This window comes from Afipia sp. MLSD5-FHT05B12, assembly GCF_058793355.1.
The window spans coordinates 1-57671 of sequence record NZ_JBXAFS010000021.1 but is presented as its reverse complement, the minus strand read 5'-3'; the positions used below and the strand labels follow the sequence as shown (position 1 = coordinate 57671).

47 protein-coding genes (1 of these 47 running past the window's edge) are annotated in these 57671 nt (G+C 60.8%); 28 read left to right on the top strand and 19 right to left on the bottom strand.

Annotated features, from left to right (window positions below; all coding sequences use genetic code 11):
* Nucleotides 1-305: the 3' portion of a DUF2155 domain-containing protein gene (locus AC1Q6J_RS20170; RefSeq protein WP_492280974.1), read on the top strand. It extends 595 nt beyond the left edge of the window; only the last 305 of its 900 coding nucleotides appear in the window; the start codon falls outside the window, past its left edge; its stop codon occupies nt 303-305.
* A 24-nt stretch (nt 306-329) separates the two neighbouring features.
* On the opposite strand, the gene aat is transcribed toward AC1Q6J_RS20170, so the two are convergent.
* From aat to AC1Q6J_RS20140, 6 genes are all read right to left on the bottom strand, one after another.
* The gene (gene aat, locus AC1Q6J_RS20165; protein WP_492280966.1) at nt 330-1004 is read right to left on the bottom strand and encodes a leucyl/phenylalanyl-tRNA--protein transferase; all 675 of its coding nucleotides are present in this window, start codon (nt 1002-1004) and stop codon (nt 330-332) included.
* Nucleotides 1005-1164: 160 nt separating this feature from the next.
* Nucleotides 1165-2520, bottom strand: a complete 1356-nt coding sequence (accC, locus tag AC1Q6J_RS20160) for an acetyl-CoA carboxylase biotin carboxylase subunit (RefSeq protein ID WP_492280965.1) — start codon at nt 2518-2520, stop codon at nt 1165-1167.
* Between the two features lie 20 nt (nt 2521-2540).
* A complete protein-coding gene (gene accB / locus AC1Q6J_RS20155) occupies nt 2541-3035 on the bottom strand; it encodes an acetyl-CoA carboxylase biotin carboxyl carrier protein (RefSeq protein ID WP_492280964.1) in 495 nt (164 codons plus the stop codon).
* 41 nt (nt 3036-3076) lie between these two features.
* Nucleotides 3077-3532, bottom strand: coding sequence for a type II 3-dehydroquinate dehydratase (aroQ, locus tag AC1Q6J_RS20150; protein WP_492280963.1), 456 nt, complete (start codon nt 3530-3532; stop codon nt 3077-3079).
* A gap of 222 nt (nt 3533-3754) precedes the next feature.
* Complete coding sequence (locus AC1Q6J_RS20145) at nt 3755-4519, bottom strand: DsbA family protein (protein ID WP_492280962.1); 765 nt, start codon at nt 4517-4519, stop codon at nt 3755-3757.
* Nucleotides 4520-4548: 29 nt separating this feature from the next.
* Nucleotides 4549-5949 (bottom strand): M48 family metalloprotease, encoded by a 1401-nt coding sequence (locus AC1Q6J_RS20140; RefSeq protein WP_492280961.1) that lies wholly within the window; start codon nt 5947-5949, stop codon nt 4549-4551.
* A 144-nt stretch (nt 5950-6093) separates the two neighbouring features.
* On the opposite strand from AC1Q6J_RS20140, the gene AC1Q6J_RS20135 reads away from it, so the two are divergent.
* Nucleotides 6094-7287 carry a pyridoxal phosphate-dependent aminotransferase gene (locus AC1Q6J_RS20135; protein WP_492280960.1) on the top strand — a complete coding sequence of 398 codons (1194 nt, stop codon included), beginning with the start codon at nt 6094-6096 and terminating at the stop codon, nt 7285-7287.
* 72 nt (nt 7288-7359) lie between these two features.
* Here AC1Q6J_RS20135 and AC1Q6J_RS20130 read toward each other — a convergent pair whose 3' ends face one another.
* Nucleotides 7360-10353, bottom strand: a complete 2994-nt coding sequence (locus tag AC1Q6J_RS20130; protein ID WP_492280959.1) for an Rne/Rng family ribonuclease — start codon at nt 10351-10353, stop codon at nt 7360-7362.
* A 709-nt stretch (nt 10354-11062) separates the two neighbouring features.
* On the opposite strand from AC1Q6J_RS20130, the gene AC1Q6J_RS20125 reads away from it, so the two are divergent.
* The 4 genes from AC1Q6J_RS20125 (at nt 11063) to AC1Q6J_RS20110 (ending at nt 17328) form a co-directional block, all read left to right on the top strand.
* Entirely contained in the window at nt 11063-12349 is a 1287-nt protein-coding gene (locus AC1Q6J_RS20125) for an N-acetylmuramoyl-L-alanine amidase (protein ID WP_492280973.1), read from the top strand.
* A gap of 196 nt (nt 12350-12545) precedes the next feature.
* Nucleotides 12546-15038 (top strand): penicillin-binding protein 1A, encoded by a 2493-nt coding sequence (locus AC1Q6J_RS20120; protein WP_492280958.1) that lies wholly within the window; start codon nt 12546-12548, stop codon nt 15036-15038.
* Nucleotides 15039-15123: 85 nt separating this feature from the next.
* A protein-coding gene (gene prfB, locus AC1Q6J_RS20115; protein ID WP_492280957.1) for a peptide chain release factor 2 occupies nt 15124-16255 on the top strand; the annotation gives its coding sequence in 2 pieces (ribosomal slippage) (nt 15124-15192 and nt 15194-16255; 1131 coding nt in all).
* 131 nt (nt 16256-16386) lie between these two features.
* The gene (locus AC1Q6J_RS20110) at nt 16387-17328 is read left to right on the top strand and encodes a DMT family transporter (RefSeq protein WP_492280956.1); all 942 of its coding nucleotides are present in this window, start codon (nt 16387-16389) and stop codon (nt 17326-17328) included.
* On the opposite strand, the gene AC1Q6J_RS20105 is transcribed toward AC1Q6J_RS20110, so the two are convergent.
* Together AC1Q6J_RS20105 and AC1Q6J_RS20100 are read right to left on the bottom strand one after the other, a co-directional pair.
* Nucleotides 17325-18683: a peptidoglycan DD-metalloendopeptidase family protein gene (locus tag AC1Q6J_RS20105; protein WP_492280955.1), complete on the bottom strand. Its 1359-nt coding sequence runs from the start codon at nt 18681-18683 to the stop codon at nt 17325-17327. The genes AC1Q6J_RS20110 and AC1Q6J_RS20105 overlap by 4 nt on opposite strands.
* A gap of 98 nt (nt 18684-18781) precedes the next feature.
* Complete coding sequence (locus tag AC1Q6J_RS20100; RefSeq protein WP_492280954.1) at nt 18782-19504, bottom strand: peroxiredoxin; 723 nt, start codon at nt 19502-19504, stop codon at nt 18782-18784.
* A 286-nt stretch (nt 19505-19790) separates the two neighbouring features.
* Here AC1Q6J_RS20100 and AC1Q6J_RS20095 point away from each other — a divergent pair, with 286 nt between their 5' ends.
* Both AC1Q6J_RS20095 and AC1Q6J_RS20090 read left to right on the top strand, forming a co-directional pair.
* Entirely contained in the window at nt 19791-23414 is a 3624-nt protein-coding gene (locus AC1Q6J_RS20095) for a YhdP family protein (RefSeq protein WP_492280953.1), read from the top strand.
* Nucleotides 23411-23854 carry a PaaI family thioesterase gene (locus AC1Q6J_RS20090; protein WP_492280952.1) on the top strand — a complete coding sequence of 148 codons (444 nt, stop codon included), beginning with the start codon at nt 23411-23413 and terminating at the stop codon, nt 23852-23854. Before AC1Q6J_RS20095 ends, AC1Q6J_RS20090 begins: the two co-directional genes overlap by 4 nt.
* Nucleotides 23855-23869: 15 nt before the next feature.
* Here AC1Q6J_RS20090 and tyrS read toward each other — a convergent pair whose 3' ends face one another.
* Nucleotides 23870-25123 (bottom strand): tyrosine--tRNA ligase, encoded by a 1254-nt coding sequence (gene tyrS, locus AC1Q6J_RS20085; protein ID WP_492280951.1) that lies wholly within the window; start codon nt 25121-25123, stop codon nt 23870-23872.
* A gap of 148 nt (nt 25124-25271) precedes the next feature.
* Between tyrS and AC1Q6J_RS20080 the strand changes: the two genes are divergently transcribed.
* Nucleotides 25272-26369, top strand: coding sequence for an anhydro-N-acetylmuramic acid kinase (locus AC1Q6J_RS20080; RefSeq protein WP_492280950.1), 1098 nt, complete (start codon nt 25272-25274; stop codon nt 26367-26369).
* A 211-nt stretch (nt 26370-26580) separates the two neighbouring features.
* Nucleotides 26581-27255 (top strand): glutathione S-transferase family protein, encoded by a 675-nt coding sequence (locus AC1Q6J_RS20075; protein ID WP_492280949.1) that lies wholly within the window; start codon nt 26581-26583, stop codon nt 27253-27255.
* A gap of 70 nt (nt 27256-27325) precedes the next feature.
* Here the strand turns inward: AC1Q6J_RS20075 and AC1Q6J_RS20070 are convergent, their stop codons facing one another.
* Nucleotides 27326-27973: an alpha/beta hydrolase gene (locus AC1Q6J_RS20070; protein ID WP_006020406.1), complete on the bottom strand. Its 648-nt coding sequence runs from the start codon at nt 27971-27973 to the stop codon at nt 27326-27328.
* A gap of 239 nt (nt 27974-28212) precedes the next feature.
* Here AC1Q6J_RS20070 and AC1Q6J_RS20065 point away from each other — a divergent pair, with 239 nt between their 5' ends.
* The 8 genes from AC1Q6J_RS20065 (at nt 28213) to AC1Q6J_RS20030 (ending at nt 35706) form a co-directional block, all read left to right on the top strand.
* Nucleotides 28213-29376 carry a cysteine desulfurase family protein gene (locus tag AC1Q6J_RS20065; protein ID WP_492280948.1) on the top strand — a complete coding sequence of 388 codons (1164 nt, stop codon included), beginning with the start codon at nt 28213-28215 and terminating at the stop codon, nt 29374-29376.
* 82 nt (nt 29377-29458) lie between these two features.
* The gene (gene sufB / locus AC1Q6J_RS20060) at nt 29459-30937 is read left to right on the top strand and encodes a Fe-S cluster assembly protein SufB (protein WP_492280947.1); all 1479 of its coding nucleotides are present in this window, start codon (nt 29459-29461) and stop codon (nt 30935-30937) included.
* Entirely contained in the window at nt 30934-31692 is a 759-nt protein-coding gene (sufC, locus tag AC1Q6J_RS20055; protein WP_492280946.1) for a Fe-S cluster assembly ATPase SufC, read from the top strand. The genes sufB and sufC overlap by 4 nt, the downstream gene beginning before the upstream one ends.
* An 11-nt stretch (nt 31693-31703) precedes the next feature.
* Nucleotides 31704-33029 carry a Fe-S cluster assembly protein SufD gene (gene sufD / locus AC1Q6J_RS20050; RefSeq protein ID WP_492280945.1) on the top strand — a complete coding sequence of 442 codons (1326 nt, stop codon included), beginning with the start codon at nt 31704-31706 and terminating at the stop codon, nt 33027-33029.
* 2 nt (nt 33030-33031) lie between these two features.
* A complete protein-coding gene (locus AC1Q6J_RS20045; RefSeq protein ID WP_492280944.1) occupies nt 33032-34273 on the top strand; it encodes a cysteine desulfurase in 1242 nt (413 codons plus the stop codon).
* Complete coding sequence (locus AC1Q6J_RS20040) at nt 34270-34650, top strand: SUF system Fe-S cluster assembly protein (RefSeq protein ID WP_492280943.1); 381 nt, start codon at nt 34270-34272, stop codon at nt 34648-34650. Before AC1Q6J_RS20045 ends, AC1Q6J_RS20040 begins: the two co-directional genes overlap by 4 nt.
* 86 nt (nt 34651-34736) lie before the next feature.
* Entirely contained in the window at nt 34737-35141 is a 405-nt protein-coding gene (locus AC1Q6J_RS20035; protein WP_492280942.1) for a HesB/IscA family protein, read from the top strand.
* 73 nt (nt 35142-35214) lie between these two features.
* Complete coding sequence (locus AC1Q6J_RS20030) at nt 35215-35706, top strand: TfoX/Sxy family protein (protein ID WP_492280941.1); 492 nt, start codon at nt 35215-35217, stop codon at nt 35704-35706.
* Here the strand turns inward: AC1Q6J_RS20030 and AC1Q6J_RS20025 are convergent.
* On the bottom strand, nt 35703-36770 hold the full coding sequence (locus AC1Q6J_RS20025; protein ID WP_492280940.1) for a diguanylate cyclase: 1068 nt from the start codon (nt 36768-36770) through the stop codon (nt 35703-35705). The genes AC1Q6J_RS20030 and AC1Q6J_RS20025 overlap by 4 nt on opposite strands.
* Before the next feature lie 134 nt (nt 36771-36904).
* On the bottom strand, nt 36905-38320 hold the full coding sequence (locus AC1Q6J_RS20020) for a DEAD/DEAH box helicase (RefSeq protein ID WP_492280939.1): 1416 nt from the start codon (nt 38318-38320) through the stop codon (nt 36905-36907).
* A 343-nt stretch (nt 38321-38663) separates the two neighbouring features.
* On the opposite strand from AC1Q6J_RS20020, the gene AC1Q6J_RS20015 reads away from it, so the two are divergent.
* Nucleotides 38664-40142, top strand: a complete 1479-nt coding sequence (locus AC1Q6J_RS20015) for a caspase family protein (RefSeq protein WP_492280938.1) — start codon at nt 38664-38666, stop codon at nt 40140-40142.
* 108 nt (nt 40143-40250) lie between these two features.
* On the opposite strand, the gene AC1Q6J_RS20010 is transcribed toward AC1Q6J_RS20015, so the two are convergent.
* From AC1Q6J_RS20010 to parE, 3 genes are all read right to left on the bottom strand, one after another.
* Entirely contained in the window at nt 40251-40460 is a 210-nt protein-coding gene (locus AC1Q6J_RS20010) for a hypothetical protein (RefSeq protein WP_492280937.1), read from the bottom strand.
* A gap of 76 nt (nt 40461-40536) precedes the next feature.
* On the bottom strand, nt 40537-42357 hold the full coding sequence (locus AC1Q6J_RS20005) for a DUF4153 domain-containing protein (protein ID WP_492280936.1): 1821 nt from the start codon (nt 42355-42357) through the stop codon (nt 40537-40539).
* A gap of 23 nt (nt 42358-42380) precedes the next feature.
* Nucleotides 42381-44432: a DNA topoisomerase IV subunit B gene (gene parE / locus AC1Q6J_RS20000; RefSeq protein ID WP_492280935.1), complete on the bottom strand. Its 2052-nt coding sequence runs from the start codon at nt 44430-44432 to the stop codon at nt 42381-42383.
* A gap of 170 nt (nt 44433-44602) precedes the next feature.
* On the opposite strand from parE, the gene AC1Q6J_RS19995 reads away from it, so the two are divergent.
* From AC1Q6J_RS19995 to argC, 3 genes are all read left to right on the top strand, one after another.
* Nucleotides 44603-45124 carry a DedA family protein gene (locus AC1Q6J_RS19995; RefSeq protein WP_492280934.1) on the top strand — a complete coding sequence of 174 codons (522 nt, stop codon included), beginning with the start codon at nt 44603-44605 and terminating at the stop codon, nt 45122-45124.
* A gap of 254 nt (nt 45125-45378) precedes the next feature.
* Entirely contained in the window at nt 45379-46065 is a 687-nt protein-coding gene (locus tag AC1Q6J_RS19990) for an FMN-binding negative transcriptional regulator (RefSeq protein WP_492280933.1), read from the top strand.
* The gene (gene argC, locus AC1Q6J_RS19985; protein WP_492280932.1) at nt 46062-47120 is read left to right on the top strand and encodes an N-acetyl-gamma-glutamyl-phosphate reductase; all 1059 of its coding nucleotides are present in this window, start codon (nt 46062-46064) and stop codon (nt 47118-47120) included. Before AC1Q6J_RS19990 ends, argC begins: the two co-directional genes overlap by 4 nt.
* Before the next feature lie 73 nt (nt 47121-47193).
* On the opposite strand, the gene AC1Q6J_RS19980 is transcribed toward argC, so the two are convergent.
* Both AC1Q6J_RS19980 and AC1Q6J_RS19975 read right to left on the bottom strand, forming a co-directional pair.
* The gene (locus AC1Q6J_RS19980) at nt 47194-47592 is read right to left on the bottom strand and encodes an MAPEG family protein (protein ID WP_492280931.1); all 399 of its coding nucleotides are present in this window, start codon (nt 47590-47592) and stop codon (nt 47194-47196) included.
* A gap of 318 nt (nt 47593-47910) precedes the next feature.
* Complete coding sequence (locus AC1Q6J_RS19975) at nt 47911-49728, bottom strand: PHA/PHB synthase family protein (RefSeq protein WP_492280930.1); 1818 nt, start codon at nt 49726-49728, stop codon at nt 47911-47913.
* A 788-nt stretch (nt 49729-50516) separates the two neighbouring features.
* On the opposite strand from AC1Q6J_RS19975, the gene AC1Q6J_RS19970 reads away from it, so the two are divergent.
* From AC1Q6J_RS19970 to recJ, 6 genes are all read left to right on the top strand, one after another.
* Nucleotides 50517-51734, top strand: a complete 1218-nt coding sequence (locus tag AC1Q6J_RS19970) for an LL-diaminopimelate aminotransferase (protein ID WP_492280929.1) — start codon at nt 50517-50519, stop codon at nt 51732-51734.
* Between the two features lie 82 nt (nt 51735-51816).
* On the top strand, nt 51817-53139 hold the full coding sequence (locus AC1Q6J_RS19965; protein WP_492280928.1) for a homoserine dehydrogenase: 1323 nt from the start codon (nt 51817-51819) through the stop codon (nt 53137-53139).
* Nucleotides 53140-53193: 54 nt separating this feature from the next.
* The gene (glpX, locus tag AC1Q6J_RS19960) at nt 53194-54195 is read left to right on the top strand and encodes a class II fructose-bisphosphatase (RefSeq protein WP_492280927.1); all 1002 of its coding nucleotides are present in this window, start codon (nt 53194-53196) and stop codon (nt 54193-54195) included.
* Nucleotides 54196-54208: 13 nt separating this feature from the next.
* Nucleotides 54209-54658: a GNAT family N-acetyltransferase gene (locus tag AC1Q6J_RS19955; protein ID WP_492280926.1), complete on the top strand. Its 450-nt coding sequence runs from the start codon at nt 54209-54211 to the stop codon at nt 54656-54658.
* A gap of 9 nt (nt 54659-54667) precedes the next feature.
* Complete coding sequence (locus AC1Q6J_RS19950; RefSeq protein ID WP_492280925.1) at nt 54668-55378, top strand: haloacid dehalogenase type II; 711 nt, start codon at nt 54668-54670, stop codon at nt 55376-55378.
* A gap of 57 nt (nt 55379-55435) precedes the next feature.
* Entirely contained in the window at nt 55436-57277 is a 1842-nt protein-coding gene (gene recJ, locus AC1Q6J_RS19945; protein ID WP_492280924.1) for a single-stranded-DNA-specific exonuclease RecJ, read from the top strand.
* On the opposite strand, the gene AC1Q6J_RS19940 is transcribed toward recJ, so the two are convergent.
* Nucleotides 57274-57671, bottom strand: a 398-nt coding sequence (locus AC1Q6J_RS19940; protein WP_492280923.1) for a hypothetical protein, incomplete at its 5' end; no start/stop codon positions are given. The two genes, recJ and AC1Q6J_RS19940, sit on opposite strands and share 4 nt — an antisense overlap.

Sequence of the window (57671 nt, the reverse complement as noted above, 5' to 3'; positions counted from 1 at the left end):
CGACTGAAGCTGCCAACACCGACGCCTTTGTCGAGGTCGACGAAATCACGCTGCAGGGCGAGGTAAAGCGGATTTTCTCCGGCTGGATGTTCGCAGCCAGCCCGGGTCTGCACGGCGTCGAGCATCCGATCTACGATATCTGGCTGACCGACTGCAAAGGTCCATCCGCAACGGTGGCTCAGCAGGAAGCGCCAAAAGCAGCGCCAGTTCCGCCGCCCCAGCAGCAGCCCAAGCGGCCGGCGAAGCAACCGGCCGTGCAGCGGCCACTGCCGCCGCCAAATCCATTCCCGCCGTTCCGGCAGTAGCGGGCTCAGCACAACTGAAGCCGGCTAACTCTGCGTCAAGCACGCCAGCGCTTCAGCACCGGTGACAGGCCGGCTTGCAGGGAGCGCGAAGAAGTCGGCTTGTCCGGTGACTGCTTCATCGAGCATGGCGCGGTACCTGCGCCGCGGGACTTCGACCGCGCCGAAGGTGCGCAGATGATCCGTCACGAATTGCGTATCGAGCAGCACGAAGCCGCCGGCGACAAGGCGAGCCACGAGATGGACAAGCGCGACCTTCGAGGCATCGCGTTCGGTGTGAAACATGCTCTCCCCGAAGAACGCGCGGCCGAGACTGACGCCATAAAGCCCGCCCACGAGTTGATCGCTGTGCCAGGCTTCGATGCTGTGGCAATGACCGATCTGGTGCAGCGACGTGTAAAGGTCGCGGATGCGGCCATTGATCCACGTATCGTCACGGCCCGGCTGCGGTGCGGCGCACCCGGCGATGGTCTGCTTGAAAGCTGTGTTGACGGTGACGCGGAAGACATCGGATCTAACCGTGCGCGCAAGGCGCGATGCGATGCGGAAGCCGTCCAGCGGAATGATGCCGCGTTTCTCGGGCTCGACCCAGAAAATCGTGGGGTCATCGGCGCTTTCGGACATCGGGAAAATGCCGCAGGCGTAAGCGCGTAGCAAAACACTCGGCGTAATTTCGGACGATGCGGCGTCGCGCGAGCTCATGCGCAATCATAGCAGGTTGCGCGGCCTTCCGCGACCGTCAAGCAGTGCCGACAGCTCGTTTGACCTGCGGTTGTGCGGCGTTCTTCAGCCGCGACACGGTGCGCTGGCCATGCCGGTGGACCGGGGTCCTGATTGACCTGCAAGGACAGGGAGCGGCAGTTCAGGATGACTTGGTGTCGCCGGCTGCCAGGTAATGTTCGAGCCAGTGGATGTGGTAGTCGCCGTCGATAATGCTGGGCTCGCGCACCAGCCCACGGAACAACGGCAGCGTGGTTTCGACGCCGTCCACCACCATCTCGTCCAGAGCGCGACGCAAGCGCATCAGGCACTCGCCGCGGGTCTTGCCGTGGACGATAAGCTTGCCGACCAGCGAGTCGTAATAGGGCGGGATGACGTAGCCTTGATACACGGCTGAATCGATCCGGACCCCGAGTCCGCCTGGCGGGTGATACTGCATGATCTTGCCCGGCGAGGGCCGGAAGGACACCGGGTTCTCGGCGTTGACCCGGCACTCGATGGCATGACCGTTGATGACGATGTCTTCCTGCGCGCATGGCAGATCGCCGCCGGCGGCTACGCGGATTTGCTCGATGACCAGATCGATCCCGGTGATCATCTCGGTCACGGGATGCTCGACCTGAATACGCGTGTTCATTTCGATGAAGTAGAACTCGCCATCCTCGTAGAGGAATTCGATGGTGCCGACGCCGAGATACTGCATCTCGCGCATCGCCTTTGCACAGGTCTCGCCAATCTTCGCGCGCGCGGCGGCGTTCAGGATCGGCGAGGGGCCTTCCTCCCAAACCTTCTGGTGGCGGCGTTGCAGCGAACAGTCGCGCTCGCCGAGATGGATCGCGCCGCCGCGGCCGTCGCCGAGGATCTGGATTTCGATGTGACGAGGCTTGCCGAGATATTTTTCAAGATAGACCGAGCCGTCGCCGAACGCCGCCTTGGCTTCATTGCTCGCGGTGGACAGCGCCAGCATCAGATCGGCCTCGGTCTGCGCGACTTTCATGCCGCGGCCGCCGCCGCCGGCCGCCGCCTTCACCAGAACCGGAAAACCGATCTTCCTGGCGATGGCCATGGCATCGTCGCCGGGACCGACCCCACCGTCCGAGCCGGGCACAACAGGAATGCCGAGCCGCTTGGCAGTTTTCTTGGCCTCGATCTTGTCGCCCATCAGGCGGATGTGTTCCGCCTTCGGACCGATGAAATGCAGATTGTGATCGGCGAGAATTTCGGCGAAGCGAGCATTCTCAGAGAGGAAGCCGTAGCCGGGATGGACAGCGTCGGCGCCGGTGATCTCACATGCCGCGAGCAGGGCCGGTACGTTCAGATAGCTGTCCTTCGCGGGCGGCGGTCCGATGCAGACACTTTCATCCGCAAGACGGACATGCATGGCGTTCGCATCGGCGGTTGAGTGAACTGCGACGGTCGCGATGCCGAGTTCCTTGCAAGCGCGCAACACGCGCAATGCAATCTCGCCGCGATTGGCAATCAGGATCTTGTCGAACATCGCAGCGCCTGACAGTGGGATTATTCAATAATGACGAGCGGTTCGCCGAATTCGACCGGCTGGCCGTCTTCGACGAGGATTTGCGTGACAGTGCCCGCGCGCGTCGATGGGATCTGGTTCATCGTCTTCATCGCTTCGATGATGATGAGCGTGTCGCCAACCTTCACCTTGCTGCCGACATCGATGAACGGCTTCGCGCCGGGTTCGGAGGCGCGATAAGCCGTGCCGACCATCGGCGACGGCACGGCGCCGGGGTGCTTTGAAATGTCGGCGGGTGCGGCCGCGGCCACGACAGGTGCAGGCGCGGAAGCCGAGGCAGCAGCAGGCGCGGGCTGGTAGGAAACAGGTGCAGCGATGCTGATATTGCGCGCGACCCGCAGGCGCAATCCAGCGCGCTCGATCTCGATTTCCGTGAGATTGGTTTCATCGAGCAGCATCGCCAGTTCGCGAATGAGTTCGCGCTCATCGGCCGGCTTTTCCTTGGGAGCAGATGGGTCTTTCGGCGAGGAGGCCATGTGTAATCCGGAGCTTTCTCAGTAAATGACAGGCAGACGTATCAGGCTTGCGCCTTGACGCCGATCTTCGCGGCAAGGCCGCTGATTGCGAGGCGATAGCCGTCGATTCCGAAGCCGCACAGTGTTGCCACGGCAGCAGACGCAACGAAGGAGTGGTGACGGAAGCGCTCACGCGCATAGATGTTGGAGACGTGAACTTCAACAGTCGGGAGTTTGACTGCGACCAATGCATCATGGAGTGCGATCGACGTGTGCGAGTATCCGCCAGCGTTGATGATGATGCCGGCGGCTTTCTTCGCACCGGCCTCATGCACGAAATCGATCAGTTCGCCTTCGCGGTTTGATTGGCGGCAATCAGCGACCAGGCCATAGCGGGCGGCGCTGTCGTGGCAGAGCTTCTCCACATCGGCGAGTGTGTGATGGCCATAGGTCTCCGGCTCGCGGGTACCGAGCAGATTGAGGTTCGGCCCGTTGAGCACGTAAATCGTCTTTGCCATCCGAAAACCAAATCCAGCAATGTCGGCGAAATAATGCGGGTGCGCGCAGCGTGGGGCGGTTTATAGGCAACATGGAGCCGGGAGGGAAGCCTGATCGGCTTCGCCATCCCCCGCCAAATCATTTAGATATCACCTGAAAATCCCGATAGAAGGCCCTGAAATTACTGGTTAACCAATCTTAACGATGTCTTGGGCGAACGCTCCGACCCGGGGCAACCGGGCCTAGCAGGTCGCCTTGCCGCAGCGGGCTTCGGAAATCCTCTTGGCAAGTCCCTCAGCCCCAACTGCGCCGACCACGACATCCTTGCCGATCACGTAGCTCGGGGTTCCGTTGAGACCCATATCCTCGGCGAGCTTGAAGTTCTCATTGAGCGTCGCGCTGATCTCGGGGCTGGTCATGTCCTTTTCGAGTTTGGCCATATCGGCGCCTGCTTCCTTCGCCGCAGCCATGGCGCGTGCCTTGTCAGCCTGCCCGCGTCCGTTCAGCAGCTTCTGATGGAAGTCGAGATACTTCTTGCCGGTCGGGTCCTGCATTCGCAGGGCGATCGCAACCTGGGCGGCCTCGACCGAGCTTGGTCCGAGTACCGGGAATTCCTTCAGTACGACGCGCAGCTTCGGATCCGACTTCATCAGGGTGAGCATGTCGGCCATCGCGTGTTTGCAGTAACCGCAATTGTAGTCGAAAAACTCGACGAAATTGACGTCGCCTTCGCGGTTGCCGACAACGACTCCGCGCGGAGAATTGAAAATCAGGTCGGTATTACGCTTGACGGCGGCGCGATGCTTTTCCGCTTCCGCCACGGCTTGCCGCTTCTGCAACTCGGCTGACATTTCTTCGAGCAGTTCGGGATTGGCTACCAAGTAGTCCTTGATGATTTTTTGAATCTCGCTCTTCTGCGCGTCGCTGAACGACTGCGCATGCGACACGGCGGGCAGACCCAGCACCAGTGCGAAGGCGTATGGAGCAAGAGAGCGGAGCGAGACCATGAGTGTTCCTTCGTGACTGTGTGGACCGTTCAATTCTTTATCGGCTTCGTATTAACGATATCATCGGCCTTGACCCAGCCGGGGGTGCCGATGGCAAACCGCGTCTTTGCGCGCGAGGCGAGGTCTCGCGCCGTTTTCTGGTCTCCGCGCAGATAGGCTGCCTGGGCCGAGGCGAGATCGGCTTCCGCATAGTCGCCCTTGCGGCCGTAAGCCATCGCGAGCTGCGTGTATCCGAGCGCCGCTTCGGGCTCCCGTATCAGCGCTGCGCGCAGAATCTTGATGGCCTCCTCAGCGTAGGCCTTATTCTCGGATGCCACCAAGGATTGGCCAAGTAACATCTCGATGAGCGGTGCGTTGTTGGAGAGCTGCACCGCCCTGCGAAGCGGGGCGATGGCCTCATTGGGCTTGGCTCCCTCAAGCAGCGCCTGGCCCTTCAACTCGTAAAAGTAAGGGTTGTTGGGCTGGACTTTGATCAAGCCATCGATCTGCGAGAGGGCGTTGCGCAGGTCGCCGTGACGATAGGTGGCGATGGCACGGGCGTAGCGTGCGGGCAGGCTGTCGTTTGATGAGGGATAGCGGCGGTACACTGTATCCGCACGTTCCATGAAGCCGGACACCTTGGCGCGCATCATGTCGTGACGGAGCTGCAACGCCGGATCGTCTTTCTTGTCCCAGTACGGGCTCGATCTCGCCAGTTCTTCCAAAGCCCTGACGCGTTCTGCCGGCATCGGATGCGACTGATTGTAGGGATCGGCGCCGCGGGACGCGTACAGCCCCTGTTCGGAGAACCGCTTGAACGTCTCGTACATTCCCCTGGACGACTGGCCGGTGGCGTTGAGAAATTTCACGCCGGCCCTGTCCGCGTTTTCTTCCTGCTGCCTCTGGTAGGAGAGCATGGTGCGCATGATCGCGGCCTGAGGTGCTGCGACTGCCGCAGCACCGGCGTTTCCAGCACCTGAGCGCGCGCCCGCGACGGCGGCGCCCAAGCCAAGCAACATGGCGATGATCAACTGGGTCTGAGCACGGGAAATCTGCTCGCGCAGTTTTGCAAGATGTCCGCCGGCAAGGTGTCCCGTTTCGTGGGCCAGCACGCCGATGATCTGGTTCGGCGTATCGGATTCGCGCAATGCCCCGTAGTTCACGAAAATGCGGCGTCCGTCGGCGACGAAGGCATTGAATGCCGGATCGTTGATAATGACGACCTGAATGTTCTGTTTTTCGAGACCCGCCGCGCGCAGAATCGGACGCGTGTAGTCGCGCAGGAGTTGCTCGGTTTCGGCATCGCGCAGGAGAGGTGGCCCCCCTTGCTGCGCATGCACGGGCCATGACCCGACGAGCAGCGCCGCCGTGGTGACCACCGCGGTCGCGCGCCGCAGGACGGCGCGGATCGGCGAGCGGACGGCTGGCGCGGTCAAGAGGGCATTTGTCATGGCTTGGTCAGCGAGCTTGGCAATGGAGCGGCGGCCTGTAGGGTGCTAAAATCACAATCTAACAAGACGCCGAATGCGGCGGTACAACGGCACGGTGCCGCATGCTTTCCTTGCATGCCGCAGTTTCCGGGAATAGCAGATTTCATGCTCGATATGACGCTCAGAGACAAGGCAAAAAGCCTTTTGACGCCCTCCAGCCGCGGCAATGTTCCGCCGTTCATGGTGATGGATGTGATGGCGGCCGCCGCCAGAATCGAGGCCGAGGGCGGCCACGTGATTCACATGGAGGTGGGACAGCCCGCGGCTCCCGCGCCGCAGACGGCGATCGCGGCTGCGCGCGCGGCGCTCGATGTCGGGAAAATCGATTACACTGCCGCGGTCGGTATTCTCCCGCTGCGTCAGCGTATCTCGCGCCATTACCGTGAAACTTACGGGCAGGATGTCGATCCCGGGCGCATCGTGATCACCACGGGTTCCTCGGGGGCCTTTGTTCTTGCGTTCCTGTCCGCGTTTGAGCCTGGCGACCGTGTTGCAATCACGTCCCCGGGCTATCCGCCATATCGTCACATTTTGCGTGCGCTTGGATGCGAGCCCGTCCTGATCGAAACAACCAGCGCCACACGGCACGCTCTCACCGGTGAGATGCTACTCGAGGCGCATCGCAAGACGCCGCTGAAGGGTGTGCTGGTCGCCAGTCCAGCGAATCCGACCGGCACCATGATGACGCGCGAGGCGATGGCGGACCTGATCGCCGCAGCGGATAGCGCCGGCATCCGCTTCATCTCGGACGAGATCTATCACGGCCTTGACTATGCGTTTCCGGCAGTGACGGCTGCTGAGCTTTCGTCCGAGGCGATCATCATCAATTCGTTTTCGAAGTATTTCTGCATGACCGGCTGGCGCGTGGGCTGGATCGTCGTGCCGGAAGGGTTGGTGCGCTCGGTCGAGACGTTGCAGCAGAACCTGTCGATTTCCGTGCCGACGCTATCGCAGATCGCGGCTGAAGCCGCGTTCGACGGCTGCGCGGAAATGGATGTTATCAAGCATGGGTATGAAGAGAACCGGCGAATCCTGATCGAGGGGTTGCCGAAAGTCGGGCTGACGGAATTCTTGCCCGTGGATGGTGCGTTCTATCTCTATGCTGACGTTTCGAAGTTCAACGCCGACAGCTTCGAGTTTGCCAAGACGATGCTGCAGCAGGCGCATGTTGCGGCGACACCCGGCGTGGACTTCGATCCGTTTCACGGAAAGTCCTTCGTGCGATTTTCCTACTCGCGCTCGACGCAGGAAATCACCGAGGCCGTGGCGCGCATTACGCGTTGGCTCACCAAGGGTTGATTGCGGATTTCCAGGTCCAAATGCAAAACCGCCCGCTGCGAAGCGGGCGGTTCATTCGTGTATGTTCGGATGTTACTCGCCGCGCCGCGACCACCAGCCCGCGCGTCGCGGTTGAGGGGTCTCGGTCTGCGGCTGCGTCGGCTCCGTTGACGGCGCCGGTGTTTGTGTTTGAACAGGAGCGGGTTCCTGTTCCTGTTTAGGCGTCTCGCCGAAAAAGAAGCTGACCTTCTCGCGAACAGTCGACCGCTTGCGCGGAGCTGCTTCGGTATCTTCCGGCGTCGAAATAACGGGAGGCGTCACCGGCTCAGGCTGTGGGACGTAAGCGGGACGCTCCTCGCGCGCCGGCTCTGCCGGTGCAGACAAATCGGCGGCAGCCTCGGTGGCTTCAGATTCCGGCAGCGGCCCGAGATCGTCGGCGATAGTAGAGACAATTCCCTCGCCAGGTTCGGCACCCTCAGCTGTGTTGGCTTCGTTGCCACCACGGCGGCGGCGGCCGCCACGGCGGCCGCGGCGGCGCGGACGGCGTTCGCCATTCGCGTTCTGCTCGGTGCGTGGCTCGCCGTTCTGCTCGTCCTGCTCGTCGTCGCCTTCATCGCCGTCACTGGCTTCGCCGATGGCGTCATCCTGTGGCGCGATGCCGGGCGTATCGCCTCTATCGGCAGCCTGTACTCCGTCACGCGCTTCTCCGCCACGGCCACGCCTGCGGCGGCGGCGCTTGCGGCGCGGACCTTCTTCGCCCTCCGCGACAGGAGCCGCGTCGGCTGATTGAGTCTCGGCATTGTCCTCATCGTCGCCTTCGAACTCGACCTCGGCTTCGAAAGTCTCGTCATCTTCGTAGTCGTAGGTGTCCTCGACCGGAGCCGGGGATGCGGCGAGCTGTGCCGCAAGGATGGCCTTGGCGGCTTCGAGCGTATGAACGGCTTCGCCGCGGTCGATCACGTAGGACTGCTGACCGCTGATCGTCGCATCGGCGATAACCGCCAGCGTGACCTTGAATCCGTTTTCGAGATCACGCAGGTGGCCGCGCTTGTGGTTGAGCACATAGAGCGCGACGTCGGTCCGCGTGCGCACCGTCAGATTGTGGGTCGGTCCCTTCATCAGGGTCTCTTCGAGGCCGCGCAGCAGTTGCAGCGCGACGGACGAGACCGAGCGGACGTGACCGGTGCCGCCGCAATGCGGACAAGGCTCGGTGGAGCTTTCCAGCACGCTGGCGCGGATGCGCTGGCGCGACATCTCGAGCAGGCCGAAGTGCGAGATGCGTCCCACCTGGATGCGGGCACGGTCCTGCCGCAGGCAGTCGCTGAGTTTGCGCTCGACCGCACGGTTGTTGCGCTTCTCGTCCATGTCGATGAAATCGATCACGATGAGACCCGCGAGATCGCGCAGGCGTAACTGGCGTGCGACTTCCTCGGCGGCTTCGAGATTGGTCTTGAGCGCGGTATCCTCGATGTGATGTTCGCGGGTGGAGCGCCCGGAATTGACGTCGATCGAGACCAGCGCTTCGGTCTGGTTGATCACGATGTAGCCGCCAGATCTGAGCGTCACCGTGGGAGAGAACATCGCGTCGAGCTGACTCTCTACGCCCATGCGCGAAAACAGAGGCTGGCCGTCGCGATACTGCTTCACCGCGCGAACATTGCTTGGCATCAGCATCTTCATGAAATCACGGGCTTCGTTGAAACCGGATTCACCGGCAACGAGGACTTCGTCGATTTCCTTGTTGTAGAGGTCGCGCAGCGAGCGCTTGATCAGCGAGCCTTCCTCGTAAACGAGGGTCGGAGCCTGCGATCTCAGCGTGGTGTCGCGGACGGTTTCCCACATCCGGATCAGGTATTCGAAGTCGCGCTTGATCTCGGGCTTGGTGCGGGACGCGCCGGCGGTGCGCAGGATGATCCCCATGCCTTCCGGCACATCGAGATCCTGCACCACGTCTTTCAGGCGCGAACGATCCTGTGCTGAGGTGATCTTGCGGCTGATGCCGCCGCCGCGTGCCGTGTTGGGCATCAGCACGGCATAACGGCCGGCGAGCGACAGGTAAGTCGTCAGCGCCGCGCCCTTGTTGCCGCGCTCTTCCTTGACGACCTGAACCAGCATCACCTGGCGGCGCTTGATGACTTCCTGAATCTTGTACTGGCGGCGAGGGCGGAAGGCGCGTTCCGGCACTTCTTCCAGCACGTCGTCGCCACCGACCGACTCGACGACTTCTTCCTCGGCGTCTTCACCGTCTTCATCGTCGTCACCATCGGCATCGTCGGCGTGGTGCTCGTCTTGATGGTCGTCACCGAGAGGAACGACGGGCGCTTCGTGAGCCTCATCATGGGCGTGCGGTTCGGGCTGATGATCGTCATGCTCATGATCATCGAGCGCTTGGTCATGGGAATGATCGTCATGGGCGTACTCGCCCCGTGCGGCGACCGGTGCAGACAGTTCCTGAGATGCTACGGCCGACGTGGCATCGTCGGCATGGTGCTCTTCTTGGTAATCGCTTCCAGCCGGGAGGGCCGCAACGTCATGAGCCTCACCATGCTGGTGGCCATGTTCGTCTTGATGCGCATTATCATGCTGGTGGTCATGGTCGTGCGCATCATCATGGCCGTGATCCGGTGCGTGATCGCCGACCTGCGCGGCATCGGTTGGTTGCGCGGCTTCCGCCTCCGGGCTCGCGCCTTCGACAATCGCGCTCTGCACACGCTCGCCACGGTCGCGGCGCCGGGAACTGCGATGGCGGGAGCGCCTGCGATTGGAGCGGTTTTCCGATTCTTCTTCGGCTTCACGGTGCGCGCGTTCGTCGGCCTCGATCAGCGCCTGACGATCGGCAACCGGGATCTGATAGTAATCGGGGTGGATTTCGCTGAAGGCCAGAAAGCCATGGCGATTGCCGCCGTATTCGATGAAGGCGGCTTGCAGCGATGGCTCGACGCGGGTGACCTTGGCGAGATAGATGTTGCCGCGCAGTTGCTTGCGCTGGGCAGACTCGAAATCAAATTCCTCGACGCGATTGCCGCGGACCACGACCACCCGGGTCTCTTCCGGATGGGTGGCATCGATCAACATTTTGTTCGGCATTTTTGAGCTCTTGACGGCGAACGGTGCGTTCGGCGGCCAGCGCATGGCGCATAGCCGGGTCACGTAACGGTCCACCTGATTCGGGGGTGAGGGGAAGGCCAAAACGCCGCCCGAGGCACCGTGCCGATCGCAACGTCAGCGAAACGCGACGCGGAAAAGATTCGCGTCGTATCGATGCTGGCGTCGATGGGATTTTATTACAGATCCCGTTCGGCAATAGAGTCTGGCGCATCAAGCGTCGGCCCGTCTAATTCAATGGGCGGCAAAGGCGCCGCCGTATCCTGCCGCCGACGTCGCCAGCGGGTTCGCTGCCGGCAGTGCAAACGCGGCGCAAGGTGCGCGCGCTGGCTCTCGATGGTCCGCTGCCTTGCGGCAACGGTCGCCGGTCATGAAGGTGGCCGCTCGGGCTGGTAACCGCCGCTCCGTATCAGCCGCGTGCTGCGCTGGCTGTGGAGGGCAGGAAGGTACGCTGGAACCTCTGATTGGAAGCGAGGAACTGGCGCTGCACCGGGAAGCTGAACGCGACACAACCGCAAGTTTAAACCGTCAGCCTCTCCTACATACGTCGAATGGCCGTTTCTGGCAAGGGAAGCGTCACAGCGCTGCAACACAGTCGGGTAATCGTCGCGGAGTTGGTAAGAGGCCGTTAACTGCACGGTTCTATTGCGATATGAGGTGTCCGGAGGCGGCGGATTCGTTGACGAGCCACATGAATTATCGCGCATTTTGTATTGTTGCGCAGGTGTGCGCCGCAACATTTTTGTGCTTGCCGATTTCCAGGGCTGTCGCGGTCGAATCTCAAGCGCCGCAGCCAGCGGTTGCGGTAGCCTTTCCAGTCGCCTCCGGCGTGCGTGTGGCCGGCGATGGCAAGCAGACCCGCTTCATTCTTGACCTCGATCGCAAGATCGATGCCCGGGCGTTTGTGCTCGGCGATCCGTATCGCATCGTCGTCGATATCCCGCAGGTCACCTTCAATCTTCCCGCAGGTGTGGGAAAGGAAGGGCGCGGTCTGATACGTGCCTTCCGCTACGGCCTGGTCATGCCGGGCGGATCGCGGGTGGTTTTCGACCTGACCGGCCCGGCCAAAATTGAGAAGACCTACGTCATCGATCCAGCGAACGGGCAGCCCGCGCGTCTTGTGGTCGAGCTAGCCGCGGTGGAACGAGCGGCGTTCAAGGGCTCATCTCCAGGCGATGACAAAGTGCAACTGCGTCCGGCAATCATCGCCGACGCCAGTGGAGCCGCAGTTGAAACGACGGGCACAACCAGGACAGGGAAGACCACGGATCCGCGCCCGGTCATTGTGATCGATCCCGGCCATGGCGGCGTCGATAACGGCACCCAGGCTGCCACTGGCGAAAGCGAAAAAATGCTGGTGCTGGATTTTGCCAAGGCGCTGCGGGATCGGATTGAAAAGAGCGGCAAGTTTCGCGTCGTCATGACGCGCGATGACGACACTTTCGTGCCTCTCGGGGAGCGAGTGAAAATCGCCCGCGCCAATATGGCTGCGTTATTCGTTTCCATTCACGCCGATGCCTTGCCCAAGCGGGAGGGCGATGCCCAGGGCGCGACCGTCTATACGTTGTCGGAGCGTGCCTCCGATGCGGAAGCTGAGAAACTTGCCGAGGCCGAAAACAAGGCCGACGCCATCGCGGGCATCAACCTGACCGAGGAGCCGGCGGAAGTGGCCGACATCCTGATTGAACTGACCCAGCGAGAGACCCGAACGTTTTCAAACCGCTTTGCCCGCACCCTCGTAAACGAGATGAAGGGCGTCGCTCGCATGCATAAGCACCCGCTGAAATCAGCGGGGTTCAAGGTGCTGAAGGCGCACGACGTTCCTTCCGTGCTGGTCGAGCTCGGCTACGTTTCCAACAAGGACGATCTCCAGCATCTGGTCTCCGAAAGCTGGCGCTCCCGGACTGTCGGTTCCGTCGCGCAGGCGGTGGACGCTTTCCTCGGAAAACGCATAGTTTCCACAGGGCCTTCGAACTAAGCCCCTTCGGGTTGAATTCGCAGGGCAATTGGCCGCCGAGGCCCTAGTTTGGCCACAGCGGCGGCTCTATAGAAATTTGGGCTCGGAAGCGACCAGAATCGATCCCCGCGCGGACCGCGGATGGTATAGTTCGGATCGGAAGCCCGGTCGTGCGCCTCGTGTGGTCGCGCCAGACGCTTAAGGACGGATACTGACGATGCGCTTGCTACTGCGGTTCATGGGCTTCCTGTTCGCGGCTGGAACGATCGTATTCCTTGTCGGCGTCGCCGCGGTGGCGGGACTGATCTGGCATTACTCGAAGGACCTGCCGGACTATTCGCAGTTGCAGGACTACGAGCCGCCGGTGATGACGCGTGTTCACGCCGCCGACGGCTCGCTGCTCGGCGAGTACTCCAAGGAGCGCCGCCTTTACCTGCCGATCCAGGCGATTCCAAAGCCGGTGATCAACGCGTTCCTTGCGGCGGAAGACAAGAATTTCTACGAACACGGCGGCATCGACTTCACCGGCATGGCGCGCGCAGCGGTTCTCTACGCGCAGAACTATGGATCCAACCGCCGCCCGCAGGGTGCGTCGACCATTACGCAGCAGGTCGCGAAGAATTTCCTTCTGACCAACGAAGTCTCGTTCAACCGCAAGATCAAGGAAGCCCTGCTGGCGATGCGCATCGAGCGCACCTACACCAAGGACAAGATTCTCGAGCTGTATCTCAACGAAATCTATCTTGGTCTCGGTGCCTACGGCATCGCGGCCGCTTCGCTGGTCTATTTCGACAAGTCGGTGAATGAACTCACCATTGCGGAAGCGTCATATCTGGCCGCGCTGCCGAAGGCGCCGGCCGCGCTGCATCCTGTTCGTAACCGTGACCGCGCTATCGAGCGCCGCAACTACGTGATCGACCGTTTGCTTGAAAACGGCTGGATCAAGCAGGCCGATGCCGTCGCCGCTCGCAAGGAGCCGATGATCGTCACGTCGCGCTCCAATGCGGCGCACATCTTCGCCGGCGAGTATTTTGCGGAAGAGGTCCGCCGCGACATTTTCGAGCGGTACGGCGAGAAGAAGTTGTACGAAGGCGGCCTTTCGGTCCGAACATCGCTCGATCCGAAGCTTCAGGTGATGGCGCGCAAGTCGATGGTGGCCGGACTGGTCAAGTTTGACGAGGCCCAGGGATGGCGCGGCGCGCCGCAGAAGATCGATCTCGGCGGTGACTGGGGTGTAAAGCTCGCGGAGGTGAAATCACTCTCCGATATCTCGCCATGGCGAATGGCGGTGGTGCTTGAAACCAGCGACCAGTCGGCGCGAATCGGCTTTCAACCCGGCCGTGAACTTGGCGGTGCGGTCTCCAAGGCTCGCGAAACAGGATTGATCTCGCTGGACGGCGTCAGGTGGGCGAAGGCAGCTGCCGGTCCGACGCGTTTCAAGACACCGACCGCGGTGACGCAGGTGCTTGCACCGGGCGACGTGATCTACGTCGACCCGTTGCTGGACAAGGACGGCAACAAGATCGAAGGGCAGTACCGTTTACGTCAGGTGCCGGAAGTTTCCGGTGCGATGGTCGCGATGGATCCCTGGACCGGTCGCGTCGTCGCCATGGTCGGTGGCTTTTCGTTCGACCAGAGCCAGTTCAACCGCGCGACGCAGGCGTATCGCCAGCCGGGCTCGTCCTTCAAGCCGATCGTCTATTCGACCGCTATGGATAATGGCTATACGCCGTCAACGGTCGTGGTGGACGCGCCGATCGAAATCGATCAGGGGCAGGGCGCGGGCGTCTGGCGTCCGGAAAACTACTCCACCGGAAAGTATTACGGACCAACCACGCTGCGGAACGCGCTCATCAGGTCGCTGAACACGGTGACGGTGCGCCTCGCGCAGGACGTCGGCATGCCGCTGATCGGCGAATACGCCAAGCGTTTTGGCATCTACGATGAGTTGCCGAACTATCTATCCTACGCGCTCGGAGCAGGCGAGACGACGGTGATGCGCATGGTCACCGCCTATTCGATGTTCGCCAATGGCGGCAAGCGTGTGAAGCCGACATTGATCGATCGTATTCAGGATCGTTACGGTCACACCATTTTCAAACACGATCAGCGCGAGTGCCGGGGCTGCGACGCGGCTGAAGGCTGGAAGAACCAGCCGGAGCCCTCGCTGGTCGATCGCCGCGAGCAGGTGCTGGATTCCATGACCGCCTACCAGATCACGTCGATGATGGAAGGCGTCGTGCAAAGCGGTACCGCGACCGTCTTGCGTGAAGTCGGCAAACCGATTGCGGGCAAGACCGGCACGACCAACGACGAGAAGGATGCCTGGTTCATCGGCTTCTCGCCCGATCTCGTTGTGGGCGTCTACATCGGCTACGATAAGCCTCGAAATCTCGGCCGAGGCGGCACCGGCGGTCACCTGGCCGCGCCGGTCGTCAAGGACTTCATGAAGCTTGCGCTCGCCGACAAGCCAGCGGTGCCGTTCCGTGTGCCTGCGGGCATCAAGCTGATCCGGGTCGATGCCAAGAGCGGCATGCGCGCGGGACCGGGTGATGGCGGACGGACGATCCTCGAAGCCTTCAAGCCCGGAACCGCGCCGCCCGACAACTATTCGGTTATCGGCGTGGCTGACGCTGACGGCCGCTCACCCGGCGTTTCGCCGGATGCGGACCGCGCCATCTTCCGGCCCGGCACCGGCGGCCTGTACTAGCGCAACGAAAGTTGCGCTGGTCACTGTCAGCCGTTACATCCCTCACATCTTTTGAATCGCGGCTCTGCCGCTCATCGGAAATCCCATGCGCCCTGAAATCGAACGCCTTGTTGAAGAGATCAAGCAGTCAGTCGGGCTGCTGAGGAGGCATCTTTGACGTCGATGCTGCCACGGCGCGTCTCGCCGAACTGAACGCTCTCGCAGAAGACCCCAATCTCTGGAACGATCCGCAGAAAGCCCAGAAGCTGATGCAGGAGCGGACCTCGCTCGAGAATCAGCTCACCGGCATTGGCAAGATCGAACGCGAGCTCGAAGACCAGACCGGGATGATCGAGCTTGGCGAGTCCGAGAAGGACGAGAGCGTCGTCCTTGAGGCTGAGAACGCGCTCAAGGCGCTGAAAAAGGACGTCGCGAAGCAGGAGCTGGAAGCGCTGTTGTCGGGTGAGGCCGACCGATTCAACACTTACCTCGAAGTTCACGCCGGTGCTGGTGGCACCGAGAGTCAGGACTGGGCCTCGATGCTGCTGCGCATGTACACGCGCTGGGCAGAGAAGCACGGGTTCAAGGTCGAATATCTCGAAGAGACTGAAGGCGAAGAAGCCGGCATCAAATCAGCGACGATCCAGATCAGTGGCCACAATGCCTATGGCTGGTTGAAGACAGAGGCGGGCGTGCATCGGCTGGTGCGGATTTCGCCTTACGATTCGAATGCACGCCGACACACGTCGTTTTCGAGCGTGGCGATTTTTCCGGTGGTCGATGACAGCATCAAGATCGACATCAAGGAATCGGATGTGCGCACCGACACGATGCGTTCAGGCGGTGCTGGCGGCCAGCACGTCAACAAGACCGAATCCGCAGTGCGTTTGACGCATATCCCGACCGGTGTTGCAGTAGTCTGTCAGGCGGGCCGTTCGCAGCACAAGAACAGGGCGCAAGCCTGGGACATGCTGCGTGCGCGGCTTTACGAAATCGAGCTGAAGAAGCGCGAGGAGAAAGCCGCGGCCGATCAAGCCGCCAAGACGGATATCGGCTGGGGTCATCAGATCCGGTCGTATGTGCTGCAGCCGTATCAGATGGTGAAGGATTTGCGTACCGGTGTGCAGACCTCCGATACATCCGGTGTACTCGACGGCGATCTCGACGACTTCATGGCCGCGACGCTGGCGCAGAAGGCGTTCGGCACGACGCCCGGCGCCATTGAGGACGTGGACTAGAGTCTTTGATTTGTCGCTCGTTTTCTTAACGCGAACCGGCGCCCACTTCGCTTGAAAACGCTCCGGACGCAGAACCGGGTTGTCGGGAAGCGGGTGGTTTTGCCCCGGACCGCCGCGTATGGCTTTGCGCCATGGCTGTGGTCCAAGAAAGACTTCCCGAAACTGAACTGCGTATGGATGAGCGCGATTGGTCGCGGCTGATCTTTCTGTCGGTCCTCTGGGGTGGCACATTCTTTTTCACGGGTGTGGCGCTGAAGGAATTGCCGCCGCTGACGCTGGTCTTCCTGCGCCTGTCGATTGCGGCGCTGATCCTGCTGCCGATGCTCTGGATCAACCGCATCCGGTTTCCGGTCGGTATCGCGGGATGGTGGCCTTACGCGGTGATGGCGCTCATCAACAATGTGATGCCTTTTTCGCTGATTGTTATGGGGCAGACCTATATCCCGGGCGGGACGGCATCGGTTGTGAATGCGACGACGCCGGTTTTTACCGTTCTCGTTGCCGCGGCTTTCGGTGAAGAGAAACTGATCCTCCGGCGTGTTGCTGGAGTGCTGCTCGGTTTGTGTGGCGTGGTCATCTTGAAGGGATATGATTTTGACATCAGTTCCCGGCAAAGCATCGGTATCGCGCTTTGTCTCGGCGCAACGATCTGCTTCGGATTTTCCGCCCTGTGGGCGACGCGGAAGCTGGCCGGTTCCCCACCGATCGGGACCGCAACGTTTCAGTTGATCTCAGCAAGCGTGATGATGCTTGTTCTGGCTGCGGTCTTCGATCGCCCCTGGCAACTTCAAATGCCGGGACATGTGACGTGGCTGGCGGTTCTCGGTCTGGCGTCACTTTCGACGGCGCTGGCCTTCATCATTTTCTTCCAGATCGTCATTCGATCTGGAGCAAGCAACGTGATGCTGGTGACGCTTCTCGTCCCCGTCAGCGCGATCCTGCTTGGATACTTCATTCTGGAGGAGAGGATAGAAGCCCGCGAGATCATCGGCGCGCTCGTCATCGGAAGCGCGCTATTGGTCATGGACGGCAGGGTGTTTCGCCTGTTCAGCCGCTCAGGAGTTGGGACTTAATAACCCTGACTGAGGCGGATGCCTGCACGGAGGAACTTCTGCGGATCCACCGCGTCCCCATCAATCCGCGTTTCATAGTGCAAGTGAGGGCCGGTCGAGCGGCCTGTCGAACCGACTGCGCCGACAATCTGACCGATCTTGATCTGCTCGCCGACCTTGACGTTGATTTCGGACAGATGTCCGTAGCGCGTCGACAGACCGTTGCCGTGATCAATTTCCACCATACGGCCATAGCCGCCGCTCCATCCGGCGTTGACGACCTTGCCATTCGCTGTGGCGCGCACCGGATCGCCCGTCGAAGCACGGAAATCCAGACCGGTATGCATGGCAGGGCGTCCGAGGAATGGATCGCTGCGAACGCCAAAGCCGGACGAGAATTCAACATTACCGATCACCGGCTTCCGGTACGGCACCAGCGATAGGGTGCGCGTGAGTTTGTCCACCTGCGCGCGTGAAAGGTTGATCCGATAGAGCTGGCGTTCAAATGCCTCGGCATTCGATGGAGGCTTGACCGGAACGAACGGTCCGCCAACGCCGCCCCTGGGAGTCGCTGCTTCGAGCTGCGCCATATCAAGACCGAGGTCTGTAATCACGCCGCGCATCCGCCGCATGCGCGACTCGTAACCTTCTTCGACTGAATTGAGCGTCGCGGTCTGACGCCCTTCGACCTTGTCGAGTGCGGTTTGCAAATTCGACAAGAAGTTGTCGACTCCGTTGGTCTTTGCGAGTTCCGTGCGCGAGCGGGCAACCGGAGCCGTGCGGGATTCCAGCCGTGCTTCGCGGTCGGGCGGTGTGACGAAGATCACTGTATCGTTGATCGGCGACGGTTTGGGGACGCCTGTCGCCGCGCCGGCATCAGTCGACTGCGGTCCGCGCGCGGGCGGCTTGATCGAACCGGTAGGGGCTGTGTCCGGCATGGCGTTGAGTGCCGCGGCACGTGATTCAAGCAGCGCCTGCCGCCGCATGATCTGGTTGAGCTTCTGGTCATACTGCTCCTGATCGAGCAACTGGCGGCTGGTGGTGCGGTCGACACGCGCGCGCAGCTCGGCGATACGATCTTCGTAGGCGTATTGCATCTCCGCCTGGCGCGCGATGAGGCGTGTCAGCACGTCGTCACGGAAAGCGAAATAGGTCGCCGTCGCCGCCGACCATGCTCCCATGATGACGACGGATCCCGCCACGATCCAGAACACGACCGGTCCGAACCGCACCGCCTTGCCATGATGGACAATGGTGTAGCCATTGCGGTCGGGGCGATGATGACCATGCGCCGGACGCCGCTGGGGCGCCCTTGCATGGTCATGCGCGTGGTGGTGTTGCGGGTGTTCGGAATAGTGGGCGAAACGGTTCGACATCGGTACTCCCGCACCGACCGAAAGCGCTCGGACGGCTCAATTACAGGCACCGATTTGAACCTTTCATGGTTAATTTTTGGGAAACGGAATGGAACTCTCTAGGCGCCCCGCGCCGCCGCAAGCACCTCGTCGGCATGGCCATCGACTTTCACGTTACGCCAGATTTTGACGATTTTGCCGTCGGCATCGACCAGAACCGTTGTCCGAGAAATCCCCATGAAGATCTTGCCATACATCGATTTTTCGCCCCAAACACCGTAGGCTTTCAGCATTCCAAGTTTTTCATCCGAAACGAGTGGGACCGTCAGTTCGTGCTTGTCGCGGAACTTCTCCTGCGCGGCGATCGGGTCAGCCGAAACGCCAAGAACGGCAGTCTGTGCTTCCGCGAAGGCGTCGGCGAGCCGGCTGAACGCGACGGCCTCAAGGGTGCATCCCGGCGTGTCGGCGCGTGGATAGAAGAAGATCACCAGATTGCGGCCGGCATAATCCGCGAGCGAGACCGACTGTCCGCCATCGCGCGGTAACGAAAAAGCTGGTGCGGATTGGGCCTCGGCAAGAGTTCCCGCCTTGCGGACGGGGGCGATTGCGGCGGGTTTTTTGACCGGCGTAGTTCGTGCGCCGGCGCGCTTTGACGCAGTCGCTGTGGTCTTTTTTGTCGACGAGGTTCTGGTGCCCCCGCTTTTGGTCCTGGCTTTCTTGGCCCCGTTCCGGGCGGTGGCAGCGCTTGGCTTTTTGGCGGCGCCCCGCTTGGCGGTCTTGGCTTTTGCGCCCTTCGCCCTTGATGTCGATTTGGACGATTTCTTACGCGTTTTCTTGGACATACGCCTTCCTTTCGTCGCTTTCAGCAGGGTATTTTAGGATTCGCGAGACTCGCAACCCGATCACTAAAGCCGCCTTCTTCGGCTGGGCAAATCTGACGTCCCCGAGGTAAGGTGAATACCCAACATACCAAACGTAGAACTCTCCCTCGCCGGCGGTCGAATGACGGGGCGATACAGAAAACTAAGACCGGGCTTTTAGTCTGACAGTACTCCGATGGAGCGAGTCTCCAACTTGACGCTTGACGCCCGGCGGCTCGTCCAGGCTGACCATCAATACCGAGAGGCAATGCCGAGATCAGAGCCCAAAAAAGCCTTCGCGAAGGCTGCAGACGAGCAGCACCGGCATTGGGATGATTCCGGGTGGAATCACCATGACGATGTGGCGTGTGATCGGGCGATCAAGCTCCTCAACCGGCCAAGCATCGGAATTCATCGGATCACGGACTGGTTTCGCGGTCTGCGCCGCAGGATCGCCGGCAGTCCATGGATCGGGCGAACCGCAGTCGCCCTGATATCGCTCGGCGTTATATTCGCTGCGGGTTTCGGAGCGTTGTGGCTGAGGCTTGGCGCCGGTCCCGTCAATCTCGATGTCGTAACGCCATGGCTGGCCTCGGCGATCGAGGAAAACCTGGGGCACGAACACACCGTTGAAGTTGGTGGCACGCAGATCGAACGTGCTGGACGAATCAGGATTGCGGTCCGGCTGCGTGACATCGTTGTGCGGGACCAGGCGAGCAACATTGTCGCGAGCGCGCCGAAGGCGGAAGTGAGGCTGTCCGGCACCGCGCTGCTAATGGGGCGCTTGCGTGCCGAGACGCTTCGCCTTGTCGGCGCGGAGCTTGCGGTACGGATCACGCCCGACGGGCGCGTGATTGTTTCAACCGGTCAAAGCAACAGCCCGCTCGCGACCGGTAAGGTCCCCGTTAAACCCGAGCCTCAGACTGTTTCCGGCCCTCCGCCATTACCGTTTCAGGCTTCGCCGGCGCCGCCCTCAGTTCCGGCCGCGTCGACAGCAGCTTCGAATGGTGCAGGAGGACTGCTTGCCGCACTTGAATGGCTCGACAGTCTCAGCGCGAAGGGTCTTGACGGTCAGAGTCTCAACGAAATCGGATTGCGCAATGGCGTCCTGACGGTCGAGGACCAGCGGAACGGGGGCGTTCTTAACTTCAAGAACATCAGCCTCAGCCTGCGGCGTCCGCACGGCGGCGGCGCTGCTTTCAGCGTCGGCGAGGAAGGCAAGAACGGCTGGGAACTGAAAGTGGCCGTCGGTGCGCCGTCGAATGGCGTGCGCTCGATCGACATCAGCGCCAGCAAGGTCCCGACCAACAATCTGTTGCTTGCGGCCCGGCTGAAGGATTTCACCTACGCAGCGGACATGCCGCTCAGTGGCGAGTTCAAGGGCGAGATCGGCCGCGACGGGCTTCCGACCTATTTCCGGGGCGAGATCGTCGCCGGCAAAGGTACGATCGTCGATCTCAACGTGCCGGACTATCCGATGGTGATCGACCATGCCGATGCGCGCGTCGAGTGGGATGCCGGCCGCCGCGTTATGGTGGCGCCCTTTCACGTTAACGCAGGCGCCAATCGCATCACTTTGCTGGCGCATCTCGAACCCCCTAATGACAACGTACCGAACTGGCAGCTCGGCCTGAGCGGTGGGACCATTCTGCTCGCCGGCAACGACGGAGAAGCGCCCTCGATCTTTAACCGCATTGCTGTCCGTCTGCGGTTTGATACCGAAAACCGGCGCGTGCTTTTGACCCAGTGCGATATCAGCAACGGCGAGATAGGTATCGCGGGGTCGGGAAGCCTCGATTATTCGGGCGAGGCGCGTTTGAGGCTCGGCATGGCGGCGACGCCGATGCCGGTAGCGGTGCTGAAGCGCATCTGGCCTGTCCTGATCGTGCCGGAAGTGCGGGAATGGATCACGGAGCGAGTGGATCGCGGAGCGGTCCAGCGGCTCGACATTGCCGTGAATGCGCCGGTTCACACGCTTGTACGCGGCGGGCCGCCGATTCCGGACGATGGCTTGTCCGTGAATTTTCTGGCGAATGGTCTGACCGTGCGGCCCGTCGATGACATGCCCTTGGTGCGTGATGCCGACATGAAGGGGCGCGTGAGCGGGCGGACTGTGAACATCAATGTTGGGCAGGGCGCGGTCGATACGCCGGCCGGCCGGCGACTTGGCATTTCCGATCTGACGTTTGAAGTACCGGATCTTGCACCGAAGCCTGCGCCCACCAAGGTGCGCTTCCGTCTCGACGGCCCGGTGCCCGCGGCGGCTGAGATCCTGCAATCAGAGCGATTGCGTGATGTCGGCGACACGGTGATCGACCCCAATTCGAGCAAAGGCACGATCTCCGCGATCGTCACCCTTGCAATGCCCTTGAAGAACGCGTTGACGAAAGCCGACACGACCTACTCGATCAATCTCGACCTCGGCGCGCTTGCCGTCGACAAGCTCGCGATGAATCAAAAACTCGAAGCCAGTTCGCTCAAGGTCGTCGCGGACAATCAGGGCTATAGGGTCAAGGGCGACGTCAAGATTGGCGGACAGCCTGCGGCGCTTGATTACCGCAAGACGAGCGATGGCGACGCCGACGTGCGTGTTTCGGCGACCCTCGACGATGCGGCTCGCGCGCGCCTTGGCGTCGATCTGGGACAGAGCCTGAGCGGCGCCATTCCTATCAAGCTGACCGGCAAAATTGCCGGCGGTGAAGGTGATAATCGCGACAACCGCTTCGGTGTCGAGGCCGACCTGACCGCAGCGCGGATCGACAATGTGTTGCCCGGCTGGACCAAGGTCGCGGGCAAGGCGACCAAGATTACCCTCAATGTCGTGCAGAAGCCTCAGGGCACGCGCTTCGAGGACATCGTCGTGGAAGGAAGCGGTACGCTGATCAAGGGATCGCTGGAGGTTGACGACAAAAACGACCTCGTCAACGTATCGTTCCCTACATTCTCTCCCTCGGAAGGCGACAAGGCAAATCTGAAGGCCGAGCGCGCGCCGGATGGAACGCTCAAAGTGACGATGCGCGGCGAAGTGTTCGACGGCCGCGGATTCATCAAGAGCGCGATGTCGGGCAGGGATCAGAACACCAAGGAAAAATCGAAGAATTTCGACATCGAGATCGATGCCAAGCTTGGCGCACTTGCGGGCTTCTATGGCGAGGCGGTTCGCAGCGTGGACCTGAAGCTCACGCGCCGTGCCGGAGTGATCAGGGCGTTTTCGCTCAGTGGCAAGCTGGGACGCGATACGCCGGTGATAGGCGATTTGCGCGGGCGGGCGCAGGGGCGCGATGTGATGTATCTCGAAACGAGCGACGCAGGTGCATTTTTCCGTTTCACCGATACCTACGCGAAAATGAATGGCGGCAAGATGTGGATAGCGGTTGATCCGCCGACGTCAGACACGTCGCCGCAGGAAGGCCTGTTGAACGTCCGCGATTTCACGATCAAGGGCGAAGCGGCGCTCGATCGCGCGGTGGCAAACGCCCCGGGAGCGAACTCGCAGGGCGTTGGGTTCTCAGGCATGCGCGCGGAGTTTACCCGCCAGAGCGGCCAGTTGCGGGTCAAGGACGGTGTTCTTCGCGGTCCGACGATTGGTGCGACGATCGAGGGGATCATCGATTATCCCGTCAATCAGGTGAAGATGAGCGGAACCTTCGTTCCGCTGTACGGGCTGAACAACATGTTCGGGCAGATTCCGATTGTTGGATTGTTTCTTGGCGGCGGCAGCAACGAAGGCCTGATCGGCATCACCTACGAAGTCGTCGGAACGCCCGGCGCGCCGGTTCTGCGGGTCAATCCGATTTCCGCGATGGCCCCCGGTGTGTTCCGCAAGATCTTCGATTTCAACACAGGCCGGCAAGGTGTTCCCGCCGACTTCACGACGCCCCATCAGCAGTGACTGCATTTCAGGTTCAGGACCCCGACTTTGAGGCGCGCGTCCGAAGGACGTTCGCTGGTCAACAGGCCTTGGCCACGCTCGGAATAACGCTAGCCAAAGTCGAGCCGGGAACGCTTGAACTACGGATGCCATATGACGCGAAATATTCGCAGCAAAACGGCTTCCTGCATGGCGGTGTCGTCTCTGCGGGACTCGATACCGCGTGCGGGCTCGCGTCCTACACGCTGATGCCGGCAGCGGCGGACATTCTCACCGTTGAATTCAAGATCAATCTATTGGCGCCAGCCAAGGGGCGGACGTTTCGCTTCGTCGGCAGAGTCGTGAAGCCAGGCCGCACGCTCGTCGTCTCGGAAGGCCATGCCTATGCCAGCGACGAGGGCCGCGAGAAACTGATCGCCACCATGTCGGCAACCATGATGACAATGCTGCGCCAGGGCTAGCCGCCCGCCGGATTTCTAGACCGGCTTGAGCAGCACATGCTTCTTGCGGCCCATCGACAGCTTGATGACGCCTTCCGGCGTCAAATCCTTGGGTGTCAGGACCATCTTTTCATCGGCGATGGCAACGTCGTTGACGCGGAGGCCGCCGCCTTTGATCTGACGCCGTGCTTCGCCGTTGGACGCCACAAGGCCCGCCTTGACGAACAGCCCGAGTACCGGCGCGCTGGCGTCCAGTTCGGCGCGTGAGATTTCCAGCGTCGGCAGATCGCTTGCGATGGCGCCTTCCTCGAAGGTCTTGCGTGCCGTCTCCGATGCGGCATCCGCTGCTTCGCGGCCGCGGATGAGCGCCGTCGCTTCGGTCGCGAGTACTTTCTTGGCTTCGTTGATCTCCTGGCCCTTGAGCGCGGCGAGCTTCGCAATCTCATCTATCGGCAGGAGAGTGAACAGCTTCAGGAAACGCTCAACGTCGCCGTCCTCCGTGTTACGCCAGAACTGCCAGTAGTCGTAGTCGCTGAGCAGATCGCCATTGAGCCAGACAGCGCCGGCGGCGGTCTTGCCCATCTTGGCGCCCGAAGATGTCGTCAGCAGCGGACAGGTCAGCGCATAGAGCTGATGTGTACCCATGCGGCGGCCGAGATCGATGCCGTTGACGATATTGCCCCACTGATCGGAGCCGCCCATTTGAAGGTTGCAGCCGTAACGCCGCGACAGTTCGACGAAATCGTAGGATTGCAGGATCATGTAGTTGAATTCGATAAACGACAGCTCCTGCTCGCGCTCGAGCCGCATCTTCACCGAGTCCATGGTCAACATGCGATTGATCGAAAAGTGCCGGCCAACGTCACGGAGCATCTCGATGTAGTTGAGCGCCGTCAGCCATTCTGCATTGTCGGCCATCGCCGCATCAGTTTTACCCGCGCCGAATTTGATGAGTTTCGTGAAGGTTCCCTTGATGCTTTCCTTGTTGGCGTCGATCTGCTCGTAGGTGAGCAGCTTGCGCGTCTCGTCACGGCCCGAGGGATCGCCCACGCGGGTGGTGCCGCCGCCCATCAGAACGATGGGCTTGTTGCCGGTCTGCTGGAGCCAGTGCAGCATCATGATCGAAAGCAGGTGCCCGACGTGCAGGGACGAAGCGGTGCAATCGTATCCGATGTAAGCCGTCACGTCGCCCTTGGCGGCAAGCGCATCGAGTCCGGCGGCATCCGAGATCTGGTGGATGAAGCCCCGGCTCTGGAGGACGTTGAGGAAATCGGACTTGTAGGCGCTCATGGCGGCACTCTTTAACGATTTAGCTATTTAGCGTTTATTTGGGCCTGTGGTGTATCAGGTCCGGCGTCGGATTCAACCGAGCGTATTCCGCATCGGTTGGGATCGGAATATGTGCAAATAAGGGCATTGCTGCCCGAGGGAGAGGCTCTTGCTGAAGGCGATCGGGCTGATGAGCGGCACGTCCCTTGACGGGGTCGATGTCGCGCTAATCGAGACAGACGGCGAGCGTATCGGTGCATTCGGCCCGACAGGCTATCGGGCCTATGCTGACAGCGAGCGGGAACTGCTGAGGCAGGCGCTCACTGATGCTGCATCCATCACCCGGCGCGACGCGCGCCCGGGTGTACTGGCTGACGCCGAGCGATTGGTGACGCATGCGCATGCTGAGGCCGTGGAGAATTTCCTGCGAACGAACAGCTTGTCCCGCGACGATATCGATGTCGTCGGCTTTCATGGGCAGACAGTTCTGCATCGGCCGGATCAGAAACTGACGGTGCAGATCGGTGACGGTCATGCGCTCGCGAAGGCACTTGGCGTGCCGGTGGTGTTCGATCTTCGCGCTGCTGACGTCGCCGCGGGCGGACAGGGCGCGCCACTCGTGCCAGTATATCATAGTGCGCTGGTGCGAATGCTGGATCGTTCAGGGCCGACAGTGGTTATAAACATCGGCGGCGTTGCCAACATCACCTACATTGATGATGAGAAACTGATTGCCTGCGATACAGGCCCCGGCAATGCGCTGCTCGACGACTTTATGTTGCGCAGGACCGGCGAGGCGGTGGATCGCGATGGACGAACAGCGGTAAAGGGACGAGCCGATGGCGAGTGGATCGCGAAAGCATTGGGCAGTTCCTTCTTCAATTCACCTCCGCCGAAGTCGCTCGATCGGAACGACTTTGCCACGTTGACCGTCGACAGCATGAGTACGGAAGACGGCGCCGCGACCCTGACAGCTTTCACTGCGGCCTCAATTGCGATGATTGCGCCGATGCTGCCTCAACTTCCCATACGCTGGATCGTGGTTGGCGGCGGTGCCAGTAATCCAACCTTGATGGAGATGCTGGGCGAGCGCCTGGCGCCTGCCACCGTTGTGCGTGGTAGCGACCTTGGGTGGTCCGGGGATGCCATCGAGGCGCAGGCGTTCGCTTATATGGCCGTCCGCAGCCTCAAGGGGTTGCCGCTGACATTTCCAGGAACAACCGGCGTAGCAGCGCCGCAGACCGGCGGCATTCTCGCGAAACCGTGATTTAATGCACCTGCATGGATGTTGACAACTTCATGCGATCGCATTAACTTAAATGCAGATGCATGGAAGAGAGATTCCCAATGCTGGTCGTCGAGCTTATTCACGCAGTTCAAATCATTCGCGATGGCTTTTGGCGTTTTGCGCGCCAGACGACGTCCAATGTTGAGAGCGATCGGCCGCCTCCATGCTCGCATCGGTGGAGGAAAACGCCATGAGCGAGAAACTCAAACTCATTAGCCACAAGCTTTGCCCCTATGTTCAGCGCGCAGTGATTTCGCTGACGGAGAAAGGCGTGCCCTTCGAGCGGATCGACATTGATCTCGATAACAAGCCCGACTGGTTTCTGAAGATATCGCCGCTCGGCAAGGTGCCGGTGCTTCAGGTGGGTGACAAGGTCGTTTTCGAATCCGCGGTCATTCTCGAATATCTCGAGGAAACCCAGCCCAGGCCACTGCATCCGAAGGATCCGCTCACCCGCGCGGAACATCGCGCGTGGATGGAGTTCGGCTCGGCGGTGCTGGGCGATATCTGGGGACTGGAAACGGTCACCGATGAGGCCGCGTTCAACGTCAAGGTAAAGCAGGCCACTGAAAAATTCGCGCGGCTTGAAGCGCGGCTTGTCGCGGCCCCATGGTTTGACGGCGAAGCCTTCTCGCTGGTCGATGCAGTATTCGCGCCAGCGTTCCGCTACTTCGATACAATCGATCAGATCGGCGACTTCGGTATCCTTGCCGACAAGCCGAAGATCGCGCGCTGGCGCAAGAGCCTGCGTGAACGGCCGTCAGTGGTCGCGGCTGTGAGCGCTGAGTATTCCGAACTGCTGCGTGCCTTCATGAAGAAGCACAAGTCGTATCTTTCCCAACTGGACCTGCGTGCTGCTGCTTGAAGGCGCAGCTCCAGTAAATGAAAATGGCGCGGATGATGTCCGCGCCATTTTCATTTGAGAGACTTGATGTTCAGCGGACGTTGGCGAGCCGCATGTCGAGATAGGACGTCACCGATTCCATCAGCGGCTCCATCTTGTCGACGAAGAAGTGATTGGCGCCGGGAATCACCTGCTGATCGATCACGATTCCCTTTTGCGTCTTCAGCTTCTCGACCAGCGTCGTGACGTCCTTCGCAGGCGCCACGATGTCCTTGTCGCCGTGAACGATCAGGCCCGACGAGGGGCAGGGCGCGAGGAACGAGAAGTCGTAACGGTTGGGCTCCGGCGCAATCGAGATGAAGCCTTCGACTTCCGGACGGCGCATCAGGAGCTGCATGCCGATCCACGCGCCAAACGAGAATCCGGCAACCCAGCAGGCGCGCGCTTCAGGATTGATGGTCTGCGCCCAATCGAGGGCGGACGCGGCATCTGACAACTCGCCAGTGCCATGATCGAATTGTCCCTGGCTGCGGCCGACGCCGCGGAAGTTGAAGCGCAGCACCGAGAAGCCACGCGCGACGAACGCGTAGTAGACCTGATACACGATCGGGTGGTTCATGTTGCCCTGGAACTGCGGATGCGGGTGCAACACCATTGCGATCGGCGCGTTCTTCTGCTTCGCCGGGTGGTAGCGGCCTTCAAGACGGCCGGCAGGGCCGGTGAAAATGACCTCAGGCATCAAAATTCCTTTGAAGCGTCGTTGTGCAGGCCGACTGGCCTGGGCAAACGATATCTCTCGAATGTTGTCAGGGCGCGCGGTACGGCGCGATGAACGGCTGCCGCGTTCTAGCATGGGGCAAGGGGCAAAAAGCAAGCATATTGAGCTCATAGGAACTATCTATGAGTCCCGGATTGCTGATTATTTTCATGCAATTGTGAGGTAAGCGCCCTTGGGACCGCACTGGATTGTCAGACATTATGCGTGACCGTGTCTATCTGGACTGGAATGCGACGACGCCGTTGCGGCCGGAAGCCCGTGCGGCGATGGCGGCTGCGTTCGACGTCAGCGGCAATCCGTCATCGGTACACAGTGAGGGCCGTGCGGCCCGCAAGCTCATCGAGGATGCGCGCGGAGCTGTCGCTGCCGCTGTCGGCGCGGATCCGCGGAATGTCGTCTTTACCTCCGGAGGTACGGAAGCGAACGCGCTGGCGCTGACGCCCGGACTGCGCCGAGGCGGCGGGGAACCGGCACAGCGGCTGATTATCTCGGCCATCGAGCATCCGTCAGTGCTTGCGGGAGGGCGATTCGCGCGCGACACCATCGAGATTGCGCCGGTGCTGCCCTCGGGCCTGATCGACCTGGAGAGTCTAGCCGCCTTGCTGGCCGGTAGTCCTCCGGCTCTCGTGTCGGTCATGCTGGCGAACAACGAGACCGGGGCGATCCAGCCGGTTCCCCAGGTCGCGGCGCTGGTTCATGAGGCCGGTGGCATTTTGCATGTCGATGCGGTTCAGGCATTTTTGAAAATGCCGATCAATATCAAGGCGCTCGGCGCGGATATTCTCACGGTTTCTGCGCACAAGATCGGTGGTCCCAAAGGCGTCGGGGCGGCTGTCGCAGCGGATGGACTGGAGGGGCTGCACGCGCAGGTGCGCGGCGGCGGGCAGGAGCAGGGCCGCCGGGCTGGAACCGAGAATGTCGCGGGCATCGCGGGCTTTGGAGCGGCCGTGAGGGCCGCAGCTGGTTCCATGGCCGTTGATGTTATCCGCATGAAAGCCCTTCAGGCGCGCCTTGAAAGCGGGCTCAGGAGCCACCCCGACACGGTGATTTTTTCAGCGACGGCGCCAAGGCTTCCCAACACGACGCTGGTGTCGGTTCCCGGCCTGAAGGCTGAAACAGCGGTGATCGGATTCGATCTGGAGGGCATCGCAGTGTCGTCAGGATCGGCCTGTTCTTCCGGGAAAGTCCAGCCCTCGCACGTCCTCCAGGCGATGAGGGTCGATCCGGTGCTTCTGCGGGGAGCTATTCGTCTCAGTCTGGGCTGGGACAGCACGGAAGCGGACATAGATCGCTGTCTGGAGGCTTGGAGAAAGCTCTCAGGTGTATTAGGTAAAGCTCATACATTTGGGCTTGAACGGTTCTAACCTTCGCGCAATGCGCGTGTTCAAGCTTTATACAACTTAGGCGGTCCACCGCGGTCCTTGAAACCGCGAGCGGAGGATTGAAATGGCGGCCGTACAAGAGACGGTCGATCGGGTTCGCCAGATCGACGTCGATCAATATCGTTATGGATTCGAGACCATCATTGAATCCGAGAAGGCTCCGAAAGGGCTTTCCGAAGATACCGTCCGATTCATCTCCGCGAAAAAGAACGAACCGGAATGGATGCTGGAGTGGCGTCTCGAGGCGTATCGCCGCTGGCTGACGATGGAAGAGCCGACCTGGGCGCGCGTCGATTATCCGAAGATCGACTATCAGGATCTCTACTATTACTCCGCGCCGAAGAAGAAGGCGCTGGCCTCGCTCGACGAGGTCGATCCGGAAATTCTGAAGACCTACGAGAAGCTCGGCATTCCGCTGCGCGAGCAGGAGATGCTGGCGGGCGTTGTGCGCCCTGAAGGCGAGCGCCGCGTGGCCGTCGATGCCGTGTTCGACTCGGTTTCTGTTGCGACGACATTCCAGGCCGAGTTGAAGGCCGCCGGCGTGATCTTCATGCCGATCTCGGAAGCGATCCGCGAGCATCCCGAGCTCGTGAAGAAGTATCTCGGCACAGTGGTGCCGACCTCCGACAACTATTTCGCGACGCTGAACTCGGCTGTGTTCTCCGACGGCTCGTTCGTTTACGTGCCGCCGGGCGTGAAATGCCCGATGGAACTGTCCACCTACTTCCGCATCAACGAGCGGAACACCGGCCAGTTCGAGCGCACGCTGATCATCGCCGACAAGGGTGCTTACGTTTCCTATCTCGAAGGCTGCACCGCGCCTCAGCGCGACGAGAACCAGCTGCATGCTGCCGTGGTCGAACTCGTCACCCATGACGATGCAGAGATCAAATACTCGACGGTGCAGAACTGGTATCCGGGCAATTCGGAAGGCAAGGGTGGCATCTACAACTTCGTCACCAAGCGTGGCGACTGCCGTGGCAAGAACTCCAAGATTTCGTGGACGCAGGTCGAAACCGGCTCCGCAATCACCTGGAAGTATCCGAGCTGTATCCTTCGCGGCGACAATTCACGCGGCGAGTTCTATTCGATCGCGATTTCGAACGGTTTCCAGCAGGTCGATTCTGGCACCAAGATGATTCATCTGGGCAAGAACACGACCAGCCGTATCATCTCGAAAGGCATTGCCGCGGGCGTCTCTCAGAACACCTATCGCGGTCTCGTCACCGCTCATCGCAAGGCGACGGGCGCGCGCAACTTCACCGCGTGCGACTCGCTGTTGATCGGCGACAAGTGCGGCGCGCACACCGTGCCGTACATCGAAGCCAAGAATTCATCGGCGCTGTTCGAGCACGAAGCGACCACGTCGAAGATTTCCGAAGACATGCTGTTCTATTGCGTGCAGCGCGGGCTTTCGCAGGAGGAGGCGGTGGCGCTGGTCGTCAACGGCTTCGTCAAGGACGTGCTGCAACAGTTGCCGATGGAATTTGCGGTCGAGGCGCAGAAGCTGATCTCGATCTCGCTGGAAGGAAGTGTTGGATGACCGCGTTACTCGAAGTCAAAGGCCTCAAGGTTCAGGTGGAAGATAACGAGATCCTTCATGGTCTCGACCTCATCGTGAACCCTGGCGAAATCCACGCCATCATGGGCCCGAACGGCTCCGGCAAGTCGACGCTGAGCCACGTCATTGCCGGCAAGCCGGGCTATGACGTGACCGCTGGCGAAATCCTGTTCAAGGGTGAAAATCTGCTTGAGATGGATCCGGATGAGCGCGCCGCCAAGGGCGTGTTTCTCGCGTTCCAGTATCCGGTCGAAATTCCCGGTGTCACCACGATGAATTTTCTGCACACGGCGCTGAACGCGCAGCGCAAGGCGCGGGGCGAGGCCGAACTGATGGCGCCGGATTTTCTGCGCAAGGTGCGTGAAGTGTCGAATTCGCTGAACATCCCGATGGATATGCTGAAGCGCGGCGTCAATGTCGGCTTCTCCGGCGGCGAGAAGAAGCGCAACGAAGTGCTTCAGATGGCGCTGTTCCAGCCGAGCCTGTGCATCCTCGATGAAATGGATTCCGGCCTCGACATCGACGCGCTGCGTGTTGCCGCTGACGGCGTCAACGCGCTGCGCTCGAAGGATCGTGCGATGGTCGTCATCACCCACTATCAGCGGCTGCTGAACTACATCGTGCCGGATTTCGTCCACGTCATGTCGAAGGGTCGGGTGGTCAAGAGCGGTGGCAAGGAACTGGCGCTGGAGCTGGAGAAGTCCGGTTACGCCCAGTTCGAAGACAAGGCAGCGTGAGCGGTCCAATCATGAACGTTGCACTGGTTAAGCCCACGACGGACCATGCGCTCGGCGAGCTGTTCGCTGCGGCGCGGAGCCGTTTGCCGGGGTCAGGCGAGGTTGCCGAGGTCCGGCAGAATGCTTTCGACGACTTCGCGCGTCTCGGCTTGCCGCATCGGCGCATCGAGGAATGGAAGTACACCGATCTGCGTGCGCTGCTGCGCGAGATAGCGCCGCTGGCTGCAACGCCGGATCAGGCCGCGCTTGCCCGTGCCGCCAAGGCTGTGAAATCGCTCGGTATCGACAGCACGCAGAAACTGGTGCTGGTCGATGGCGTATTCGCCCCGCAACTGTCGGACGTGACCACGCTCGAAGCGGGCATTCATGTCCGTGCGTTGCGCGAGGTTCTCGAGGATAATGGCAACAGGGCGCGTGCCGACCTGCTGAAAACCAGCGTGGCGTCGGACGCGATGATTTCGCTGAATGCCGCGCTCGCGACGGACGGCGTCGTGATCGACGTGGCCGAGGGCGCTGCGCTGGCAAAGCCGGTTCACATTGTTCATGTGGCCACCAGCTCGGGCACGTCGTTTGTCACGCGCTCGCTGCTGAAGGTCGGGAAGGGCGCCCGTGTGACGTTCGTCGAGAGTTTCGTCGCCGCGGAAGGCGCGAAGTCGTATCAGACGCACGATTCCGTGGTGATCTGGATCGGCGACGGGGCGGAACTTCAGCATGTCCGCCTGATGGAGGACGCGCTCGACGCCGCCAACATCTCGACCGGTGTCTTCACGATTGGCGCCAAGGCCAGGCTCAACACTTTCAATCTGACCAATGGTGGCAACCTCAGCCGCTATCAGGGCTTCATCACGTTCGCCGGCGAAGGCAGCGAGCTGACTACCAACGGCGTCAATCTGCTCGGCGCGCGCCGGCATGGCGACACCACACTCGTCGTCGATCATGCGGTGCCGCACTGCTCCAGCCGCGAAGTGTTTCGCGCGGTTCTGGATGATCAGGCCCATTCGGTGTTCCAGGGCCGCATCATTGTGCGCCCCGACGCGCAGAAGACCGACGGCAAGATGATGACGCGTGCCCTGCTGCTGTCGGACGAGGCGGAAGCGGACAACAAGCCGGAACTGGAAATTTTCGCGGACGACGTGACCTGCGGTCACGGCGCGACCGCCGGCGCGCTCGACGAGAGCCTGCTGTTCTATCTGCGCGCGCGCGGCTTGCCCGAGAAAGAAGCGCAGGCACTTCTGATCGCAGCTTTCGTCGGAGAAGCCATTGAGTCGATCGTCGACGATAACCTTCGCGACTTTGCAGTCGCCGCTGCCGAGCGATGGCTGGCGACGCGAGGCTGATCATGCATCCGGCAGTTGCCAACGGCTCTTATGATGTCGAGCGTCTCCGCCAGGATTTTCCAGCGCTTGCACTGAAGGTTTACGGCAAGCCACTGGTCTATCTCGACAACGCTGCCTCGGCGCAGAAGCCGATGGCCGTGCTGGATCGTATGACGGAGGCGTACAAGTCCGAATACGCCAATGTTCATCGCGGCTTGCATTATCTCGCCAACGCGGCGACCGACGCCTACGAGGGTGGACGCACCAAGGTCGCGCAGTTCCTGAACGCGAAGCGCAACGAAGAAATCATTTTCACGCGCAATGCCACCGAGGCGATCAACCTCGTGGCGTCGTCCTGGGGCGAGCCGAACATCAAGGCTGGCGACGAAATCGTGCTCTCGATCATGGAGCATCACTCGAACATCGTGCCGTGGCATTTCCTGCGCGAGCGGCACGGGGCGGTCATCAAGTGGGCGCCGGTCGATGACGAAGGCAACTTTCTGATCGACGAGTTCGAGAAGCTTCTGACACCCAAGACCAAGCTGGTCGCGATCACGCAGATGTCGAATGCGCTCGGTACGATTGTCCCGGTCAAGGAAGTCGTGAAGCTCGCGCATGCCCGCGGCATTCCGGTGCTGGTTGATGGCAGCCAGGCTGCGGTCCATCTGGCCATCGACGTGCAGGACATCGATTGCGATTTCTACGTCTTCACCGGCCATAAGCTCTACGGGCCGACCGGGATCGGCGTGCTGTACGCGAAATACGATCATCTGGTTGCGATGCGCCCCTACAACGGCGGCGGCGAGATGATCCGTGAGGTTGCCAAGGACTGGGTGACCTATGGCGATCCGCCGCACAAGTTCGAGGCAGGCACCCCGGCCATCGTCGAGTCCATCGGGCTCGGCGCGGCCATCGATTACGTGAATTCGATCGGCAAGGACCGTATCGCCAGGCATGAGCATGACTTGCTGACCTATGCCACCGATCGGCTGCGCGAGATCAATTCGCTGCGCATCATCGGCACGGCAAAGGGGAAGGGACCTGTCATCTCTTTCGAAATGAAGGGCGCGCACCCACATGATGTGGCGACGGTTATCGACCGGGGCGGCATAGCGGTGCGGGCAGGCACCCATTGCGTCATGCCACTTCTGGAGCGATTCAACGTGACGGCGACGTGCCGGGCCTCATTTGGCATGTATAATACGCGGGCTGAGGTCGACCAGCTGGCACAGGCGCTGATCAAGGCGCGGGAGCTATTCGCATGAACGACACCATCCAGGCCGCTGAACCGGCCAGTTTGAAATTCGATACCCAGTCGGCGCTTCCTCCCGAGGAAACCGAGCGTCTGGGCACTGATATCGTGGCCGCGCTGAAGACGGTTTTCGATCCGGAAATCCCGGCGGACATTTATGAGCTCGGCCTGATCTACAAGGTGGACATCAAGGATGACCGCTCGGTGGACGTGCAGATGACGCTGACAACGCCGAACTGTCCGGCCGCGGGCGAACTGCCGACAATGGTTGAGAACGCGGTTGCCAGCGTCGCAGGCGTGGGTCCCGTCAGCGTCAATGTGGTCTGGGAGCCAACCTGGACCCCAGACCGGATGTCCGACGAGGCGCGCCTCGTCCTCAACATGTGGTGAGTTGAGACGACTCACTTTCGATAGCTATATTTCGGTATCTATTCTGCATTTCAGGGCGGCCTTGAACCGCCACGAGGAATGAACAAATGACCGGTATGACGCCAAATGCCCCTTCGCCTTCGAAACCCGCTGTGCGCCCCCGCCCGCAGGTCATGCGCCTGACGGAAGCGGCCGCGTCGCGCGTTAAGGAACTGTCGGCGCGCGCTGACTCTGAAATCGTCGGCCTTCGTGTCGGCATCAAGAACGGCGGCTGCGCCGGTCAGTCCTACACTGTCGAATACGCCCATGAGGTCCGTCCCACCGACGAGGTCGTGGAGGACAAGGGCGTGAAGGTTCTTGTCGATCCGAAGGCTGTCTTGTTTCTGCTCGGCACCGAGATGGACTACAAAGCCGACAAGATGCAGGCGCAGTTCATCTTCAACAATCCCAACCAGGTCAGCGCCTGCGGCTGCGGCGAGTCGGTTCAGTTAACCCCGGCGAAAGTCGGCTAACTAGCACGCCTGCTTGCGCTATCGTACCCGCGTATTCTGATCGCAAACCGGTATCCACTTTGCGGAATACGCGATGGATCGCGACTATCTCATCGATCTTTTCTCTGAGTTCGGGCCCATCGTCCTGCGCAGGATGTTCAGCGGCTACGGCATCGTCGCCGACGACGTGAATTTCGCCATGGCGCTGCGGGCCGGTATCATTTTCAGGGTCGATGAGCAGACGGTAGCGCGATACGAGGCCGAGGGCGCCAAGCCATTCCAGTATGAGACCCGGAACAAGACGATCATCGTGAAATCCTACCGGCATCTGCCGGAGCGGCTTTACGACGATCCGGAGGAATTGGCGGTCTGGGCCCGGGAGGCTGTCGGAGCAGCGAAACGTGCTGCCGCCAAGAAGGCCGGCGTGAAGAAGCGCTCAGGTCAGAGGAAACCGTCGGCAAAGGCCGCGTCTCGGGAGGTTGAAGCGGGCAGGAAATCAAAGCCGTCCATCGCGAAGAAAACGGCCTCGAAAACGGCCGGTCGCCGGAAGGCCAGCCCGAAACCGTCGTCCGCAACAAAACGCTAGGCGACCTGAATGCGGTCTGCAGGAGTGAACTCGGGATCGGCCTCGCAGATGACGCGATTGCGGCCGTTGCGTTTCGCGGCGTAGAGGCAGGCGTCCGCACGCTCAATCAGCCGTTCACGATCGTCGCCGGGCTGAAGCATCGATACACCGACCGAAATGGTGACGCGGCCGAGGATCTCGCCGGTCGACTTCTTCTTGAGTTGCTTCGACATCACCGCGCGGCGGATGTTGTCGGCGACCGTCAGGGCCTGCCGCAAGGCGGTGTTCGGCAGCACCACGGCGAATTCCTCGCCGCCATAGCGCGCCGTGATGTCCTGGCCCTTGATCGTCTGCTTCAGCGACATCGCGACGAGGCGCAGCACCTGATCGCCGGTGAGATGGCCGTAGTTGTCGTTGAACGATTTGAAATGGTCGATGTCGAGCATCAGTAATGACAGGGGCTCTCCGCTGTCGGACGCGTGCGCCACGGCGGCTTCGAGGGCGCGATCGAAGAACTTGCGATTTCCGAGCGAGGTGAGGGGATCCGTCAGGCTCTCTGTGCGGATGGCTTCGAGACTGTGCTGGAGGCTGCTGATCTGCTGTTTGGATGCGGCAAGGCGCGCTTCCAGGGCCTTGTTGGTCTCCTGCATCTCCCGCGTCGATGCCACAAGCGCCTCAACCACGGCCTTGACCTGCTCGCGATCCTTGGCACCGGACAATTTCTGGGTGGCGCCTTCGAGGCTCCGTCCGAATGTGGAGGTCATTCCCAGCGCATCGGTGATGAGATTCATCACGTCATCGATTTCGTTGATCACGCGCGTTCCGACCGTGTCGATGCGCTCCGTGGTCCGGTGCTGGGAAAGATAGGTTTCGTAGATCTGTTCGAGATCGGCTTCGGTCAACTTGTTGTTGCGAGCGAGCGTCTCGTTGATGATCTTGTTGAGGGCGGAATTGTAGCCGGTCGCGTAAATGTACCAGATCTCGTAGTTGCGAGGCACGGCGTTCTGGCGCAGGGATCGAATCTGGCCCAAAGCAACTTCGGCGAACGCCATGGTGCGTTCATATTCTTCCAGCAGGCCAATCACGTTCCGTGCCCTTTAAGGCAAGCTTCTGCCTGCCCTTTTTAACGAAATGGCTAAAAGTATCGAGCGCACGTTAAGGGACGAGAATGAATGACCCGTAAACAGATTCAATCCGCAGGCGGGTCAATTGTTTGCGGTCAGCCGCGAGCGCGGATTGGCCGCAGAAGGAACGCCGGCAGATGTGAGTGGTCTGCTGGCTCGGCATGCTGTTCGCGAGCCGCCGCCGCCGGCATGGCGCGTCCGATCGATGGAGCCTGCGCCGGCTTTTCGGCAGCAGCATGAGGCTTCCGATCGGCGCCTTCAGGCTTCCGGGATTTGTTGCGGCCGCCACGGGTCCGCTGTGAATCGCGGCGCGGTTTACGATCTTCCGGTGCCCGTTCAGCCTGCTGTTCGCCGGCGGGCGATGACGAGGCTTCGGGGCTTGCAGCGGGGGTTATATCGGCGCGGGCGATGGACTGGCCGATCAATTTCTCGATTGCAGTGACGGACTTCTGGTCTGCCGGGCTAACGATCGAAATCGCGGTCCCAAGGCGTCCGGCGCGTCCGGTACGGCCAATGCGGTGGACGTAGTCGTCCGGATGGTGGGGAACGTCGAAGTTGAAGACGTGGCTGACTTCCGGAATGTCGAGACCGCGGGCAGCGACATCGGAGGCGACCAGCAACGGAAGTTCACCCTTGCGGAACTGATCGAGTGAGGCCGTTCGAGCTGACTGGTCCATGTCGCCGTGCAGGGCGCCGACGCTGAAGCCGTGCTTCTGGAGTGATTTGTAAACAACCGCGACGTCACGCTTGCGATTACAGAAGATAATCGCGTTTTTGAGATCCTTGGCGTCGCGGAGCAACTGCCGGAGCATTTCGCGCTTTTCGTGCGGCTCGCGGCCCACGCTGACCTGTGATTGAGTTACGGTGGTCGCGGTAGAGGCGGGCTTGGAGACCTCGACCTTCTCGGGATTGTGAAGGAAGGCCTCGGTGATCCGCCGGATTTCCGGCGGCATCGTCGCCGTGAAGAACAGCGTTTGCCGCGTGAACGGCACCAGCTTGCAGATGCGTTCGATGTCGGGAATGAAGCCCATGTCGAGCATGCGGTCTGCTTCGTCGATCACCAGCAGTTCGACGCCGGTGAGAAGCAGACCGCCGCGCTCGGTGTGATCCAGCAACCGTCCCGGTGTCGCGATCAGCACGTCGACGCCGCGCATCAGCTTGGTGTCCTGGTCGCCGAACGAGACGCCGCCGATCAGGAGCGCGACATTCAATTTCTGGCCGGCGCCGTATTTGTCGAAGTTCTCCTTCACCTGTGCCGCGAGTTCGCGGGTCGGTTCAAGGATGAGGGTGCGTGGCATGCGTGCCCGGGCGCGGCCCTTTTCGAGCAGCGTCAGCATCGGAAGCACAAAAGCGGCAGTCTTGCCGGTGCCGGTCTGGGCGATGCCGAGCACGTCGCGCCGGGCGAGAACGTGGGGGATCGCTTTTTCCTGGATGGGGGTGGGGGTCGTGTAACCGGTAGCCGCAACAGCAGCGAGAACCTTGTCGGACAGGCCGAGATTGGAAAAGGACATTGAGCCTCGAGTCGAAATCGCCGTTCGGACTCTCTGGAAATTTCTGTCGCGCTCACCCCGGAACGGCACGCTTTAAGGGCACGGGGAGGACATATTTGCCGACAGGCGGCTGGCCAGGAAATCGCGTTTTGATTCTGACCGCGTTGCAGCGGAACATAGGCCCGATCTCGTGAAAGTCAATGAATTTAAGGGTTGAAGCCGCGAAAAACCTTAATACGACAACAAGTTGAAGGGGTTTTGACAGTCCGGACAGGCCCGTGAACCGCCTTCCCCGACAAGGCGACTATAAGATACTAACCGCCGGAACCGGGTCTGCCGCGCCGGCGGCCCTAGGGGACGAGATATGACCAAATTCGGGACGCTGCTGATTGGCCTTGCCGCGATGATGACGGCGTTCGCCGCGCCGGCTTATGCCGAAAAGCGGGTGGCGTTGGTGATCGGCAACAATGACTACCGCAACGTGCCTCGGCTGCAAAAGGCGGTGAACGATGCCCGGACGATGAGCGATGCGCTGAAGCAGCTCGGCTTCAATGTGCTGTTTGCTGAAAACCAGACCCGGCAGGCCTTCAGCGAAACGATGCTGGCGTTCGATAAAATCGTGGAGCCTGGCGACACGGCGTTCTTCTTTTTCGCCGGGCATGGTTTCGAGATCAACGGCCAGAATTATCTGTTGCCGACCGACATCGCGGCAGTCACGCAAGGGCAGGAAGAACTCATCCGCGACGGCGCGTTTGCCGCCGAGCGGGTGATTTCGCGTCTTCAGGCCCGAGGTGCGCGGACCTCGATCTTCGTGTTCGACGCCTGCCGCAACAATCCCTTTGAGGCGACAGGGACGCGCGCGCTGGGCGGAAGCGGAGGCCTTGCGCCCATTTCGCCGCCGGAAGGCGTCTTCGTGATTTTCTCGGCTGGTGCCAAGCAGACCGCGCTTGACCGCCTGAACGACAACGATCCCAATCCCAACTCGGTATTCACCCGCAGCTTCGCGCGCGAACTGGCGCAGCCTGGACTCAATCTGGTGCAGATCGCCAAGCGGACGCAGTCCGACGTCCGTCAAATGACGGCGGCGGCAAGCCGGATGCAGACGCCGGCCTATTACGACCAGATCGTTGGCGATTTTATTCTGAGGCCCGCCAAGGATGGCGAGCGCGCCATCGCAGTCGAGCCGCAGGTGCAGGTAGCGGCGCTGCCGGTACAACCAGTAGCCCCTATCGCCATCGACAACGGCAATGCGCCGATTGCGAGTTTCATGCGCCACAACGGCGGATGGTCGATTGCATTCTCCATCGCCGATCCGACACTGGCGATTTCGTGGCGGTTAGGGGAGAGCGGTGAGTTCAAGGAGACGGGATTCACCGATGCGCTCGATCCGCGGACGCGGCGGCGCATGCCGAACCCCTCGATTGAACTGCCGAACGACGCGCCGGCCGCGACCATTCAGGTACGTTACGTCGATCCGACCGGCCAGATGCAGGGACCATTTCCGATCAAGTTCGATCCCGAGTCTGCGCTCGTCGCCAGCCATCGCAAGCTGCTGGATATGACGTCGAACAGCTGGCTTTCATTCGGCGGTTACAGCGGACCGCTGGTTTATTACTCGCAGATCCTGTCATACCGTTGCGCAATCCGCGAAATGCGGATCGGGATCGATACGACGGTGCCTGACAGGGTGGTGAAGATCCCGCCGTGCAATCCCAAAGACCCCTCCGCCATTCCTGAAAACGCCGCGTCGTACATGAAGATTCCGGTGTCGACCCGATCCGTCTCAGTCGAATTGACCTATCAGGACGGCAGCCTCTCGGAGATCAAGAATTTCCGGCGATGAGGAGGGGGAGCCAATTTCTCTGGAAAGTACGAGCGAATCCGCGAAATGGTCGTGCGGTTCGGTGTTGTATCGTCGGTGGTGGCCTGCGGGGAAAATGTTGGGCTATCTTTAAATTCCGCCAGAACCGACACGCTTGATCTCGACAAGCACGCCAACTTCGTTCGGGATTTTCGCGGCGATACGGTTCATCACTCGGCCATGCTGGCATGCAGCGCTTTCGTTCTTTTGCTGATTGCGTCCGGCTGTGACGCCGCCGGCGGCAGCGCGTGCAAGTTTCTGTTCTATGCCAAGGCCGATGCGGCCACTACCGTCAGTCACGGTGGCGATCTTGTGTGTTAGATTGAATGGAATTGAAGCTTGAATTGTTCTGTTTGTTCTGTCAGGCGCGCAAGAACTAGTTCACTTTGATTGTAACCGAATTGCTCAAGGTGCAATCGGCGAGAGGATTCAGATTCAGCCGGCGCCCGGCGACAATGACATCTTTCATGACGGGCTGGGCAGTTTCGAACTTTCCAGCGATCAAAGCCTCGCGCGTGCCGGGGCAAGCCGAATTCGCAAGGCTGCCCGCAAAGGACCACGCCCCGTTGGCCGATTTGAACACCGCGCTTATCCCGGAGGGGGCAGGCACGACAATAATCTCGGCGTTTCCGTCGCCATCGAGGTCGGCAAAAATCGCATCGCATTTCGCGTTCGCCCTGAGACATAGCGGCATCAGGTACGAACGCTGGTGTTTGTTCCAGTCCACCTCCAGGAAACCCTTCGGCAGGGATTGTCCGGATGGCTGCACGACCGTGATATTGCTGATGCGTTGCTCGGGAGTTAGCTGGGGCTGAGGCCGCCGCGCCTGAAACTCATTTTTCTCTTTCTGCATTTCGGCGGACTTCTGCGATGCGATCGGCAAGGCGGTCTTCTTTGTAAGCTCGTTCAAGGCATCCAGACCATAACGTCCAGAGTTGAACTTCAGGAACGCGTAGTCAAATTTGTCGGGAGAAATGATTCCAGCGTTTAGACGGCGAATTTGATCGGCGACGGCAAGGCGCGCTGGATCGGCGACAGGTGTAAATAGGGCGAGCAGGATGACTAGGACGACGAAGGCCGTAGCCACGTTCGTCGTTTCCAGTTGCGAAAACCGGGCTTGCCAGTTGATCGCAGCGATCGAGTATCCGATGGCATAGCACGCGGCGACCGTAGCGCAGGCCGTGGCGATGACACGGGACGGGGTCCAGCCGTGCTGCGCAACTCGCAAATATATTCCGTAGGCAGCGAGGGCGACGAGCGCTGTCATTACGGCTGAAGCCGCGATGATCGACAAGCGCAACAGACGCGAGAGGGGCTTTTCGCCGGAGGCCGCGCTGTGATCGATCCGCGTTCCGTCCTGATATGCTGAGTTGACCAGAAAGATCAGGCTTGCCGCAGCGATGAGGAGCATCGATGACGCCCGCCGTGTATTCCATAATGGTTCTAGCCCGGTGAACGGCAACGCTAATACAAACGCGACGGCAATCAGCGTCATCAGCGGCAGCAGCCACGAGAGCAGGTTGCAGCTCAGCAACCGGACGCCGCGTATGATGCCGACGCGGACATCGGTCATATGAAGGGCGTAGTTGAGCACCACGGTTGTGGCGGGAATCCAGAACCAGCTTTTCTGAATGATCTTGGAGGGCTGGTCGATCTTGATGAGTTTGAACAACTCAGCGCCGAGCCACAACAGGAGCCAGAACAAGGCGGCAAATAGCGCCGCCATGACGATCTGAAGTCCGTATTTCCAAGAGGTTTCGAAATAAGTCGGATAGCGCGCAAAGAACCGGCTATTGCTGGCGCCGGATATCAGAAGACTATGTCCGATAAACAATCCGAACGACAGCGAAAACCAAAGCTGCGGTGAAGGATATAGGCGCGGGACCGTTAACGCCGTAGGATTGCGAAAAATGTCGTAGAAGCCGAGACTCGCACACAGAAAGATTGCAAAAAAGATCCATGCGGCGAGGAGTAAGGGACGAAGGTGACCCCACGCGGTAACGGCAATCAACGGAACGAATATCGCGACAACGTAAAGAGCTGCAAACAGGGAGCCGTCGGTTGCTGGCCACGATTTCGACTGGCTTGCGTCAAACAGGAGATAAAGGGCGAGCCCCTGTGCAAAACCGATGATTGTCCGGATCGTCCCCGTTTGAGCAGAATCGGCTGAAGCCGCGTCTTCAACAACGATGGCCATGGTTTTCCTGTTGTGTGAATGGATTACACGTCCAGCATATCCTCGCTGGCGAACTCCGCCTTGTCGGAAATGAAGGCGAAGCGGGCTTCGGCCTTGGTGCCCATCAGACGTTCGACTGAATCTGCGGTGCCCTCGCGGTCATCCGGCAACAGCACCACGCGCAGCATGGTGCGCTTCGCCGGGTCCATCGTGGTTTCCTTCAATTGCGCAGGCATCATCTCGCCGAGGCCTTTGAAGCGGCCGATCTCGACCTTGGCGTTGGCGTGAAATTCCTTCTTGAGAAGCTCGTCGCGATGCTTCTCGTCGCGGGCGTAGAATGTCTTCGAGCCATGGGTGAGGCGATAGAGCGGCGGCACCGCGAGGTAGAGATGGCCTTCGTCGATCAGACGCGGCATCTGCCGGTAGAAGAACGTGATGAGCAGCGAGGCGATGTGCGCGCCGTCCACGTCCGCGTCGGTCATGATGATGATGCGTGAGTAACGCAAATCCTCTTCGCGATACTGCGCGCCGATGCCGGCTCCGATCGCCTGAATGAGATCGGCAAGCTGCGCGTTCGCGGTGAGCTTGTCCTTGGTCGCGGATGCGACGTTGAGGATTTTTCCGCGCAACGGCAGGATCGCCTGGGTTTTGCGATCGCGCGCCTGCTTGGCGCTGCCGCCTGCGGAGTCGCCTTCAACGATGAAGAGTTCGGAGCCTTCCGTCGCGTTGTTGGTGCAATCCGCCAGCTTGCCCGGCAACCGCAGTTTCTTCACGGCGGTCTTGCGCGAGGTTTCCTTCTCGGCGCGCCGGCGTAGCCGCTCGTCGGCGCGCTCCACCACGAATTCCAGCAGTTTGTTGGCTTGCAGCGGATTGCCCGTCAGCCAGTGATCGAACGGGTCCTTGATGGCCTGTTCGACAATCTTCTGCGCCTCGGCGGTCGCCAGCCGATCCTTGGTCTGGCCCTGAAATTCAGGCTCGCGGACGAACACCGACAGCATTGCAGCCGCACCGACCATCACGTCTTCGGATGTGATGGATGAGGCCTTTTTGCCCTGGCCGATACGATCGGCGTAGTCTTTCAAGCCGCGCAGCAGCGCGCTGCGGAAACCCGCTTCATGCGTGCCGCCGTCAGGCGTCGGAACGGTGTTGGTGTAGGACGACAGGAATCCGTCCGCGTCGGCAGTCCAGGCGACGGCCCACTCGCACGCGCCATGGGCGCCGTTGCGGCCGGACTTGCCGGAGAAAATGTCCGGATGCACCAGCGTGTCCGCATGGATCGCCGCGGCGAGATAGTCCTTCAGTCCGCCGGGGAAATGGAAGGTGTCTTCGGCAGGGACGTCATCGACGCCCTTGAGCAATTCCTTGTCGCAGCGCCAGCGGATTTCGACACCGCCGAACAGATACGCCTTCGAGCGCGCCATCTTGAACAGGCGCTGGGGCTTGAACACGGCTTTGGTGCCGAAGATATCGGTATCGGGTTTGAAGCGAATGCTCGTGCCGCGGCGGTTGTTGATCTTGCCGAGTTCTTCGAGCCTGCCCTTCGGCTTTCCGCGCTCGAACGTCATTCTGTAGAGCTTCTGGTTGCGCGCGACCTCGACGACGAGCTGCGAGGAGAGGGCGTTCACCACCGACACGCCGACGCCATGCAGGCCGCCGGAGGTTTCATAAACCTTGGAATCGAATTTGCCGCCGGCATGCAGCGTACACATGATGATTTCGAGAGCGGACTTCTTCGGAAATTTCGGATGCGGATCGACCGGAATACCGCGTCCGTTGTCGACAACGGTGAGATAGCCGTCGGCTCCGAGATGCACCTCGATAAAAGTCGCGTGACCGGCCAGCGCTTCGTCCATCGAGTTGTCGATGACTTCCGCGAACAGGTGATGTAGCGCCTTCTCGTCTGTGCCGCCGATATACATGCCGGGACGGCGGCGAACGGGCTCCAGCCCCTCGAGTACTTCGATGTCCCGTGCGGTATAGCCAGCCTCCGCACCTGAGGGCCTGGCGGTGGCTTTTGCAGCCGCCCGGGGCTTCCGATCCGACGAGGCGAACAGGTCGGCGTCTGTTTTTTCTTTCTTTTTCAAAGACTTCGGCATGATTTTTAAATCTTGATATATCGTGATCGAGGGACGAATCGCTGGCTGTTACTATGCCATGGTTAGGGCGGCAAATGTGACGCAGGCGGTTCCCAAACATGGCAGCTGCCGCCGTGGTATTCGGGATCAGGGGAAACCGGCAGATTCGATAAGCCGGATTGGGACATCGTATGACGTTTGAGGAAATGACGCGCGGACTCGCTGAATTTGTCCGCGACCATCAGATGTGGGCGATGCCCATTGTCTTCGGGTTGGCCTTTGCGGAATCGCTGGCCTTCCTCTCGTTGATCATTCCGGCATGGGGGGCACTGGTTTCCATCGGTGCGCTGATCGGCGTGAGTGGAATCAATTTTTGGCCGATCTGGATAGCTGCCGGATTGGGCGCCGCATTCGGCGACTGGTTGTCGTACTGGATTGGAGTCAAATTCCACGACCGCATCGCTCATATGTGGCCGATGTCCAGTTTTCCCGACATGCTGCCGCGCGCAGAACGGTTCATGAGGAAGTGGGGCGTACTCGGTATTTTCATCGGCCGCTTTTCGGGACCGTTGCGTGCAACCGTTCCCCTGGTCGCAGGCGTTGTCGAAATGGAATACTGGCATTTCCAGTTCGCGAATTTTACTTCGGCGTTCGTGTGGTCCGGCGTTCTGATGGCGCCCGGAATCATGGGCGTCAAAATGCTCATGGGATGACACCCCCTCAAACTATTTGTGATCGGGAATAATTATCATGGCTTGACGAAATTTGGGCGCGGACCTATATCCGCGCCCATGATTTTGAACGCAACCATCATCGCTGCCCGCCGCCGCCGCATCCCCGCGGTATGGGCGGTTGATCGCGTTTAAGATCACCATCTGTGCCGCCGGAGACAGTCCGCGGCACACTTTAACTCCCTCAAAAACGCGGTTTGATCTCAGGCGGCTCCTCGCAGAAGCAGGAGTTTGCAATGTACGTTCCGCCCGCCTTCCGAGTTGACCGCGCTGCTTGCCTCGCGTTCGCCGCCGCGCGCGGATTCGGGCTGGCCTGCGCCCATGATGGCCAAAAGCCGATCGCGTCGCCGGTGCCGTTCCACATTGAATATGGAAGCGACGGCACACCGCTGGTCTGCTTTCATCTCGCTCGCCACAATCCGCTGATTGGTCTCGCCGATGGCGTGACGCCATGGCTGTTCGCCGTGAGCGATGCGGATGCCTATGTCTCGCCCGATTGGTACGTCTCTCCCGATCAGGTGCCGACGTGGCTCTATCGGTCGGTTCATATGACGGGTGCCGTCCGAATTATGACAGGGCAGCAACTGCCGGATCACCTGAACCAGGCCAGCGCCCGGTTCGAAAGCGACCTTGCGCCGAAAAAGCCCTGGACGGTGGGCAAGATGTCGTCCGGCCGGCTTGAGGCGATGATGAAGGCAATCGTGGGACTGGTCATGATCGTTGAAGATGTCGAGGGTAGCTTCAAGTTGAACCAGCACAAATCGGACGCGGACCATGTTGCGGTCACCCGCGCTTTGGCCTTACAGACATCCGCAGGCGCGGGCATCCTGTCGGCTGCGATGCGCGCCATGCGCCCGCAGGCATTTGCCGCCGTTGAAGACAATGAAGTGTTGAGTACTGCGCACGAAGGGATCGCGCCATGAGCACGAAGAAGAAAATCGGCATCCTTGGCGCCTCCGGTTACACCGGGGCAGAACTCCTGCGGCTGCTGCTGCGCCATCCCCGGGTGGAGATTGCCCTGCTGACCGCCGACAGGCGCGCCGGGCAGATGATGGGCGACGTGTTCCCGCAATTTGCGCCCTATGATCTCCCGCGGCTGGTGACAATCGATGAGGTCGATTGGGCCAACGCCGGGCTCGATCTGGTGTTCTGCGCGTTGCCGCACGCCACCACTCAGAAGGTGCTGAAGGACGTCTTTGCGAAAGCGCCGGACATCAAGATCGTTGATCTGTCGGCGGACTTTCGGCTGGAAGACCCGGCGGCCTATGCCAAGTGGTATGGGCACGATCATCATGCGCTCGAACTTCAGAAGGAAGCCGTCTACGGGCTGGTGGAAGTCTATCGGCGCGACATCAAGAAGGCGCGGCTGGTCGCCAATCCGGGTTGCTACACCACCTGCGCGCAGTTGCCGTTGATCCCGCTGCTGAAAGCCAAGGCGATCGAGCCGGACGAAATCGTCATCGATGCCAAATCGGGAATGACCGGTGCGGGGCGTTCGGCGAAGGAGGAGATGCTGTTCTCGGAAGTCTCCGAAGGCTTCAACGCTTACGGCGTCGGCCAGCATCGGCACATGGCTGAACTCGATCAGGAGTTTTCAAAGGCTGCTGGCAAGGAGGTCGTCGTATCGTTTACGCCGCACCTCCTGCCGATGAACCGCGGCATCTTCTCGACCATCTATGTGCGGGGCCGGCGAGGCAAGATCGCGCAGGATCTTCACGAGATTCTGGTGAACCAGTATGAGAAGGAGCCGTTCGTGCATGTCCTGCCGTTCGGCAAGACACCGCATTCGCGACATGTGCGCGGCTCTAACATGACCTTCATCGGCGTGGCGGCTGACCGTATCGCCGGACGGGCGATCATTATCTCGACCCTCGACAATCTCACCAAGGGTGCGTCGGGTCAGGCGGTGCAGAACATGAATCTGGTGCTCGGCCTTCCTGAGACCATGGGCATCGATCAGCCGCCGATGTTTCCGTAAGCCGCGCAGCGGATGGCAATAAAAAAGGGACGGCGATGAGCCGTCCCTTTTGTTTGATCCTTGGTGTGCTTGATCAGAGAATCTTGAAGATTGCCAGCGCCAGAACCGCCTGCGCAAAAAAGCCAATCAGGAATGTCAGCGTGCGGAGAACAGGCACACCGAGTGTGTAGACGATGAGATGGGCAACGCGCGACCAGAAATACACCGAGCACGCGAGGACGGTCCATTTGCTCGAATAGTCGACAGCATTGAGGATCAGAACCAGCGGGGCGAAGACCACCAGGTTCTCGACAGCGTTGTCATGAGCGAACAGCAGACGATTGGCCCACTCCGCCAGCGGCTTGTCGTTGCGCGACGGATTGGCCATCGCGCCGCCAAGACCCCGAACCTGGCAGCGGTTGAGAAGGTAGGGCACCCAGATCAGGCCAGTGAAAATAACGGTCAGCGTCAGCCAGAACAATTCACGTGTCATCGACGGTCTTCCTTCCAATCTTGCTCGTGTGGTGGTTCGCAAGTCCGCATTGTTTCTCCAGCGCGTTCATTTGCGGACTTGCGAACCAAAACCACACTAGAATTATAATTTGCTAGTGTCCTTTTGAATCCGAAGTTCGCTATCGAAATTGCAGCACAACGGGGGCGAACTTCGGATTCAGGACACTAGGCCTGCCCGGAGGCGGGTGGAATTGCCTTCACCGTCCCGTCATGTAACGGGGCGAGTCGACGAAGCAAATAACGTGTGAAGTCATAGACGATTGGCGATGCGAGGCCAACGTCGCGGCAGGCGTTATTCTCAGGCGCGGACCCGGACATAGCTTCCCGGTGCGTCTTCAATGGCCGCCAGAGGCCCATTGCCAGGAACGCGGGCGGGCACCTGCTCGGCGTCGATCGACTCAAGCCACGACCGCCAATCCGGCCACCATGACCCCTTGTGTTCCTGTGCGTCCTTGACCCAGTCGGCGAGGGTGATGTCACCGATGCGATCGTTGGTCCAGTACTGGTATTTGCCCAGTTCCGGCGGATTGACGACACCGGCGATATGGCCGGAGCCGGCGAGCACATATTTGACCGGGCCACCGAAGAACTGTGAACCGTAGAGCACGGATTCGGCTGGCGCGATGTGGTCCTCTTTGGTGGCGAGATTGTAAACCGGCACTTTCACCTTGGAGAGATCGAGCTGCGCGTTGTCGATGGTCATGGAGCCGGCCGACAAGCGGTTTTCGAGATAGCAGTTACGAAGGTAGAACGAGTGGTTGGCCGCCGGCATGCGGGTCGCATCCGAATTCCAGTGCAGCAGGTCGAACGCCGCCGGCTCTTTGCCTTTCAGATAATTGCTGACCACATATGACCAGATCAGATCGTTCGAACGGAGCATGTTGAAGGCCATCGCCATCTTGCTGCCTTCGAGTACGCCGGCCTGTTTCATGTCGCGTTCGAGATTTGAAACCTGGCTCTCGTCAACGAACACCAGAAGATCGCCTGCATGGGTGAAGTCGACCTGCGCTGCCAGGAAGGTCGCCGAGGTCACGCGCACCTGACGCTTTTCGGCAAGCCATGCGAGCGTTGTCGCGAGCAGGGTGCCGCCGACGCAGTAGCCCATGGTGTGGACGCGCATCTCGCCGGTGGCTTTCTCGATGACGTCCATCGCCGTCAGCGGGCCTTCGCGCATATAGTCCTCGAAGGTCTTGCCGCCGAGCTTCTTGTCGGGGTTGACCCATGAGATCAGGAACACCGTGATTCCCTGATTGACGCACCACTGCACGAACGATTTCTGCCGGTTGAGATCGAGAATGTAGAACTTGTTGATCCAGGGCGGCACGATGAGCAGCGGCGTGCGGAGAACAGTTTCGGTCGTCGGCGTGTACTGGATGAGCTGCATCACCTCATTCTGATAGATCACCTTGCCGGGCGTCAGCGCGAGATCCTTGCCGATTTCCAGATTGGCCGCGGACTGGCGGATTTTGAGTGTGCCGTGTCCGGCTTCGATATCCTCCGCAAGCATCGTCATGCCGCGAACGAGGTTGTCCGCGTTGCTTGCGAGCGTCTGACGCAACACCTCCGGATTCGTCAGCACGAAGTTGGAGGGCGAAATCGCGTTCGTGACCTGTTGAACGTAGAACTCCGCTTTCTTGCGGGTATGCGCATCGAGGCCGTCGGCATTCTTGACGAGATCGTTCGCGCATTGCGTCGTGAGCAGATAGGCCTGCATCAGAAAATCAAAGAACTGATTGGTCTTCCACTCGGCATCCTGAAAGCGCTTGTCACGTGGCGAGGGTTCAGCCACAGGTGCTGCCGTTTCGCCCGACAGACGGCGTGCAGCGCTGGTCAGCAAATCCAGATAAGCCTTGCCGAACTTCATCTGCACGTTGGCGGCGCGGTCCTTGTCGGAAAGCCAGTACTCCGCCACGGACGTGAACGTCTTCACCACTTCATTCAGCTCGCCCGGCGGACGGTCCTTGGCCTCGCCGTTTTCGCGCGGCTTCAGATAGGCGGAGAGGGCACGGCCGCTTGATTCAAGAGCACGCGCGAGATTTGCCGAGAAGACTTCCGGATCGAAGCTTTTCGTGGCGCCGGAGTCCCCGGACTTGGTGCTTAGCAAAGTGTCACTCATCGCTTACTTCTGAACTTTCGTTTCAAACCGCGAACCTTGCGAGTTCGCATGATCATCATGGCATAGTTCGGATAGGCCTGCTGATTTGCATGTGCTGCGCTGCGGCATGATTAATACTTCGGTCATATTAGGGCCTCATGAACACGATCTGCTCCGTGGCAACATTCTTCGGGGATTAAAGCTTTCCGCCGATGTTGAGCTCAGATCGTCTGCTCATTCACCGAGCAGGAATCGTGCCGATTGAAATCAGGGGACGTGACAATTTCTGTGCGACGCCACATGCAACCGGTTCGGCGGTCGCCGGCTTTGGCCGGCTTGCTGTTGCTTGGCATTGCGCTGGGCGGTTGCGCATCCACGATCGCCGACGCCCCCCTGGTCGGATTACCGGCCAACACACCGCCACGGCCCGCAGTCCCGGCCGAATATCTGCCAGTGCATGATATACCGGCTCCCCGGCAGGAAACGGTGCTGGATCAGGCTCAACGGGACAAATTGGAGAAGGATTTGCTGGCGGCCCGCGACAGACAGGCATCCGGCGCCCAGGCCGCTCAGCGCCGCAGCAACTAAGATTTGCGCTTCGCCGCAACCCCCGGTTGGTGCTAAAAAGACCACGATTTAATCGCAAAAATGCAAATTCTGACGCGGGGTCCCCCCGCATTGCGATCGAATCCGCTTAATATGCTGAAATTCCGCGTCTTCTAACCGCCGTACCGAATTCCACTTCGGTGCAAAACACGTTACTGATCTCGTCGTTATTGCCGGTTTTACCGGCTCCCGGAGCCCGACCCATGGAAGAATTTTACCGTATCCGCCGTCTGCCGCCTTACGTGTTCGAGCAAGTTAACCGGGCCAAGGCGGCCGCGCGGAACGCCGGGGCCGACATCATCGATATGGGCATGGGCAATCCGGACCTGCCGACGCCGCCGCATGTCATCGAAAAGCTCAAGGAAACCTTGGGCAAGCCGCGGACCGACCGGTATTCGGCATCGAAGGGCATCGTGGGCCTGCGCCGTGCGCAGGCTGCCTATTACGAGCGCCGCTTTGGCGTGAAACTTAATCCGGAAACCCAGGTCGTTGCGACACTCGGTTCAAAGGAAGGTTTCGCCAACGTCGCGCAGGCGATCACGTCACCCGGCGACGTCGTGCTGGTGCCCAACCCGAGTTACCCGATCCATGCCTTCGGCTTCCTGATGGCGGGCGGTGTGGTTCGATCTGTTCCCGCCGAGCCGACGCCAGAATTGTTCAGCGCGCTCGAGAAAGCGATCATCCACTCCATCCCCAAGCCGATCGCGATGATCGCTTGTTACCCGTCAAACCCGACGGCCTATGTCGCGTCGCTCGATTTCTACAAGGATCTCGTCGCGTTCGCGAAGAAGCACGAGATCTTCATTCTGTCCGATCTGGCCTATGCGGAACTGTATTTCGAAGGCGTGCCGCCGCCGTCCGTCTTGCAGGTGCCGGGCGCGATCGATGTCACCGTCGAATTCACCTCGATGTCGAAGACGTTCTCGATGGCCGGCTGGCGCATGGGCTTTGCCGTCGGCAATGAGCGGATCATCGCAGCGTTGACCCGCGTCAAGTCGTATCTCGATTACGGTGCGTTTACACCGGTCCAGGTCGCAGCGACCGCAGCGCTGAACGGTCCGCAGGATTGCATCAAGGAAATGCGCGACACCTACCGCAAGCGCCGTGACGTACTGGTGGAAACCTTTGGCCGAGCTGGCTGGGATATTCCGCCGCCGGCCGCATCGATGTTTGCCTGGGCGCCGTTGCCGGAGAAGTTCCGCGAGGTCGGCAGCATGCAATTCGCCACGCTGATGGTGGAAAAATCCGGCGTGGTCGTGTCGCCGGGGGTCGCCTTCGGCGAGCATGGCGAGGGCTACGTCCGCATCGCGATGGTGGAAAACGAGCAGCGCATTCGTCAGGCAGCCCGCAATATCCGGCGCTTCCTTGAAACTGGCGTTGAATCGTTGCACAACGTGGTTCCGCTCGCCAATCGGCGATAGGCATGATCCCGAAAAGTGGTCCCCGGTTTTCGGAACAGATCATGCCTAATTAACAAGAGTTTTCCGGCAGGTTTTCAGCAAGATGGTCGCGCCACTCAAGGTGGGTATTGCGGGCCTCGGCACCGTGGGTGCCGAGGTAGTCCGCCTGATCGAAAGTCAGGGCAGGGCCTTGTCGGCGCGGTGTGGCCGTGGCGTCCGGGTTGTCGCGGTATCGGCACGTTCAAAGGTCAAGAAACGCGGTCTCGATCTGCGCGGGATCGAGTGGGCCAAGAGCCCGTTGGCGCTGGCCAACGATCCGAAGATCGACTGCTTCGTCGAACTGATGGGCGGGTCCGGCGAGCCGGCCCTGTCCGCGATCGAAGCCGCGCTCCGCAACGGAAAATCGGTCGTCACGGCGAACAAGGCGCTGATCGCCAAGCATGGTTCGCGCCTTGCTGCGCTGGCCGAAAAACACGGCGGCGCGTTGAACTACGAAGCCGCGGTAGGTGCGGCCATTCCCGTCATCAAGACGTTGCGCGAAGGGCTTGCCGGCACGGACATCAATCGTGTCTACGGCATTCTCAATGGCACCTGCAATTACATCCTGACACGGATGGAGCGTGAAGGGTTGTCATTCGCGGAATGCCTCAAGGATGCGCAGCGGCTCGGATATGCCGAGGCCAATCCATCGTTCGACGTCGATGGACACGACACCGCACAGAAGCTTGCCATTCTCGCGAGCCTCGCATTCGGCACCAAGGTCAATCAGAGCGCGGTCTACGTTGAAGGTATTTCATCCATCGCGCCGGAAGATCTGCGCGCGGCTGAAGAACTTGGCTATCGGGTAAAATTGCTTGGCGTTGCGGTGCGCACCGAATCCGGCATCGAGCAGCGTGTGCATCCGACCATGGTGCCGAAGTCATCCTCGATTGCGCAGGTCATGGACGTTACGAATGCCGTGACCATCGACGGCGAGGGCATTCCGCCGATCACGCTGGTGGGCCCTGGCGCCGGCGGCGCTGCGACCGCATCCGCGGTGCTGGCCGATATTGCGGACGTGGCGCGCGGCATTCGCGCCGCACCTTTCGGACGGCCGATTGCGAAACTCAAGATCTCGACCAAGGCGCCGATGAAGCGTCACGAGGGCGGTTATTACATTCGCCTGATGGCGCGCGATCTTGCCGGAACCGCGGCGACCATCGCGACGCGCCTTGCCGAGCAGAAAATTTCCATTGAATCGATCGTGCAGCGTCATCCTGATGGCGCAGTCGAACTGATAAGTACCCGCGGCAAACCATCGCCGGTGCCGGTCATTCTCATCACATACGCAACCACCGAGGATGCGGTGCGCCGCGCCTTGCATGCCGTCCAGCAAGATCGGGTGATAACCGGCCGTCCGCAGGTCATCCGCATCGAAAAGAACTGATAGGGTCCGGTCAGCCGGGTCCATCGCCACGTCTGTCGTTTTGGGAGTTAGCCTATGTCCGTTACGATTTCCGTTCCGCCGCAGCTTCTGCTGGAACGCATTCTCACACTCGAAATCGTGCGCGTGACCGAGCGTGCCGCGGTGTCTGCTGCTCGTCTCCGGGGCCATGGCAACGAAAAAGCCGCGGATCAGGCCGCGGTGGACGCGATGCGGCGCGAACTCAACAAGATTCCAATTCAGGGCACCGTCGTGATCGGCGAGGGCGAGCGCGACGAAGCGCCGATGCTCTTCATCGGCGAAAAGGTCGGTGCTGAGGGCGGCGGCCCCGAAGTGGACATCGCGGTCGATCCGCTTGAAGGCACCACGCTGTGCGCCAAGAACATGCCGGGCGCAATTGCGACCATGGCAATGGCGGAAGGCGGCACGCTGCTGAACGCGCCGGACGTCTACATGCAGAAAATCGCGGTCGGGCCCGGCTATCCAAAGCAGGTGGTGGACCTCGACGCCCCGCCGGCCGAAAACATCCGCCGTCTCGCCCGCGCCAAGGACGTGCATCCGTCGGCGATCACCGCTCTGGTGCTGGACCGTCCGCGCCACGCCGAGATCATCAACGCGATCCGCTCGACCGGCGCGGCTGTGCGCCTGATCACCGACGGTGACGTTGCCGGCGTGATCCACACTGCCGATCCGGACAACACCGGCGTCGATATCTACATGGGCACCGGCGGCGCGCCGGAAGGCGTTCTGGCTGCTGCGGCGCTGCGCTGTATCGGCGGCCAGATGCAATGCCGTCTCATTCTCGATACCGACGAGAAACGCGAGCGCGCGGCGAAGATGGGCGTCAGGGATTTCTCGATGATTTACGGCATCGAGGACATGGCGCGCGGCGATTGCCTGTTCGCGGCGACCGGCGTGACCGACGGCTCGCTGCTGTCGGGTGTCAAGTTCCGCAAGAACGTGATCGAGACCGAGACCGTCGTGATGCGCTCTGTGACCGGCACGGTTCGCATCATCAAGGGCGAACATCGCCAGTTCGAGAAATTCCACCTCGATTGAGCAGGGCATACCCATGACCGATCGCGTTGTCATCCGGCCCCTTCGCGTGGATGAGCGCGAGGCGTGGGAGCCGTTGTGGGCCGGCTATCTCAAGTTCTACAAGGCGACCGTCCCCGCCGAGACAACGGCGGTGACGTGGCAGCGGTTTCACGATGACGCAGAGCCGATGTACGTGCTTGGCGCGTTTGTCGATGACAAGCTGACCGGCATTGTCCATTTCCTCTACCACCGCTCGTGCTGGACGGTTGGCGACTATTGCTATCTGCAAGACCTGTTCGTGAACGAAGGCGCGCGGGGCCATGGCGTTGGCCGCAAGCTGATCGAAGCTGTCTACGAAAAGGCGAAGGCGGCCGGCGCGAGCAGGGTGCATTGGCTGACGCAGTTCGAGAACGCGCGCGCACAGATCCTGTACGATGAAGTCGCCGAGCGGTCGGGCTTCATGCAGTACCGGAAGATTTTCTGAGGTTATTCGATGTCTGAGATCAAGGCGCTGCTGTTCGATGTTTTTGGCACCGTGGTCGACTGGCGGACCAGCCTGATCGATAATTTCACCGCATGGGGCAAGGCGAAGGGCCTCAAGGGCGACTGGACCGCGCTGGTCGACGGCTGGCGCGCCGCGTACATGCCCTCAATGGATGAGGTCCGCAAACATCCCGAACGCGGCTTCGTGATCCTCGACGACTTGCAGCGGCAGTCGATCGAACCGCTGGCCGCCAAGCTTGGGATCACAGGGTTGACCTCGGCGGATTTCGATTATCTGACGCGCGGCTGGCACAGCCTCAATCCATGGCCGGACAGCGTTGGCGGCCTGACGCGGCTGAAAAGGAAATTCATTATCGGGCCGTTGTCCAACGGCAATGTCGCGCTTCTGACCAACATGGCGAAGCACGCTGGCCTGCCGTGGGATCTGGTGCTGAGTGCGGAGGTCTTCGGCCACTACAAGCCCGATCGAGAGGCTTACCTGGGCGCCGCGAAAATACTCGGCCTCGCGCCGGAACAAGTGATGCTTGTTGCCGCTCATAACAACGATCTCGAAGCAGCTCAGTCATTCGGTTTGAAGACGGCTTTCGTGCCGCGCGTGACCGAATATGGTCCATTGCAGAACCGGGATTTCAAGGCCGACGGGAACTGGGATTACGTCGTAAAGGATTTCAACGATCTGGCCGACAAGCTCGGCTGCTAGGCACTTCGCGGCGAATCATTGAACGCTGCGGCTTCGTGCTTACCTGCGGAAAGCATCATGACGCTCCCTGCATCCGCATTGCCTGTTGAGACGATCCCCGCCTTCCTCGGCGTGAACCGGTCTGCGACCGGCCGCGTCTGGCGCGACCGGCTCGATCCGCGCGGCGCGGCGAAGGCGCTCGCCATCGCGCAGCGCTATCAGGTGCCGGAAATGCTGGCGCGGATCATCGCGGGCCGCGGCATCGATATCGATGCCGTCGACGATTTTCTCAATCCGACCATCCGCAAGCTGCTGCCCGATCCCTTGACCGTGACGGAGATGGAGGCTGCGGCCAAGCGCATCGCTGACGCGGCCACGCGCGGCGAGAAGGTGGCGATCTTCGGCGACTACGACGTCGACGGCGCGACCTCCGCGGCGCTGCTGACCTGGCATCTGCGCCATTGCGGACTCGATCCGCTGATCCATATCCCCGACCGCATTTTCGAGGGTTACGGCCCCAATGTGGATGCCGTGCGCGGTCTCGCGGGCAGGGGAGCGACTCTGCTGGTCACTGTCGATTGCGGCACCACCAGTATTGAACCGCTGGCGGAAGCCAAGCGCCTCGGCATGGATGTGGTGGTGATCGATCATCATCAGTGCGGCGACGAGCTTCCGGTCGTCGATGCGCTGGTCAACCCGAACCGTCCTGACGATCTGTCGGGTCTTGGACATCTCGCCGCCGTCGGCCTCGTGTTCGTCACGCTGGTTGCGGTGAACCGCGAACTGCGTGCCCGCAACTTCTGGAGCGATGTCCGGCCCGAGCCCAATTTGCTGGACGCGCTCCACCATGTCGCGCTTGGCACCGTCGCCGACGTCGCGGCGCTGACCGGCCTCAACCGCGCTTTCGTCGCCAAGGGGCTGATCGCTCTGCGCCGCCGCGATCATGTCGGCCACACCGCGCTGATGGATGTGGCTCGCCTGAGCGGCCCGCCGGAAGCCTGGCATCTTGGCTTCATGCTGGGGCCGCGCATCAATGCCGGCGGCCGTATCGGGCAGGCCGACCTTGGCGTGAAGCTGCTTCTGGAAGGCGATATCTCGGAAGCCGCGCGGATCGCCGCCGAACTCGATCGCCTCAACACCGAACGCCGCGTCATCGAGCAAATGGCCGAGGCGCAGGCCGAGGCGGAAGCGCTCGCGTCGCTTGGCCTCGACGACAAAGGCTCGGTGATCGTCACGGCGTCAGAGGGCTGGCATCCGGGCGTGGTGGGTCTGGTCGCATCGCGCCTGAAGGAAAAATTCTCGCGGCCAGCCTTTGCTATTGCACTGGAGCCGGGTGGCATCGGCACCGGATCGGGCCGTTCCATTCCGGGCGTCGATCTCGGCAAGGTGGTGCGCGAGGCGGTGCATGAGGGGATCCTTCTGAAAGGCGGCGGCCACGCCATGGCGGCCGGCGTGACGCTGAAGAAGGAGCGGCTGGCGGAATTCCGCGCCTTCGTTGAATCCGCGCTGGCGGCGACCGTAGCGGATGCGCGGCATGCGAACGAGTTGTTCATTGATGGCGCGGTCAGCGCGCGCGCGGTGACGACGGATTTTGTCGCGACCATGAACCGCGCCGGTCCTTTCGGTGCGGGCAATCCCGAGCCGTTGATTGCGCTGCCGTCGCATCAACTGGTTTTCGCCGATGAGGTCGGGCAGGCGCATCTGCGTCTGCGGTTCAAGTCGGGCGACGGCGCGTTCGTCAACGGCATCGCGTTTCGCTCCATTGGCCAGAAGCTCGGCAATGCGCTGATCGAAAATCGCGGTCAGATGCTGCATGTTGCGGGATCGCTCACAGTCGATCGCTGGCAGGGCTCCGAGCGCGTGCAAATGCGCGTGACGGATGTCGCAGTGCCTGATCCGGGACCGAATTTTATTCGTTAGACTGTCATTCCGGGTGCGCATTGTCGCACAATCTCTCTCTGCGTCGTTCCCGCCAACGGGTCCGGCTTCGCGACTTCTCGCTGGGTCGTCCCCGCGAAAGCGGGGACGACATCGAGTGTGTGGCGACGTCTCTCGTAACTATAGATCGTCATGGCCGGGCGCCTGTCCGCGGCTTGATCGGGGATGACCCGGCCATCCATCTTTCTGATCGACGTTTTTACGAAGACGTGGATCACCGGGTCATGGGCGTTCTTTAGAACGCCGTTCTTCGAACGGCTATGCCCGGTGATGACGATCGTGGGTGTTGTGCTCGCGTGCGGGTCCGGCTTCGCGATTTTTTTCGATGTCGTCCCCGCGCAAGCGGTTCTTATCCCTCCCCCTTGTGGGGAGGGTG

Bases quoted from the DNA above. Each gene is read 5' to 3' on its own strand.
- aat (WP_492280966.1), bottom strand. From the start codon at position 1,004: ATGAGCTCGCGCGACGCCGCATCGTCCGAAATTACGCCGAGTGTTTTG.
- accC (WP_492280965.1), bottom strand. From the start codon at position 2,520: ATGTTCGACAAGATCCTGATTGCCAATCGCGGCGAGATTGCATTGCGC.
- accB (WP_492280964.1), bottom strand. From the start codon at position 3,035: ATGGCCTCCTCGCCGAAAGACCCATCTGCTCCCAAGGAAAAGCCGGCC.
- aroQ (WP_492280963.1), bottom strand. From the start codon at position 3,532: ATGGCAAAGACGATTTACGTGCTCAACGGGCCGAACCTCAATCTGCTC.
- AC1Q6J_RS20145 (WP_492280962.1), bottom strand. From the start codon at position 4,519: ATGGTCTCGCTCCGCTCTCTTGCTCCATACGCCTTCGCACTGGTGCTG.
- AC1Q6J_RS20140 (WP_492280961.1), bottom strand. From the start codon at position 5,949: ATGACAAATGCCCTCTTGACCGCGCCAGCCGTCCGCTCGCCGATCCGC.
- AC1Q6J_RS20135 (WP_492280960.1), top strand. From the start codon at position 6,094: ATGCTCGATATGACGCTCAGAGACAAGGCAAAAAGCCTTTTGACGCCC.
- AC1Q6J_RS20130 (WP_492280959.1), bottom strand. From the start codon at position 10,353: ATGCCGAACAAAATGTTGATCGATGCCACCCATCCGGAAGAGACCCGG.
- AC1Q6J_RS20125 (WP_492280973.1), top strand. From the start codon at position 11,063: ATGAATTATCGCGCATTTTGTATTGTTGCGCAGGTGTGCGCCGCAACA.
- AC1Q6J_RS20120 (WP_492280958.1), top strand. From the start codon at position 12,546: ATGCGCTTGCTACTGCGGTTCATGGGCTTCCTGTTCGCGGCTGGAACG.
- AC1Q6J_RS20110 (WP_492280956.1), top strand. From the start codon at position 16,387: ATGGCTGTGGTCCAAGAAAGACTTCCCGAAACTGAACTGCGTATGGAT.
- AC1Q6J_RS20105 (WP_492280955.1), bottom strand. From the start codon at position 18,683: ATGTCGAACCGTTTCGCCCACTATTCCGAACACCCGCAACACCACCAC.
- AC1Q6J_RS20100 (WP_492280954.1), bottom strand. From the start codon at position 19,504: ATGTCCAAGAAAACGCGTAAGAAATCGTCCAAATCGACATCAAGGGCG.
- AC1Q6J_RS20095 (WP_492280953.1), top strand. From the start codon at position 19,791: ATGCCGAGATCAGAGCCCAAAAAAGCCTTCGCGAAGGCTGCAGACGAG.
- tyrS (WP_492280951.1), bottom strand. From the start codon at position 25,123: ATGAGCGCCTACAAGTCCGATTTCCTCAACGTCCTCCAGAGCCGGGGC.
- AC1Q6J_RS20075 (WP_492280949.1), top strand. From the start codon at position 26,581: ATGAGCGAGAAACTCAAACTCATTAGCCACAAGCTTTGCCCCTATGTT.
- AC1Q6J_RS20070 (WP_006020406.1), bottom strand. From the start codon at position 27,973: ATGCCTGAGGTCATTTTCACCGGCCCTGCCGGCCGTCTTGAAGGCCGC.
- AC1Q6J_RS20065 (WP_492280948.1), top strand. From the start codon at position 28,213: ATGCGTGACCGTGTCTATCTGGACTGGAATGCGACGACGCCGTTGCGG.
- sufB (WP_492280947.1), top strand. From the start codon at position 29,459: ATGGCGGCCGTACAAGAGACGGTCGATCGGGTTCGCCAGATCGACGTC.
- sufC (WP_492280946.1), top strand. From the start codon at position 30,934: ATGACCGCGTTACTCGAAGTCAAAGGCCTCAAGGTTCAGGTGGAAGAT.
- sufD (WP_492280945.1), top strand. From the start codon at position 31,704: ATGAACGTTGCACTGGTTAAGCCCACGACGGACCATGCGCTCGGCGAG.
- AC1Q6J_RS20045 (WP_492280944.1), top strand. From the start codon at position 33,032: ATGCATCCGGCAGTTGCCAACGGCTCTTATGATGTCGAGCGTCTCCGC.
- AC1Q6J_RS20040 (WP_492280943.1), top strand. From the start codon at position 34,270: ATGAACGACACCATCCAGGCCGCTGAACCGGCCAGTTTGAAATTCGAT.
- AC1Q6J_RS20035 (WP_492280942.1), top strand. From the start codon at position 34,737: ATGACCGGTATGACGCCAAATGCCCCTTCGCCTTCGAAACCCGCTGTG.
- AC1Q6J_RS20030 (WP_492280941.1), top strand. From the start codon at position 35,215: ATGGATCGCGACTATCTCATCGATCTTTTCTCTGAGTTCGGGCCCATC.
- AC1Q6J_RS20020 (WP_492280939.1), bottom strand. From the start codon at position 38,320: ATGTCCTTTTCCAATCTCGGCCTGTCCGACAAGGTTCTCGCTGCTGTT.
- AC1Q6J_RS20015 (WP_492280938.1), top strand. From the start codon at position 38,664: ATGACCAAATTCGGGACGCTGCTGATTGGCCTTGCCGCGATGATGACG.
- AC1Q6J_RS20005 (WP_492280936.1), bottom strand. From the start codon at position 42,357: ATGGCCATCGTTGTTGAAGACGCGGCTTCAGCCGATTCTGCTCAAACG.
- parE (WP_492280935.1), bottom strand. From the start codon at position 44,432: ATGCCGAAGTCTTTGAAAAAGAAAGAAAAAACAGACGCCGACCTGTTC.
- AC1Q6J_RS19995 (WP_492280934.1), top strand. From the start codon at position 44,603: ATGACGTTTGAGGAAATGACGCGCGGACTCGCTGAATTTGTCCGCGAC.
- AC1Q6J_RS19990 (WP_492280933.1), top strand. From the start codon at position 45,379: ATGTACGTTCCGCCCGCCTTCCGAGTTGACCGCGCTGCTTGCCTCGCG.
- argC (WP_492280932.1), top strand. From the start codon at position 46,062: ATGAGCACGAAGAAGAAAATCGGCATCCTTGGCGCCTCCGGTTACACC.
- AC1Q6J_RS19980 (WP_492280931.1), bottom strand. From the start codon at position 47,592: ATGACACGTGAATTGTTCTGGCTGACGCTGACCGTTATTTTCACTGGC.
- AC1Q6J_RS19975 (WP_492280930.1), bottom strand. From the start codon at position 49,728: ATGAGTGACACTTTGCTAAGCACCAAGTCCGGGGACTCCGGCGCCACG.
- AC1Q6J_RS19970 (WP_492280929.1), top strand. From the start codon at position 50,517: ATGGAAGAATTTTACCGTATCCGCCGTCTGCCGCCTTACGTGTTCGAG.
- AC1Q6J_RS19965 (WP_492280928.1), top strand. From the start codon at position 51,817: ATGGTCGCGCCACTCAAGGTGGGTATTGCGGGCCTCGGCACCGTGGGT.
- glpX (WP_492280927.1), top strand. From the start codon at position 53,194: ATGTCCGTTACGATTTCCGTTCCGCCGCAGCTTCTGCTGGAACGCATT.
- AC1Q6J_RS19955 (WP_492280926.1), top strand. From the start codon at position 54,209: ATGACCGATCGCGTTGTCATCCGGCCCCTTCGCGTGGATGAGCGCGAG.
- AC1Q6J_RS19950 (WP_492280925.1), top strand. From the start codon at position 54,668: ATGTCTGAGATCAAGGCGCTGCTGTTCGATGTTTTTGGCACCGTGGTC.
- recJ (WP_492280924.1), top strand. From the start codon at position 55,436: ATGACGCTCCCTGCATCCGCATTGCCTGTTGAGACGATCCCCGCCTTC.